This window comes from Desulfothermus naphthae (genome assembly GCF_054657475.1).
The window spans coordinates 459,442-513,058 of record NZ_BAAHYQ010000003.1 but is presented as its reverse complement, the minus strand read 5'-3'; the positions used below and the strand labels follow the sequence as shown (position 1 = coordinate 513,058).

The 53,617-nt window shown below is 35.4% G+C and carries 71 protein-coding genes and 1 pseudogene (1 of these 72 cut by a window edge); 51 read left to right on the top strand and 21 right to left on the bottom strand.

Annotation, left to right across the window (positions count from 1 at the left end; genetic code table 11):
- Window positions 1-238 carry the beginning of a nitrite/sulfite reductase domain-containing protein gene (locus tag ACYQ1E_RS14170; protein WP_459880709.1) on the bottom strand. 428 nt of this gene lie to the left of the window's left edge, so the window shows 238 of its 666 coding nt (coding positions 1-238); it begins with the start codon at window positions 236-238; the stop codon falls past the left edge of the window.
- A 240-nt stretch (window positions 239-478) separates the two neighbouring features.
- On the opposite strand from ACYQ1E_RS14170, the gene ACYQ1E_RS14165 reads away from it, so the two are divergent.
- From ACYQ1E_RS14165 to ACYQ1E_RS14095, 15 genes are all read left to right on the top strand, one after another.
- Complete coding sequence (locus ACYQ1E_RS14165; RefSeq protein WP_459880706.1) at window positions 479-1,453, top strand: NAD(P)H-dependent oxidoreductase; 975 nt, start codon at window positions 479-481, stop codon at window positions 1,451-1,453.
- Between the two features lie 194 nt (window positions 1,454-1,647).
- Window positions 1,648-1,842, top strand: coding sequence for a hypothetical protein (locus ACYQ1E_RS14160; RefSeq protein ID WP_459880703.1), 195 nt, complete (start codon window positions 1,648-1,650; stop codon window positions 1,840-1,842).
- A gap of 16 nt (window positions 1,843-1,858) precedes the next feature.
- Complete coding sequence (gene rbr / locus ACYQ1E_RS14155; protein ID WP_459880700.1) at window positions 1,859-2,434, top strand: rubrerythrin; 576 nt, start codon at window positions 1,859-1,861, stop codon at window positions 2,432-2,434.
- A 20-nt stretch (window positions 2,435-2,454) separates the two neighbouring features.
- Window positions 2,455-2,835 (top strand): desulfoferrodoxin, encoded by a 381-nt coding sequence (locus tag ACYQ1E_RS14150; RefSeq protein ID WP_459880697.1) that lies wholly within the window; start codon window positions 2,455-2,457, stop codon window positions 2,833-2,835.
- Between the two features lie 13 nt (window positions 2,836-2,848).
- The gene (locus ACYQ1E_RS14145) at window positions 2,849-3,058 is read left to right on the top strand and encodes a rubredoxin (protein ID WP_459880694.1); all 210 of its coding nucleotides are present in this window, start codon (window positions 2,849-2,851) and stop codon (window positions 3,056-3,058) included.
- Between the two features lie 14 nt (window positions 3,059-3,072).
- Window positions 3,073-3,231 carry a rubredoxin gene (gene rd, locus ACYQ1E_RS14140; RefSeq protein WP_459880691.1) on the top strand — a complete coding sequence of 53 codons (159 nt, stop codon included), beginning with the start codon at window positions 3,073-3,075 and terminating at the stop codon, window positions 3,229-3,231.
- 58 nt (window positions 3,232-3,289) lie between these two features.
- Window positions 3,290-3,961 carry a DVU0298 family protein gene (locus ACYQ1E_RS14135; protein ID WP_459880688.1) on the top strand — a complete coding sequence of 224 codons (672 nt, stop codon included), beginning with the start codon at window positions 3,290-3,292 and terminating at the stop codon, window positions 3,959-3,961.
- 16 nt (window positions 3,962-3,977) lie between these two features.
- A complete protein-coding gene (locus ACYQ1E_RS14130; RefSeq protein ID WP_459880685.1) occupies window positions 3,978-5,288 on the top strand; it encodes a cytochrome ubiquinol oxidase subunit I in 1,311 nt (436 codons plus the stop codon).
- 20 nt (window positions 5,289-5,308) lie between these two features.
- Window positions 5,309-6,331: a cytochrome d ubiquinol oxidase subunit II gene (gene cydB, locus ACYQ1E_RS14125; protein WP_459880682.1), complete on the top strand. Its 1,023-nt coding sequence runs from the start codon at window positions 5,309-5,311 to the stop codon at window positions 6,329-6,331.
- Between the two features lie 20 nt (window positions 6,332-6,351).
- The gene (locus ACYQ1E_RS14120) at window positions 6,352-7,545 is read left to right on the top strand and encodes an FprA family A-type flavoprotein (protein ID WP_459880679.1); all 1,194 of its coding nucleotides are present in this window, start codon (window positions 6,352-6,354) and stop codon (window positions 7,543-7,545) included.
- A 16-nt stretch (window positions 7,546-7,561) separates the two neighbouring features.
- A complete protein-coding gene (prxU, locus tag ACYQ1E_RS14115) occupies window positions 7,562-8,257 on the top strand; it encodes a thioredoxin-dependent peroxiredoxin (RefSeq protein ID WP_459880677.1) in 696 nt (231 codons plus the stop codon).
- Between the two features lie 61 nt (window positions 8,258-8,318).
- Window positions 8,319-9,083, top strand: a complete 765-nt coding sequence (locus tag ACYQ1E_RS14110) for an exodeoxyribonuclease III (protein WP_459880675.1) — start codon at window positions 8,319-8,321, stop codon at window positions 9,081-9,083.
- Between the two features lie 138 nt (window positions 9,084-9,221).
- Entirely contained in the window at window positions 9,222-10,211 is a 990-nt protein-coding gene (locus ACYQ1E_RS14105) for an Rpn family recombination-promoting nuclease/putative transposase (RefSeq protein WP_459880672.1), read from the top strand.
- 122 nt (window positions 10,212-10,333) lie between these two features.
- Entirely contained in the window at window positions 10,334-10,621 is a 288-nt protein-coding gene (locus ACYQ1E_RS14100; protein WP_459880669.1) for an RpnC/YadD family protein, read from the top strand.
- Window positions 10,622-10,801: 180 nt separating this feature from the next.
- A complete protein-coding gene (locus ACYQ1E_RS14095) occupies window positions 10,802-11,179 on the top strand; it encodes a Pycsar system effector family protein (protein WP_488193126.1) in 378 nt (125 codons plus the stop codon).
- Between the two features lie 382 nt (window positions 11,180-11,561).
- Here ACYQ1E_RS14095 and ACYQ1E_RS14090 read toward each other — a convergent pair whose 3' ends face one another.
- Window positions 11,562-12,641 (bottom strand): IS91 family transposase, encoded by a 1,080-nt coding sequence (locus ACYQ1E_RS14090; RefSeq protein WP_459874725.1) that lies wholly within the window; start codon window positions 12,639-12,641, stop codon window positions 11,562-11,564.
- The gene (locus ACYQ1E_RS14085) at window positions 12,638-13,552 is read right to left on the bottom strand and encodes a tyrosine-type recombinase/integrase (protein WP_459874719.1); all 915 of its coding nucleotides are present in this window, start codon (window positions 13,550-13,552) and stop codon (window positions 12,638-12,640) included. The genes ACYQ1E_RS14090 and ACYQ1E_RS14085 overlap by 4 nt, the downstream gene beginning before the upstream one ends.
- 460 nt (window positions 13,553-14,012) lie before the next feature.
- Here ACYQ1E_RS14085 and ACYQ1E_RS14080 point away from each other — a divergent pair, with 460 nt between their 5' ends.
- A complete protein-coding gene (locus ACYQ1E_RS14080) occupies window positions 14,013-14,252 on the top strand; it encodes a DUF4160 domain-containing protein (RefSeq protein ID WP_459880664.1) in 240 nt (79 codons plus the stop codon).
- Window positions 14,224-14,484 carry a DUF2442 domain-containing protein gene (locus tag ACYQ1E_RS14075; protein WP_459880661.1) on the top strand — a complete coding sequence of 87 codons (261 nt, stop codon included), beginning with the start codon at window positions 14,224-14,226 and terminating at the stop codon, window positions 14,482-14,484. Before ACYQ1E_RS14080 ends, ACYQ1E_RS14075 begins: the two co-directional genes overlap by 29 nt.
- A 333-nt stretch (window positions 14,485-14,817) precedes the next feature.
- Here ACYQ1E_RS14075 and ACYQ1E_RS14070 read toward each other — a convergent pair whose 3' ends face one another.
- Both ACYQ1E_RS14070 and ACYQ1E_RS14065 read right to left on the bottom strand, forming a co-directional pair.
- The gene (locus tag ACYQ1E_RS14070) at window positions 14,818-15,897 is read right to left on the bottom strand and encodes an IS91 family transposase (protein WP_459874725.1); all 1,080 of its coding nucleotides are present in this window, start codon (window positions 15,895-15,897) and stop codon (window positions 14,818-14,820) included.
- Window positions 15,894-16,808 carry a tyrosine-type recombinase/integrase gene (locus ACYQ1E_RS14065; RefSeq protein WP_459874719.1) on the bottom strand — a complete coding sequence of 305 codons (915 nt, stop codon included), beginning with the start codon at window positions 16,806-16,808 and terminating at the stop codon, window positions 15,894-15,896. The genes ACYQ1E_RS14070 and ACYQ1E_RS14065 overlap by 4 nt, the downstream gene beginning before the upstream one ends.
- A gap of 261 nt (window positions 16,809-17,069) precedes the next feature.
- Between ACYQ1E_RS14065 and ACYQ1E_RS14060 the strand changes: the two genes are divergently transcribed.
- From ACYQ1E_RS14060 to ACYQ1E_RS14005, 12 genes and pseudogenes are all read left to right on the top strand, one after another.
- Entirely contained in the window at window positions 17,070-17,249 is a 180-nt protein-coding gene (locus ACYQ1E_RS14060; protein WP_027354845.1) for a hypothetical protein, read from the top strand.
- On the top strand, window positions 17,242-17,658 hold the full coding sequence (locus ACYQ1E_RS14055; RefSeq protein ID WP_027354846.1) for a type II toxin-antitoxin system VapC family toxin: 417 nt from the start codon (window positions 17,242-17,244) through the stop codon (window positions 17,656-17,658). The genes ACYQ1E_RS14060 and ACYQ1E_RS14055 overlap by 8 nt, the downstream gene beginning before the upstream one ends.
- A gap of 123 nt (window positions 17,659-17,781) precedes the next feature.
- The gene (locus ACYQ1E_RS14050) at window positions 17,782-18,258 is read left to right on the top strand and encodes a hypothetical protein (RefSeq protein WP_459880658.1); all 477 of its coding nucleotides are present in this window, start codon (window positions 17,782-17,784) and stop codon (window positions 18,256-18,258) included.
- Between the two features lie 14 nt (window positions 18,259-18,272).
- Window positions 18,273-18,443 carry a hypothetical protein gene (locus ACYQ1E_RS14045; protein WP_459880655.1) on the top strand — a complete coding sequence of 57 codons (171 nt, stop codon included), beginning with the start codon at window positions 18,273-18,275 and terminating at the stop codon, window positions 18,441-18,443.
- Between the two features lie 21 nt (window positions 18,444-18,464).
- Window positions 18,465-18,635 carry a hypothetical protein gene (locus ACYQ1E_RS14040; RefSeq protein WP_459880652.1) on the top strand — a complete coding sequence of 57 codons (171 nt, stop codon included), beginning with the start codon at window positions 18,465-18,467 and terminating at the stop codon, window positions 18,633-18,635.
- Window positions 18,636-18,722: 87 nt separating this feature from the next.
- Complete coding sequence (locus tag ACYQ1E_RS14035; RefSeq protein ID WP_459880649.1) at window positions 18,723-19,163, top strand: PIN domain protein; 441 nt, start codon at window positions 18,723-18,725, stop codon at window positions 19,161-19,163.
- Entirely contained in the window at window positions 19,160-19,402 is a 243-nt protein-coding gene (locus tag ACYQ1E_RS14030; RefSeq protein ID WP_459880647.1) for a hypothetical protein, read from the top strand. Before ACYQ1E_RS14035 ends, ACYQ1E_RS14030 begins: the two co-directional genes overlap by 4 nt.
- Before the next feature lie 122 nt (window positions 19,403-19,524).
- Window positions 19,525-19,836, top strand: coding sequence for a BrnT family toxin (locus ACYQ1E_RS14025; RefSeq protein ID WP_459880622.1), 312 nt, complete (start codon window positions 19,525-19,527; stop codon window positions 19,834-19,836).
- Window positions 19,833-20,138 (top strand): BrnA antitoxin family protein, encoded by a 306-nt coding sequence (locus ACYQ1E_RS14020; protein WP_459880619.1) that lies wholly within the window; start codon window positions 19,833-19,835, stop codon window positions 20,136-20,138. Before ACYQ1E_RS14025 ends, ACYQ1E_RS14020 begins: the two co-directional genes overlap by 4 nt.
- A gap of 86 nt (window positions 20,139-20,224) precedes the next feature.
- Window positions 20,225-20,479: a nucleotidyltransferase family protein gene (locus ACYQ1E_RS14015; protein ID WP_459880644.1), complete on the top strand. Its 255-nt coding sequence runs from the start codon at window positions 20,225-20,227 to the stop codon at window positions 20,477-20,479.
- A pseudogene (locus ACYQ1E_RS14010) lies at window positions 20,449-20,571 on the top strand (tyrosine-type recombinase/integrase); the annotation flags it as partial. The gene ACYQ1E_RS14015 and the pseudogene ACYQ1E_RS14010, both read left to right, overlap by 31 nt.
- Before the next feature lie 155 nt (window positions 20,572-20,726).
- The gene (locus ACYQ1E_RS14005) at window positions 20,727-20,936 is read left to right on the top strand and encodes a HepT-like ribonuclease domain-containing protein (protein ID WP_459880641.1); all 210 of its coding nucleotides are present in this window, start codon (window positions 20,727-20,729) and stop codon (window positions 20,934-20,936) included.
- Window positions 20,937-21,283: 347 nt separating this feature from the next.
- On the opposite strand, the gene ACYQ1E_RS14000 is transcribed toward ACYQ1E_RS14005, so the two are convergent.
- Window positions 21,284-22,363, bottom strand: coding sequence for an IS91 family transposase (locus ACYQ1E_RS14000; protein ID WP_459874725.1), 1,080 nt, complete (start codon window positions 22,361-22,363; stop codon window positions 21,284-21,286).
- Complete coding sequence (locus ACYQ1E_RS13995; RefSeq protein ID WP_459874719.1) at window positions 22,360-23,274, bottom strand: tyrosine-type recombinase/integrase; 915 nt, start codon at window positions 23,272-23,274, stop codon at window positions 22,360-22,362. The genes ACYQ1E_RS14000 and ACYQ1E_RS13995 overlap by 4 nt, the downstream gene beginning before the upstream one ends.
- 218 nt (window positions 23,275-23,492) lie before the next feature.
- Here ACYQ1E_RS13995 and ACYQ1E_RS13990 point away from each other — a divergent pair, with 218 nt between their 5' ends.
- Both ACYQ1E_RS13990 and ACYQ1E_RS13985 read left to right on the top strand, forming a co-directional pair.
- Window positions 23,493-23,687 carry a hypothetical protein gene (locus tag ACYQ1E_RS13990; protein ID WP_459880638.1) on the top strand — a complete coding sequence of 65 codons (195 nt, stop codon included), beginning with the start codon at window positions 23,493-23,495 and terminating at the stop codon, window positions 23,685-23,687.
- Window positions 23,680-23,934, top strand: coding sequence for a type II toxin-antitoxin system RelE family toxin (locus ACYQ1E_RS13985; protein ID WP_459880635.1), 255 nt, complete (start codon window positions 23,680-23,682; stop codon window positions 23,932-23,934). Before ACYQ1E_RS13990 ends, ACYQ1E_RS13985 begins: the two co-directional genes overlap by 8 nt.
- Window positions 23,935-24,694: 760 nt before the next feature.
- Here the strand turns inward: ACYQ1E_RS13985 and ACYQ1E_RS13980 are convergent.
- Window positions 24,695-26,356 carry an IS1634 family transposase gene (locus ACYQ1E_RS13980; protein WP_459874985.1) on the bottom strand — a complete coding sequence of 554 codons (1,662 nt, stop codon included), beginning with the start codon at window positions 26,354-26,356 and terminating at the stop codon, window positions 24,695-24,697.
- A 1,256-nt stretch (window positions 26,357-27,612) separates the two neighbouring features.
- Window positions 27,613-28,905, bottom strand: coding sequence for an IS1380 family transposase (locus tag ACYQ1E_RS13975; protein ID WP_459874805.1), 1,293 nt, complete (start codon window positions 28,903-28,905; stop codon window positions 27,613-27,615).
- Between the two features lie 383 nt (window positions 28,906-29,288).
- On the opposite strand from ACYQ1E_RS13975, the gene ACYQ1E_RS13970 reads away from it, so the two are divergent.
- From ACYQ1E_RS13970 to ACYQ1E_RS13960, 3 genes are all read left to right on the top strand, one after another.
- Complete coding sequence (locus ACYQ1E_RS13970; RefSeq protein WP_459880627.1) at window positions 29,289-29,636, top strand: hypothetical protein; 348 nt, start codon at window positions 29,289-29,291, stop codon at window positions 29,634-29,636.
- A gap of 20 nt (window positions 29,637-29,656) precedes the next feature.
- Window positions 29,657-30,013, top strand: coding sequence for a hypothetical protein (locus ACYQ1E_RS13965; protein ID WP_459880624.1), 357 nt, complete (start codon window positions 29,657-29,659; stop codon window positions 30,011-30,013).
- Between the two features lie 568 nt (window positions 30,014-30,581).
- A complete protein-coding gene (locus ACYQ1E_RS13960; protein ID WP_459881800.1) occupies window positions 30,582-30,770 on the top strand; it encodes a HepT-like ribonuclease domain-containing protein in 189 nt (62 codons plus the stop codon).
- A gap of 399 nt (window positions 30,771-31,169) precedes the next feature.
- On the opposite strand, the gene ACYQ1E_RS13955 is transcribed toward ACYQ1E_RS13960, so the two are convergent.
- Both ACYQ1E_RS13955 and ACYQ1E_RS13950 read right to left on the bottom strand, forming a co-directional pair.
- Complete coding sequence (locus ACYQ1E_RS13955; RefSeq protein ID WP_459874725.1) at window positions 31,170-32,249, bottom strand: IS91 family transposase; 1,080 nt, start codon at window positions 32,247-32,249, stop codon at window positions 31,170-31,172.
- Window positions 32,246-33,160 (bottom strand): tyrosine-type recombinase/integrase, encoded by a 915-nt coding sequence (locus ACYQ1E_RS13950; protein WP_459874719.1) that lies wholly within the window; start codon window positions 33,158-33,160, stop codon window positions 32,246-32,248. The genes ACYQ1E_RS13955 and ACYQ1E_RS13950 overlap by 4 nt, the downstream gene beginning before the upstream one ends.
- Window positions 33,161-33,508: 348 nt before the next feature.
- Here ACYQ1E_RS13950 and ACYQ1E_RS13945 point away from each other — a divergent pair, with 348 nt between their 5' ends.
- The 9 genes from ACYQ1E_RS13945 to ACYQ1E_RS13905 all read left to right on the top strand — a co-directional run bounded on the left by ACYQ1E_RS13945 (window position 33,509) and on the right by ACYQ1E_RS13905 (window position 39,727).
- Window positions 33,509-33,757, top strand: coding sequence for a ribbon-helix-helix protein, CopG family (locus ACYQ1E_RS13945; RefSeq protein ID WP_459880632.1), 249 nt, complete (start codon window positions 33,509-33,511; stop codon window positions 33,755-33,757).
- The gene (locus ACYQ1E_RS13940) at window positions 33,750-34,166 is read left to right on the top strand and encodes a putative toxin-antitoxin system toxin component, PIN family (RefSeq protein WP_459880630.1); all 417 of its coding nucleotides are present in this window, start codon (window positions 33,750-33,752) and stop codon (window positions 34,164-34,166) included. The genes ACYQ1E_RS13945 and ACYQ1E_RS13940 overlap by 8 nt, the downstream gene beginning before the upstream one ends.
- 902 nt (window positions 34,167-35,068) lie before the next feature.
- Entirely contained in the window at window positions 35,069-35,416 is a 348-nt protein-coding gene (locus ACYQ1E_RS13935) for a hypothetical protein (protein WP_459880627.1), read from the top strand.
- Between the two features lie 20 nt (window positions 35,417-35,436).
- Entirely contained in the window at window positions 35,437-35,793 is a 357-nt protein-coding gene (locus ACYQ1E_RS13930; RefSeq protein ID WP_459880624.1) for a hypothetical protein, read from the top strand.
- Window positions 35,794-36,663: 870 nt separating this feature from the next.
- Entirely contained in the window at window positions 36,664-36,975 is a 312-nt protein-coding gene (locus ACYQ1E_RS13925; protein ID WP_459880622.1) for a BrnT family toxin, read from the top strand.
- Window positions 36,972-37,277, top strand: coding sequence for a BrnA antitoxin family protein (locus tag ACYQ1E_RS13920; RefSeq protein WP_459880619.1), 306 nt, complete (start codon window positions 36,972-36,974; stop codon window positions 37,275-37,277). Before ACYQ1E_RS13925 ends, ACYQ1E_RS13920 begins: the two co-directional genes overlap by 4 nt.
- Before the next feature lie 129 nt (window positions 37,278-37,406).
- Complete coding sequence (locus ACYQ1E_RS13915) at window positions 37,407-37,586, top strand: hypothetical protein (RefSeq protein ID WP_459880617.1); 180 nt, start codon at window positions 37,407-37,409, stop codon at window positions 37,584-37,586.
- A complete protein-coding gene (locus ACYQ1E_RS13910) occupies window positions 37,579-37,995 on the top strand; it encodes a type II toxin-antitoxin system VapC family toxin (RefSeq protein ID WP_459880614.1) in 417 nt (138 codons plus the stop codon). Before ACYQ1E_RS13915 ends, ACYQ1E_RS13910 begins: the two co-directional genes overlap by 8 nt.
- Window positions 37,996-38,827: 832 nt before the next feature.
- Window positions 38,828-39,727: a TRADD-N-associated membrane domain-containing protein gene (locus ACYQ1E_RS13905; protein WP_459880611.1), complete on the top strand. Its 900-nt coding sequence runs from the start codon at window positions 38,828-38,830 to the stop codon at window positions 39,725-39,727.
- A gap of 255 nt (window positions 39,728-39,982) precedes the next feature.
- Here ACYQ1E_RS13905 and ACYQ1E_RS13900 read toward each other — a convergent pair whose 3' ends face one another.
- A complete protein-coding gene (locus tag ACYQ1E_RS13900; RefSeq protein WP_459874725.1) occupies window positions 39,983-41,062 on the bottom strand; it encodes an IS91 family transposase in 1,080 nt (359 codons plus the stop codon).
- The gene (locus ACYQ1E_RS13895) at window positions 41,059-41,973 is read right to left on the bottom strand and encodes a tyrosine-type recombinase/integrase (protein ID WP_459874719.1); all 915 of its coding nucleotides are present in this window, start codon (window positions 41,971-41,973) and stop codon (window positions 41,059-41,061) included. Before ACYQ1E_RS13895 ends, ACYQ1E_RS13900 begins: the two co-directional genes overlap by 4 nt.
- 204 nt (window positions 41,974-42,177) lie before the next feature.
- Between ACYQ1E_RS13895 and ACYQ1E_RS13890 the strand changes: the two genes are divergently transcribed.
- From ACYQ1E_RS13890 to ACYQ1E_RS13880, 3 genes are read left to right on the top strand one after another with little or no spacing between them, the layout of a single operon-like run.
- Window positions 42,178-43,038, top strand: a complete 861-nt coding sequence (locus tag ACYQ1E_RS13890) for a hypothetical protein (RefSeq protein ID WP_459880608.1) — start codon at window positions 42,178-42,180, stop codon at window positions 43,036-43,038.
- 1 nt (window position 43,039) lies between these two features.
- Window positions 43,040-43,531, top strand: a complete 492-nt coding sequence (locus ACYQ1E_RS13885; RefSeq protein WP_459880504.1) for a Panacea domain-containing protein — start codon at window positions 43,040-43,042, stop codon at window positions 43,529-43,531.
- Between the two features lie 38 nt (window positions 43,532-43,569).
- A complete protein-coding gene (locus ACYQ1E_RS13880) occupies window positions 43,570-43,932 on the top strand; it encodes a hypothetical protein (RefSeq protein ID WP_459880606.1) in 363 nt (120 codons plus the stop codon).
- A 33-nt stretch (window positions 43,933-43,965) separates the two neighbouring features.
- Here the strand turns inward: ACYQ1E_RS13880 and ACYQ1E_RS13875 are convergent, their stop codons facing one another.
- On the bottom strand, window positions 43,966-45,039 hold the full coding sequence (locus tag ACYQ1E_RS13875) for an IS3 family transposase (protein WP_459874751.1): 1,074 nt from the start codon (window positions 45,037-45,039) through the stop codon (window positions 43,966-43,968).
- Window positions 45,000-45,467, bottom strand: coding sequence for a transposase (locus ACYQ1E_RS13870; protein WP_459874752.1), 468 nt, complete (start codon window positions 45,465-45,467; stop codon window positions 45,000-45,002). The genes ACYQ1E_RS13875 and ACYQ1E_RS13870 overlap by 40 nt, the downstream gene beginning before the upstream one ends.
- Window positions 45,468-45,613: 146 nt before the next feature.
- Here ACYQ1E_RS13870 and ACYQ1E_RS13865 point away from each other — a divergent pair, with 146 nt between their 5' ends.
- Together ACYQ1E_RS13865 and ACYQ1E_RS13860 are read left to right on the top strand one after the other, a co-directional pair.
- A complete protein-coding gene (locus ACYQ1E_RS13865) occupies window positions 45,614-46,153 on the top strand; it encodes a tyrosine-type recombinase/integrase (RefSeq protein ID WP_459880603.1) in 540 nt (179 codons plus the stop codon).
- Window positions 46,150-47,229: an IS91 family transposase gene (locus tag ACYQ1E_RS13860; protein ID WP_459874725.1), complete on the top strand. Its 1,080-nt coding sequence runs from the start codon at window positions 46,150-46,152 to the stop codon at window positions 47,227-47,229. Before ACYQ1E_RS13865 ends, ACYQ1E_RS13860 begins: the two co-directional genes overlap by 4 nt.
- A gap of 338 nt (window positions 47,230-47,567) precedes the next feature.
- On the opposite strand, the gene ACYQ1E_RS13855 is transcribed toward ACYQ1E_RS13860, so the two are convergent.
- From ACYQ1E_RS13855 to ACYQ1E_RS13830, 6 genes are all read right to left on the bottom strand, one after another.
- Complete coding sequence (locus ACYQ1E_RS13855; RefSeq protein WP_459880600.1) at window positions 47,568-47,888, bottom strand: type II toxin-antitoxin system RelE/ParE family toxin; 321 nt, start codon at window positions 47,886-47,888, stop codon at window positions 47,568-47,570.
- A gap of 5 nt (window positions 47,889-47,893) precedes the next feature.
- Window positions 47,894-48,088 carry an addiction module protein gene (locus ACYQ1E_RS13850; RefSeq protein WP_459880597.1) on the bottom strand — a complete coding sequence of 65 codons (195 nt, stop codon included), beginning with the start codon at window positions 48,086-48,088 and terminating at the stop codon, window positions 47,894-47,896.
- A gap of 116 nt (window positions 48,089-48,204) precedes the next feature.
- Window positions 48,205-48,312: a HepT-like ribonuclease domain-containing protein gene (locus tag ACYQ1E_RS13845; RefSeq protein WP_459880594.1), complete on the bottom strand. Its 108-nt coding sequence runs from the start codon at window positions 48,310-48,312 to the stop codon at window positions 48,205-48,207.
- A gap of 316 nt (window positions 48,313-48,628) precedes the next feature.
- Window positions 48,629-48,808, bottom strand: coding sequence for a hypothetical protein (locus tag ACYQ1E_RS13840; protein WP_459880591.1), 180 nt, complete (start codon window positions 48,806-48,808; stop codon window positions 48,629-48,631).
- Window positions 48,809-48,908: 100 nt separating this feature from the next.
- Window positions 48,909-49,280: a helix-turn-helix domain-containing protein gene (locus ACYQ1E_RS13835; RefSeq protein ID WP_459880542.1), complete on the bottom strand. Its 372-nt coding sequence runs from the start codon at window positions 49,278-49,280 to the stop codon at window positions 48,909-48,911.
- Complete coding sequence (locus ACYQ1E_RS13830; RefSeq protein WP_459880588.1) at window positions 49,277-49,531, bottom strand: type II toxin-antitoxin system RelE family toxin; 255 nt, start codon at window positions 49,529-49,531, stop codon at window positions 49,277-49,279. Before ACYQ1E_RS13830 ends, ACYQ1E_RS13835 begins: the two co-directional genes overlap by 4 nt.
- Before the next feature lie 296 nt (window positions 49,532-49,827).
- Here ACYQ1E_RS13830 and ACYQ1E_RS13825 point away from each other — a divergent pair, with 296 nt between their 5' ends.
- The 3 genes from ACYQ1E_RS13825 to ACYQ1E_RS13815 all read left to right on the top strand — a co-directional run bounded on the left by ACYQ1E_RS13825 (window position 49,828) and on the right by ACYQ1E_RS13815 (window position 53,441).
- Window positions 49,828-50,742 carry a tyrosine-type recombinase/integrase gene (locus ACYQ1E_RS13825; RefSeq protein WP_459874719.1) on the top strand — a complete coding sequence of 305 codons (915 nt, stop codon included), beginning with the start codon at window positions 49,828-49,830 and terminating at the stop codon, window positions 50,740-50,742.
- A gap of 151 nt (window positions 50,743-50,893) precedes the next feature.
- Window positions 50,894-52,186 carry an IS1380 family transposase gene (locus ACYQ1E_RS13820; protein ID WP_459874805.1) on the top strand — a complete coding sequence of 431 codons (1,293 nt, stop codon included), beginning with the start codon at window positions 50,894-50,896 and terminating at the stop codon, window positions 52,184-52,186.
- Between the two features lie 211 nt (window positions 52,187-52,397).
- Window positions 52,398-53,441: an IS91 family transposase gene (locus ACYQ1E_RS13815; RefSeq protein WP_459881797.1), complete on the top strand. Its 1,044-nt coding sequence runs from the start codon at window positions 52,398-52,400 to the stop codon at window positions 53,439-53,441.
- The last annotated feature ends 176 nt before the right edge of the window (window positions 53,442-53,617 follow it).

Sequence of the window (53,617 nt, the reverse complement as noted above, 5' to 3'; positions counted from 1 at the left end):
GCTTCATCCCAAGCTCTTTCCAGGCCTTTTCAAGATCCTCTTCTTGCAAACCAACAATTGCAAGTCTCTGGGCACCAGTCAGCTTGATTGCCTTAGCATTAAACTTTTCTGCCACATCTGCAATTTTTCTAAGTGTCTCGGGTGTACAAATTCCCCCAGGAATATGGGGAACAATTGCATAAGTCTCTTTGTCTCTTTGTAAAACTGCACCCAAATCCAATCTGTCTTTTTTAGCCATATAATACCTCCTCTTAAAATTTTAAAATTAAAATCACATTTTTTTCTACAGCAAATAATATACCAAATAATATGGATTAAATCTGAATAAACAAGACTAAAAGGACCTTCATTTTAAACCCTCCTCTTGTTTTTTTTCATATAACGTTTAGTATTACTTTTATTAAATTTTTTTCAACTAAAAAGTAACTAAATAAAGATGTTATAATATAATATTACTTTAAGAAAGGGAGGAAATTTTATGAAAATTTTAGGGATTCAGGGAAGCCCGAGGCTAAAGGGAAACACGAGTATTTTGCTTGATACATTTTTAGAAAAGGCACAAAAGATTGGGGCGAAACCAGAAAAAATTGAGGTAACAAAGAAAAACATCAAACCCTGTCTTGAGTGTGGGATATGTGATGACAAAGGATATTGTGTCCAAAAAGATGATATGCAAGGAATTTATCCCAAAATATGGGAATCTGATCTCATTATCTTAGCAACACCAATGTTTTTCTATGGCCCAACTGCACAGGTCAAGGCCTTAATTGATAGAACTCAAGCCTTGTGGGTAAGAAAGTATGTAAAAGGATTGGAAGATCCAGGAAGAAATAACAGAAAAGGTTTATTTATTGGAGTTGGCGCAACAAAGGGAAAAAACCTATTTGATGGCTCAAAATTAATTGCAAAATATTTTTTTGATGCTTGTGGCGCTTCTTATTTAGACGATATTTGCGTAAGACAGGTAGAAAAACCTGGAGATATAAACAAATTTCCTGAAATCCTAGAACAAACACAAAAAAAGGCTGAACAAATTTGCAAAACATATCTTCAAAGAAAAAAAATCATCTTTGTGTGCAGAGAAAATGCATGTAGAAGCCAGATGTCATGGGCATTTTTTAAAAAATTTTATGGAGATGAGTTTGATGTTAGATCAGCAGGCTCTAAGCCAGCAGAAAAGATAAATCCCAAAATGATACAGGTCATGGAAGAAATAGGGATTGATATGGCCTATATAAAACCAAAATCACTAGAGGATTTATTAAAAGAATTCACGCCAGATACTTTGGTCTCAATGGGTTGTGGGGAGCAGTGTCCATATATACCTGGAGTTAATAAAATTGAATGGGACATAGAGGATCCAGCAGACAAGGACATAGAATTTATGAGAAAAACTAGAGATGAAATCCTAAGTAAAGTAAAAAAACTCTATCAAGAGATAAGGACCAAATAAATGTCTCAAATGCAAAATGAGACAATAGTGTCTCTGCCTGAGAATGCAATAAAAACACGAAATAATGTATCAAAAAAATTATACATATTTCTTTTAAGACATAAAAACATTATACTTTAAACTTTTTATTTTTGGCATATTAGTTGCTGTAAAGGTAATAACACAAAACTTTTTATAAACGTTAAGTAAAGATTATGCATAAAGAAATTTACCATTCTATTGAAAAAAAAGAAAAAATAAAGTATCTAAAAAAGGTAGAGGCCCTGATTCAAGATATGCTTGAGATATCTAACAATGGAATTAGTAAATTCAATGATGAAGATCTGCTTATACTTTGTGGTCTAATCAGGGATTGTGCCTTTAAGATCAAGAAAAAACTAAAAAATTAAAAAAGGAGGTTCATTTATGCCAAGTTTAAAAGGAACAAAAACAGAAAAAAATATCTTGACTGCCTTTGCTGGAGAGTCACAAGCAAGGAATCGTTATACATATTTCGCTTCCCAGGCCAAAAAGGAAGGCTATGTGCAGATTGCCAAGATATTTGAAGAAACAGCTAATCAAGAAAAAGAACATGCAAAGAGACTCTTTAAATTATTAGAAGGCGGAGAAGTAGAAATCACTGGTTCATTTCCAGCTGGAAAAATTGGTTCAACATTAGAAAACTTAAAGGCCTCTGCTGAAGGTGAAAATTATGAGCATACAAAGATGTATCCTGAATTTGCAAAAATCGCCCGTGAAGAAGGCTTTGAAGACATAGCAAAGGTATTTGAAGCAATTGCTGTTGCAGAAGAATTTCACGAAAAGAGATATAAAAAATTAGCTGAAAACATTGAAAAGGATATGGTATTTAAAAAAAATGAGGAAGTGATATGGAGATGCCAAAATTGTGGTTACATCCATAAAGGAAAAGAGGCGCCTGAGGTATGTCCAGCTTGTGCTCACCCAAGGGCACATTTTGAGTTGGTTTGTGAAAATTATTAAAACTAATGGAGGATTAAATCATGGCTCAAAGGTATGAAATTTACAAATGTAATGTATGTGGAAATATTGTTGCTGTCTTACAGGGCGGAAAGGGACAGCTTGTATGCTGCAACCAACCTATGAATCTCTTAAAAGAAGGGGCAGAGGATGCAGCATTGGAAAAACATATACCTGTAATTGAAAAGATTGATAATGGATACAAGGTAAAAGTAGGCAGCGTAGCACATCCAATGGAAGAAAAACACTATATTCAATGGATTGAATTGATTGCTGACGGTACATCTTATTATAAATTTTTAAATCCTGGCGATGCCCCAGAAGCTGTATTTTGCGTTGAAGCAGATAAGGTAGTTGCAAGAGAATACTGTAATTTGCATGGACTTTGGAAGGCCGAACTATAAGGCAGACAGACCTATGGCCAAACCAGAAGAAATGTATCAATGTCAGACCACAAATTGTGGTTATATTTACAACCCTGACAAGGGGGATAGAAAAGGAAAGATCCCAAAGGGCACAAAGTTTGAAGACCTGCCAGATGACTGGAGATGTCCAGTTTGCGGAGCTTCAAAAAAGGCATTTAAACCCTTGGCAGGAGAAGGTTCAGTATTAGGACAAAACAAATAAAAAGGAGTAGTGTTATGGAAAAATGGGTATGTGAAGTATGTGGCTATACTTATGATCCAGAAAAAGGGGACCCAGACAATGGAATTCAACCTGGAACAAAGTTTGAAGATTTACCCGATGATTGGACATGCCCTGTATGCGGGGCACCCAAAAGTGACTTTAATAAAGAATAACTTAATAAACCCAAAAGGCCCCTCTATATTTTGGAGGGGCTTTTTTAATAATAAAAAAATGAATTCCAGAAAAATAAAGAAAGATATCTTAGAAATATTAGCAATAAAAGAATATCCTGAATTTCTAGATGATATTCTAAAATATCCACACAAAAAGGCGTTAGGAGCTCTTTTTTCTGCAATAAACAACAAAAATGAAAAAGTAAAATGGCACGCTGTAACCTGTTTTGGTGCTTTATTAAAAATCCTTTGTGCTGAAGATCCAGAATATGGGAGGATTTTTATAAGAAGACTTATCTGGATGCTCAGTGATGAGTCTGGAGGAATTGGTTGGGGAGTTCCTGAAGTCATGGGAGAGGTATTATCTGAAGTGGACTACCTGGCTGAAGAATTTTCCACTATTTTAATATATCAAATAATAGATCTCCCTGGAAGACCAGACGTCTTTTTAGAACATAAGCTTTTGAGGAGGGGAGGATACTGGGCAGTAGCCCGATTTTCTAAAAATCATCCCTTGATTGTAAAAACACATATTAACGATATATTAAACGCCTATATTAAAGAAACAGACCCCTATATACAACTTATGGGTCTATTGATATTTAAATTAACTGGGTTTAGCTGGCCTGGTGTAAAAGAATTTTTAAATAAAAACCAAAAAATTAGAATATACTGGGACAACAAATTTCAGGAAATAACAATAAAAGATATGGCAAGAGAACTTATATAAATTAAGGAGGAGTCATATGGATGTTGTATGGCTATCTAGATTACAATTTGCAATGGCTACTATGTTTCACTTTATATTTGTCCCTTTGACCCTGGGCCTCTCAATCCTTGTGGCCATTATGGAGTGGAAGTATGTTTTAAGTGGAGATGAAGATTACAAGCGTATGGCAAAATTCTGGGGAAAACTATTTCTTATTAATTTTGCCCTTGGGGTAGTTACTGGTATTACCCTGGAATTCCAGTTTGGGACCAATTGGTCTAAATATTCCGAATATATGGGTGATATATTTGGGCCTCTACTTGCAATAGAGGCAACTGCAGCGTTTTTCTTAGAGTCCACATTCATTGCGGTGTGGGTCTTTGGATGGAATAAACTATCTCCTAAACTACATGCCCTATCAATCACCTTAGTAGCGTTTGCATCTAGTTTGTCTGCCATATGGATACTTCTTGCAAATGGTTTTATGCAACATCCAGTTGGTTATGTGATTAGAAATGGAAGGGCAGAACTTAAGAGTTTTAAGGCGGTGGTAACAAATCCCTTTGCCTGGCAGCAGATATTCCATACACTTTTGGGAGCATACGTGCTCGCTGGATTTTTCATACTTGGCATATCAAGCTATCACATCTTTAAGAAAAATGAGTTTAAATTCTTTGAAAAATCCTTTAAACTAGCATCAGTATGGACATTTGTGTTCTCTCTTTTGCTCGTATTTCAAGGGCACATCCACGGTGGAGAGGTGGCATCTAAACAACCTGCAAAACTGGCTGCAATGGAGTCCCATTGGGAGACAAAAAAATATGCCCCTATGTATCTTTTTTTAATTCCTGACGAACAACGTGAAAAAAATAAAATTCAGATCTTACCTATTCCAGGTGTCTTAAGTATGCTCGCATTCCACCACCCATCAGCAGAAGTAAAAGGACTTAGAGACTTTCCTAAGGATGAAAGACCACCAGTTTTTTTAACCTTTTTATCTTTTAGACTAATGGTTGGCCTAGGCTTTTTATTTATTCTCCTTGCCTTTTTTGCCTGGAAAGAAAGAAATAATCTGGAAAATAATCCAAAAATAATAAAATACTTACCATGGGCAATTCCCCTTCCATATATTGCAATGGAAGCAGGTTGGATTGTAGCAGAAGTGGGCAGGCAGCCATGGATAGTTTATGGTATGCTCAAGACATCAGATGCAGTGTCTCCAATAGCTGGGTCCCAGGTCTATTTTTCTCTTGTTCTCTTGACAATACTCTATACTTTCTTGGGTGCTGTTGATATATTCTTGCTCTTCAAATACGCAAAAAAAGGACCCGAACCAATTGGTAGTTAAAAAACAAAAGGGAGGTAGATATGAATACCATATGGTTTTTACTCTGGGGAATTTTGTGGATTGTTTATTTTATCTTGGATGGATTTGACCTTGGGCTAGGAACCTTGATGCCCTTTATTGCAAAAAATGAAGAAGAAAAAAGGATTATTTACAATGCAATAGGTCCTTTTTGGGACGGGAACGAAGTATGGTTAATTAGTGCAGGAGGAATCACCTTTGCCGCATTTCCAAAGACCTATGCAGTAATGTTCTCAGGACTCTATACAGCCCTTATGCTCCTTTTAGTTGCACTCATCATCAGGGGAGTTTCCTTTGAATTTAGAGGAAAGGTGGATAGCAAATTCTGGAAAGGGGTTTGGGATATTTGTTTATTTGTAGGAAGTTTTTTACCTGCCCTGCTCCTTGGTGTTGCCTTTGCCAATATCTTTAAAGGAATACCTATTGATGAAAATGGGGTATTTCACGGAAATATCCTTACATTGTTGAACCCTTACGGACTTATTGGCGGTGTGCTTTTTGTACTTTTATTCTTAGAACACGGAGCCCTATGGCTATGTATTAGGTCAACTGGAGATCTCCAGATTAGAGCTGCTGTAATTGCCACTCGCATATGGCAGGCAAAAGTGGTTGTTTTTGTCTTGTTTTTGGCTCTATCAGTCTTTGTCACTGATCTATTTGCAAACTATTTCCACCATATCTATCTCTTACCCATACTCATATTGCCTATTTATGGATTGTTTTTGTCCAGAAATGCTATTGCTGCTCAAAAATGGGTTAAAGCCTGGATTGGGTCAGCATTAACCATTGCTGGAACTACCCTTTTTGGACTCTTAGGAATTTATCCAAATATGCTACCATCATCTATTGATCCAAAATATTCAGTGACAATTTATAACGGCTCAGCATCTCCATTAACTCTTAAAATAATGCTAATAGTTGCTCTTATCTTTGTTCCAATAGTAATCTTATACCAACTTTGGGTATACAAAAAATTTGCACACCCAATCACAAAAGACGATCTGGCATATGAAGAAGCATATTAACAAAAAAAGGAGGCTAAATAATGGGACCATTTAAAATTGCAGATAATATTTACTGGGTTGGTGCTGTAGACTGGAATATAAGAGACTTTCATGGTTATTCCACATATGAAGGTTCAACATACAATGCTTATTTAATTTTAGATGAAAAAATAACATTAATTGATACTGTTAAAGACAAATTATTTGACCAATTTATTTCAAATATTAGACAAGTAATAGACCCCAGGAAAATAGATATTGTTATAAGTAACCATACAGAAATGGATCATACTGGGTCATTACCAAGACTTATGCATATAATTGGAAAAGATAAGCCTGTATATTGCTCAAAAATGGGCAAAAAGAATTTGAGTCTACATTTTGGAGATGGCTTTTACTACATCCCTGTTGCAGATGGAGATAAACTTACCATTGGTAAAAGAGAATTAATGTTTATTGAAACAAGGATGCTTCACTGGCCAGATAGCATGTTCACATATATTCCAGAAGAAAAAATACTATTTTCCTCTGATGCATTTGGAGAACACTATGCCACATCCAGAAGATTTGATCATGAAGTAGATGAAGACGAGCTATTTAAACAGGCAAAAAAATATTATGCAAACATCCTATTGCCATATTCTAACTTAGTCTTAAAATTATTTGAAAAAGTAAAAAAATTAAATTTAGAATTTAACATGATATGCCCTGACCATGGAGTAATCTGGACCAAACACATTGGTAAGATCATAGACCTATATGTAAAGTGGGCAGAGCAAAAACCCACTAAAAAGGCATTGGTGGTTTATGATACAATGTGGCATTCAACTGAAAAGATGGCAGAAACAATAGGAGAAACATTAAACAAGGAAGATATTGAAGTAAAGGTTATGAGTCTTAAGTCATGGCATAGAAGCGATATTATAACAGAACTTATGGATGCAGGTGGTCTTTTAGTGGGTTCTCCAACATTAAATAACTCCATATTCCCAACCATTTCTGATTTTTTGACATACATGAAGGGTCTTAGACCCAAAAACAAATTAGGGGCAGCTTTTGGTTCATATGGATGGAGCGGTGAGGCCCCCAAAAAGGTGGAAGAAATTTTAAGAGAGGCAAATTTTGAAATTATAGCCCCAGCCCTTAAGATTCAGTATGTGCCCAATTCTAATGGCCTTAAGCAGTGCGAAGATTTGGGTAAACAGATGGCAGATAAATTAAAAAAATTAAATTAAAAAAGGAGGATGGGCCATGGAACAATTAAAAGATGAGTGCGTAACCCCAACAAAAGGGCCAATTTTTTCAGCAGACAAATCAAAAGAGGAAAATCAAAATTTTACAGGAGGAGATGATATGTTAATAAAAGTAGGAAAAGAAGCAATAGACTTTGAAACAAGTGCATTTGTTCCAGGATTTGGTTTTAAACCATTAAAACTTTCAGACTACAAAGGAAAGTGGATAGTACTTTGCTTCTATCCTGGAGATTTTACATTTGTCTGACCAACTGAGTTGGCTGCAGTTGCCAGCCTTTATGATGAATTTAAGGCCCTTGGGGTGGAAATCATGGCAATTAGCACGGACAGCCGTTTTGTCCACAAGATATGGCAGGAAGAAGAACTCTCAAAAATGATTGAAGGTGGGGTACCATTTCCAATGCTATCTGATCCTGGTGGAAAGATTGGAAAAGTTTACGGAGTATATGATGAAGAGGCTGGGGTAGATATTAGGGGAAGATTTATTATTGATCCTGACTTCAAGGTAAGGGCCATGGAAGTGCTTACCCCAGAAGTTGGCAGGAATCCTAAAGAGCTTTTAAGACAGATAAAGGCATTTCAGCATGTAGTTAAAACAGGCGAGGTCGCCCCATCTGGTTGGGAACCAGGAGATAAGACTTTGACTCCTGGCCCTGAGCTTGTTGGCAAGGTATGGGAAATATGGAAACCTTAAAATAAACATAAAACTTTATTAGGGGATATCAAATGGGATATCCCCTATTTTTTGGTGAGTTATGAAAATCTATTCATGGAATGTAAATGGATTTAGGGCTGTAATTAAAAAGGGATTCTGGGACTGGCTAAACTCATGTAAAGGTGATATTGTGCTTATTCAGGAAATCAAGGCTGAAATTAGTCAAATACCAAAAAAAGAATTGGAAAAAAGAGATGGTTATAACTTTATCTGGAATTCATCAAAAAAGAAAAAAGGGTATTCTGGGGTTGCAGTTTTTTATAAAAATAAACCAATAAGATATTCATTGGAATTCCCAGAAAAAAAATTCGCTGGAGAAGGAAGGGTCATAGAGCTGGAATATGATGACTTCTATCTATTTAATATCTATTTTCCAAATGGTCAGATGAGTGAAGAAAGACTTAAATTTAAATTGGATTTTTATGACTATTTTTTAGATTATGTAGAAAAATTAAGAAAAAACAAACCAATTATAGTGGGAGGAGATTTTAATACTGCCCACACAGAAATAGACCTTGCCAATCCAAAAGAAAATTCAAATAGGTCAGGCTTCCTGCCCATTGAAAGGGCATGGATAGATAAATTTATAGCTGCAGGTTACGTGGATACTTTTAGGATATTTGATAAAAGCCCAGGCAAATATACATGGTGGAGCTATAGATTTAATGCAAGAAAGAAAAATATAGGTTGGAGAATAGACTATTTCTTTGTATCAAAAGAGCTTTTACCCAGAGTAAAAAATGCATGGATTGAAGACAAAATAATGGGATCAGACCATTGTCCAATTGGTCTTGAAATAGAATAAAAAAATGTTTTTGTATACAATATTGGTGGAACCCACAGCAGATTTGGGTTATTTGAATTTCAAGGTATTGATGATTTAATCATAGGAGGTGAAAATAGCCGCTTGCTATTCTTATAAAAGGTGTTTTATTAAAAAATTATGGACAAAAAATACATCCAAAATCCACATGATGCCTTTGTTAAGGAAGTCTTTTCTCACAAGGAGCAGGCTGAAGATTTCTTAAAAAATTATCTTCCCCAAGATATTTGCAGATTAATTGATTTTGATTCCCTTAGTCTTGTCAAAGATTCCTTTGTAGATGAAGAATTAAAAGAACATTTTTCTGATCTTTTGTATGAAGTCCAGCTAAGCTCCAGGCCTGGTTTTATTTATTTGCTTTTTGAACACAAAAGCACTCCCGAAAGATTTACTGGTCTGCAACTATTGCGTTACATGGTGAAGATCTGGGACCTTTATCTTAAACAAAATCATGAGCCTATTCTTCCTGTTATTATTCCTCTTGTGATTTATAATGGACATAGGAGATGGATGATTAAAACAAATTTTTCCTATCTTTTTGGAGAAATAGAAAAGGAGCTAAATAAATATATACCTGAGTTTAATTACTTACTTTATGACTTGTCTACTCTATCAGATGAACAGATCAAGGGGAGAGTGATATTAAAAGCCACTTTAATGGCACTAAAATATCTTACAACACCTGAACCAGGCAAACATCTAAAAGGAATTTTTAGTCTTTTTAAAGAACTTAGTGAGAGCAATACACCTCTTCAATATCTAGAAACACTTTTACGTTACATAGCGAGTGCTAGTGATAAAATAGAAGAAAAAGATATAAAAGAAGCAATAAAACAAATAGGAAAGGAGGCAGATATTATGCCAACTCTTGCAGAAAAATGGATAGAACAAGGAGAACGGCAAGGGATGATTAAAGGCATGGTCTTAGATGCTCAAGAAATGGTTCTCGAGGCCTTGATAGAGAGGTTTGGACTTATTAAACCAGATTTGTCTGTTAAAATTAAGGGAATAGTAAACAGAGAGGTTTTAAAAAATCTGCATAAACTCGCTATTAGAGTGGATTCTTTATCTGAATTTGAGGAAAAATTAAAACAACTTGACAACTTGTAAGTTCTAGGCTTTAGATTCTTAGAAGGGAAAACATAGAACATAAGGCTTCGAATGCTTTAATCAATATTTGCATGGTCCTTTTCCTCTAATCACTAATCACAAATCACGAATCACGAAACATTATGCCAACTCTTGCAGAAAAATGGATAGAACAAGGACGAATAGAAGGACTATTAGAAGGACGGAAACAGGGAGAAGAACAAGGGATGATTAAAGGCATGGTCTTAGATGCTCAAGAAATGGTTCTCGAGGCCTTGATAGAGAGGTTTGGACTTATTAAACCAGATTTGTCTGTTAAAATTAAGGGAATAGTAAACAGAGAGGTTTTAAAAAGTCTGCTTAAACTCGCTATTAGAGCAGATTCTTTGTCTGAGTTTGAGGAAAAATTAAAACAACTTGACCAATGCTAGGGCTTAGATTTTAGACTTTAAATTTCTGGGTAAGGAATTTTTTGTTTGACATTAACAGCATATTTAACAAAAATATATAACATATAAAAACTTAAAATAGTCCAACATTCATCTATTACTCTTAGAAAGAGGGACGGCTCACTTTAAAATCATCGAGTACTTTGAGCAAAATTTGGTGACATCTTTACTGACATTCACCGAATAGTTGCTTCATGGCTTAAAAGCCCTAATGCGTGGTCGTTGGGCGAAGTCTTGGTATTTGTCTCTGTAATAGGATTAGCAATGTCATGTATGTTGGCTGTTGCAGTAGTGTTTCCAAAACTTAAAGGATCGCGACGCGGATATATTTTTTGGGAGTCCATATCAGAGTTTGAATCGGCATCATCTTTCAGTAATTCAGTACAGCAACTAGATAATCAATCGCTTACTAACGAGCTTCTGAATCATGTATATGAATTAGCCGTAGTATGTAAAGAAAAATATAGGATCCTAAACTGGTCCTTACGAATTGGCGCCGTTGCCGCAGTTAGCACTATTTTGTACTTAATAAAGGGATAGTTTAAGAGAGTGAAAATGCCCAACGAATAAGGTTAGATTGTGAGAGCAACGAATAAGGTTAGATTGTGAGAGCGAGCGTAAGAGAGCGAACCACAATCTGAACCGTTTGTTGGACAAGCCCGGTTAAATATAGAAAATATCTTTTTGTGGCTATGGAGTGTTGATCAAGGAAAGTGGTGGTAAGGGGCATTGGTTGGATTAACCAATGCTATGGGAAGTTGATTTGTTGTTGCGATTGTCATTTTTTTTAATATCCAGGCAATTTTCAGGTAAAAAATTCTGTTTTTAGGGTATAACTATCCTTTGCCGGGGATTTTAAAAGATCTCCGGTTTTTTGAATCATATATGGTTTGAGCTTACATAATCATCCTCCCAGCCCCTTTCATGTACAATAACCAGGTTGCGATGGTAATAATCCAGGTATCATTGTTTTTATAATCTTCATGCTATTTCCACAGAGGGGGCAGACTATTGACGGTTTTGGTTTTCGTTTCCATTTGGTGAATGGATTAATACGGAGTATCAACTGTAAAAAACAGATTAATTTCTTGCTGCATGAGTGAAGAAAGCCATAACTTCTGCTTCTTCTAAAGCCTTTAGGCAATACATGGAGCATAATGAGATAGAGGAAGTATTCACCTGAAACGGTTCTGGTTTTATATTGCCTGGTTTTGGCATGGAAGTATCTGAAGGTGACCTTTCCGTTTTTGCATTTTAAGATGTCCTTTTCCCGAATAACTCCTCTGTAAAGATAATTGCCAAGATAGACAATGGCCTTTTCAGCGTTTCCGACGTTTTTACAGTGGACGATCCATTTTTTGGAGCAATTTTTGGGGAGTCTAAGTTTTGCATCTACAATGGCGTGCAGGAGTTTAGCCCTAAACACGGTTCCAAGAGCCTTTTGGTTAAAGAGGTATTTAGTGGATTTTGTTCGCCACAGCCCTGTTTTTGTATTGATGCTGGCTGCAGGCATGATTACATGGATGTGGGGATGATAGTTAAGGTTGCGGGAATGGGTATGAAGTACGGCAATAAAGCCTGCTGCACCGCCAAGTTTTTTATCGTTTTTTACAAAAGTCTTCAAGGTTTCCTGGACAGATTCAAACATCAGGGAATAGAAGGTTTTTTGATTTTTCCATGCCAGGTTTCTGAGCTGAGTGGGAAGAGTAAATGTAATCAGCCAGTAAGTAGCGGGAAGTTTTTTGCTCAACTGATTTTCTATCCATTGCTGGTTTTCATGGTTCTGGCAGTGAGGACAACTTCTGTGTCCACATGAATGTGGAATATAAACGGTGTGGGAGCAGTTATCATTTGAGCACCGTGCTAACATGAGAGGGCCATGTTTATCCCTGCAATGTTCCATGACATGTAGGGCCTTTTTATGGGCCGGCAGGACGAAATTTTTATACTTTACAAAAAAAGAATCTTTGAATTGGGTTATGATAGAAGAAAGGTAAATCATTGCACATCTCCCCATCTGATTTCAAGGTGATTGCTGAGGAAGTTTGCAGCCTTTTGAGCATTGGTTCCGGTTTTGTTGGTAAGGTGTGTGTATTTTGAGGTTGTGAGGATGCTGACATGCCCCAGGATTTTCTGTAATTCTACAAGGTCAACTCCGGCCTCCAGCATATGTGTCGCATAACTGTGGCGAAGAGAGTGACATGAAATTTTTTTTCTAATTTCTAGTTCTGTGACAACTACTTTCATGGCAGTCTGGATGCCACTTCTATCCAGTGGTTTGTCAACAAGATGGGCGTTTTTACGACCTCTTTTGCGATTTGGGAATATAAAGCGTGGATGTTTGTGAACTCTCCAAAAATTTCTGAGTACCTGTAAGGTTTTCCGTGGCAATGGGACTAATCTATCTTTTCTGCCCTTGGCATCACGAATATGAACCCTCATGTTTGTATAGTCGATATCTCCGAGGTGAAGCTCAATTCCCTCACCCAACCGCAATCCCAATGAATAGAGTGTGAAAAAGAAAACTTTGTAACTCAAACTTCTGGTAGCTGTTATTAATCGTTGAAGTTCTTCTATAGTCAGAATATCAGGAATTCTGGATGTTTTTGGCGGTTTAATCAAAGGGATATTTTCCCATGTTTTTTTCAGCACATAGGAATAAAAAAATTTGAGACCATAGAGATCGAGCTTGACGGCACTCCAGGAGTGGCTTGCCCGAAGATCGTTGAAGTAATCCAGAAGCTGGTCAGAGGATAGGTCGGATATTTTACAATCAAAGTAATTTCCGATTCGCCTAAGTGCCCTAGAATATGCCTCAATTGTTTTTGGCTGAAATCCGCTTAATTTCAGTAACTTAACATGTTTTTGATAATAAGCATTGAATTTGGGGTCAGTGGGCATGTTTGTGTTCATTATAACCTCCTAATTTAAGAGCCTCTTCTTGGCTCAATACTAGCTAACCTTTTATCACATAAACTTTATATTGCAATCATTAATTATCCGAAGTATAATTACCTAAAATTGCTTGCCGCTTTAGCGGCTTCGTCCAACAATTGGGTGCACTTGACCGCTGTTCCGCTGGCGCTTCACAGCGGCAAGTGACCCATGGCGTTGGGCATAAAAATATAAATGGAGTATAATAAGTTGGATTTAATGACTTCATCTAAAAGTACTCAAGTGATTTATATGAGGCCCAATTATGCACGTATTGATATTACGTGGGAAAATTATGGTTATAAAAATTATAGAGACACGGGGTTATATGGAAGCATGAATACAAAATGGCAAGAGGTTGAAATGACAGGGAATAATATTTTTATAATTTATGGTGATAATTACGAATCAATATAACTTATGGTAAGGCGTATAAAAAATGAGCCCGACAGTTTTTAGGCAAGATGGATATCGGTTTTTCTTCTTCTCTCGTGAAGAGCCACGGATGCATATTCATGTATATTGTGCAGATGGTGAAGCTAAATTTTGGTTAGAACCACAAATAGAATTAGCAAGAAATTATGGATTATCAAGAAAACAGCTTAAAGAAATAGAAAAAATAATAGAAGAACATAATGAGGAAATTAAAAATGCATGGAAAAAAGTTTTCGGATGTTGAGATTACAAATATATCGACTCACGGAATATGGATATTAGTTGATAACAAAGAATATTTTTTATCTTATGAAGATTTTCCTTGGTTTAAGGAAGTTTCTATTAGCAAAATTTTAAATGTAGAACAACCTTATCCTGGTCATCTTTATTGGCCAGAGATAGATGTAGATTTAAGTATAGATATAATAGAACATCCTGAAAGATTTATATTAAAAGCAGAAAATATTAACGCCTAACGAATAAGGTTAGATTGTGAGAGCGAGCGTAAGAGAGCGAACCACAATCTGAACCGTTTGTTGGACAAGCCCGGTTAAATATAGAAAATATCTTTTTGTGGCTATGGAGTGTTGATCAAGGAAAGTGGTGGTAAGGGGCATTGGTTGGATTAACCAATGCTATGGGAAGTTGATTTGTTGTTGCGATTGTCATTTTTTTTAATATCCAGGCAATTTTCAGGTAAAAAATTCTGTTTTTAGGGTATAACTATCCTTTGCCGGGGATTTTAAAAGATCTCCGGTTTTTTGAATCATATATGGTTTGAGCTTACATAATCATCCTCCCAGCCCCTTTCATGTACAATAACCAGGTTGCGATGGTAATAATCCAGGTATCATTGTTTTTATAATCTTCATGCTATTTCCACAGAGGGGGCAGACTATTGACGGTTTTGGTTTTCGTTTCCATTTGGTGAATGGATTAATACGGAGTATCAACTGTAAAAAACAGATTAATTTCTTGCTGCATGAGTGAAGAAAGCCATAACTTCTGCTTCTTCTAAAGCCTTTAGGCAATACATGGAGCATAATGAGATAGAGGAAGTATTCACCTGAAACGGTTCTGGTTTTATATTGCCTGGTTTTGGCATGGAAGTATCTGAAGGTGACCTTTCCGTTTTTGCATTTTAAGATGTCCTTTTCCCGAATAACTCCTCTGTAAAGATAATTGCCAAGATAGACAATGGCCTTTTCAGCGTTTCCGACGTTTTTACAGTGGACGATCCATTTTTTGGAGCAATTTTTGGGGAGTCTAAGTTTTGCATCTACAATGGCGTGCAGGAGTTTAGCCCTAAACACGGTTCCAAGAGCCTTTTGGTTAAAGAGGTATTTAGTGGATTTTGTTCGCCACAGCCCTGTTTTTGTATTGATGCTGGCTGCAGGCATGATTACATGGATGTGGGGATGATAGTTAAGGTTGCGGGAATGGGTATGAAGTACGGCAATAAAGCCTGCTGCACCGCCAAGTTTTTTATCGTTTTTTACAAAAGTCTTCAAGGTTTCCTGGACAGATTCAAACATCAGGGAATAGAAGGTTTTTTGATTTTTCCATGCCAGGTTTCTGAGCTGAGTGGGAAGAGTAAATGTAATCAGCCAGTAAGTAGCGGGAAGTTTTTTGCTCAACTGATTTTCTATCCATTGCTGGTTTTCATGGTTCTGGCAGTGAGGACAACTTCTGTGTCCACATGAATGTGGAATATAAACGGTGTGGGAGCAGTTATCATTTGAGCACCGTGCTAACATGAGAGGGCCATGTTTATCCCTGCAATGTTCCATGACATGTAGGGCCTTTTTATGGGCCGGCAGGACGAAATTTTTATACTTTACAAAAAAAGAATCTTTGAATTGGGTTATGATAGAAGAAAGGTAAATCATTGCACATCTCCCCATCTGATTTCAAGGTGATTGCTGAGGAAGTTTGCAGCCTTTTGAGCATTGGTTCCGGTTTTGTTGGTAAGGTGTGTGTATTTTGAGGTTGTGAGGATGCTGACATGCCCCAGGATTTTCTGTAATTCTACAAGGTCAACTCCGGCCTCCAGCATATGTGTCGCATAACTGTGGCGAAGAGAGTGACATGAAATTTTTTTTCTAATTTCTAGTTCTGTGACAACTACTTTCATGGCAGTCTGGATGCCACTTCTATCCAGTGGTTTGTCAACAAGATGGGCGTTTTTACGACCTCTTTTGCGATTTGGGAATATAAAGCGTGGATGTTTGTGAACTCTCCAAAAATTTCTGAGTACCTGTAAGGTTTTCCGTGGCAATGGGACTAATCTATCTTTTCTGCCCTTGGCATCACGAATATGAACCCTCATGTTTGTATAGTCGATATCTCCGAGGTGAAGCTCAATTCCCTCACCCAACCGCAATCCCAATGAATAGAGTGTGAAAAAGAAAACTTTGTAACTCAAACTTCTGGTAGCTGTTATTAATCGTTGAAGTTCTTCTATAGTCAGAATATCAGGAATTCTGGATGTTTTTGGCGGTTTAATCAAAGGGATATTTTCCCATGTTTTTTTCAGCACATAGGAATAAAAAAATTTGAGACCATAGAGATCGAGCTTGACGGCACTCCAGGAGTGGCTTGCCCGAAGATCGTTGAAGTAATCCAGAAGCTGGTCAGAGGATAGGTCGGATATTTTACAATCAAAGTAATTTCCGATTCGCCTAAGTGCCCTAGAATATGCCTCAATTGTTTTTGGCTGAAATCCGCTTAATTTCAGTAACTTAACATGTTTTTGATAATAAGCATTGAATTTGGGGTCAGTGGGCATGTTTGTGTTCATTATAACCTCCTAATTTAAGAGCCTCTTCTTGGCTCAATACTAGCTAACCTTTTATCACATAAACTTTATATTGCAATCATTAATTATCCGAAGTATAATTACCTAAAATTGCTTGCCGCTTTAGCGGCTTCGTCCAACAAATGGGTGCACCTGACCGCCATTTCGGTGGCGCTTCATGGCGGCAGGTGACCCCGGGTGTTAGCGTATAAGGATATATAATTTAGACTATTTTTTTAATAAAGTTAAAAAAGGGTAAAATAAATGGAATTAAAAGAAAAAATAAAAAAAGAAATTGACTCTATCCCAGAAGAATATTTATTTCAGTTAGAAAAATATATTAAAATTTTAAAAAATAACATTCAAAAGGAAAAACGAATAAAAACTCTTCATTTACAAGGAAAATTTGACAAAGTAAACATAAGAAAAATGGCATATGAGTAATTCTATATTAATAGACACAAATGTTCTTATTTACGCAGTTGATGCTGATTCTCAGTTTCATAACCGAGCATGGAATATTTTATTAGATCCAGAAGTAAGACTTTTTACAACATCAAAGAATATTTCTGAATTTTTAGTAGTCTTGACAAGAAATGTAGAGATAGGATTATCAACAGGTGAATGTTTGGAGATATTAAAAGAATTATTAAGAGATATTGTTGTGCTTTATCCCACCCCGAAATCATTTAAAATCTTTGAGGAATTAATTCAAAAATATAATCCTCGTGGTTTATGGATACATGATGTGGAAATAGCTAGTATTGGCATTTCATATGGTGTTTCAACTATAGTTACGAGAAATGTTTCTGATTTTAGACGAATAAAGGAAATAAGTATAAAAGAAATATAATCATTACAAACGGTTACGCTAACAAGGCGCTCCAGTGGACTCGCAACCCGCCTGCGGCGGTTGCTCGCCACTGAGCTTTGCGTTGGGCTTTAACAGATTGCTAAATTTTCAAAAAGGAGAGAAATGCGAAAAACTGTTTGGGATTCTATGTTAGATGCGGACCTAAATGAACGATATTGGACATATCTAGCTAAGCGATATCATGACAGAGATAAATGGGCTAAGATATTCCTAGCAATAATGACATCAGGTACTGTTGCAAGTTGGGGATTTTGGAGTCAAATAGAAATATTGTGGAAAATTTTATCTGCTATATCTGCACTGTTGGCTATAGCTCTACCTATCTTGAATTGGCCTAAGATGGTTGAGAGTATGATAGACTTAAAGCAAAAATGGTTTCAGATAAAGTCTGATTATGAAATCCTTTGGCTTGAGATCAAAGATGGAATTAATGATGAAAATAAAGTAAAAAAAGAATTAAAAAAATTGAAAGAGAAAGAAGCCAGAATAAGCCAAAAAGAAGCAAATCTTCCAAATGACAAAAAGCTGTTACAACGATGCAGGAACGAGGTATTAAAGTCAAGGGGATTATTGTCATAGAATAACAAGAGAGAGTGTTTACATTTAGATGGAAATATAATATAAAATTACAAAATGATGCGAGGGAGAAAAAGGAAGAAATGGTTCATGCAGCAATGAAATTATGGCATGCATTACCTGATCCTGAAATTTTTGCCCAATATCAGCAAAGATTTTTATCTATGTTTACACTCTCACATTTTTAAATGCAAACAAAGGTGATAAATATGTCTGATGAAAACAAGAAAAAAATACCTGCTGAGAAACCGATAAAGGATATAGCAAAGAAAAAAGTTCCGCCGTCAGATAAAGAATATATTATTGAAAAAATGGAGAGGCCAGAGCCTTGGCCTGATCCACCACCAGAAAAGGAAGGGAATAGAAAAGAAAAGGAATAATTTCCCTAGCCCAACAAGTCGGTTCAGCGGACTCGCTAACCGCTCGCCGCTGACCTCTAACGTTCGGCGTAAAAATTGAGAGATGGAATGAAAATTAAATTATATTTGGATAATTGTTGTTTCAATCGGCCATTCGATGATCAATCTCAAATCAGGATTCGACTTGAAGCCGAGGCCAAGCTAAAAATCCAGGAAGAAATTAGAGCAGGAACATTTCAGCTGATATGGTCATATATTTTAGATTATGAAAATAATAAAAATCCTTTTATAGAAAGAAAGCAGCGAATAAAGAAATGGAAAAGTTATGCTATAGAGTATATAGAAGAAAGTCCCGAACTTATTGAAACTGCAAAGGAATTGAATAAGAAAGGATTCCATAAGATTGATTCATTGCATATAGCTTGTGCTATTATTTCAAAAAGTGAATATTTTTTAACTACCGATGATCAAATTTTGAAGCGGGCAAGATTATTAAATGATATCAAGATAAATGATCCAATTGGTTTTATAAAGGAAGTATTATCATGATTACCGATACAGAAATTAAGTTAAAAGGTATGCAAATTCTTGCAGAACATCTTGGTGATGTAGAAGCAGAGAGATTTATTGCTCTTATTCAAAGAGAGCCATTTGATTATACCAAATGGCGACAAGGGTTAGATGAGTCTCTAAGCATAGAGAGCATTAGTCAAAGGGCAATGGAATTAAGGAGAAAGGAAATCGCCGAACAAGGCGCTCAAGCTGACCGCCAACCCGCTGCGCCTTAGGCTTGCGGTTGGCGGCAGCTTAGCTTTAACGTTGGGCTAATCAATCCGCGCTATTTAAAATCTGAACGCAGAAGGATTTTTTTTAGCTTGATTTATGTATATTTCTCATATATACTAACGGTATGGATAAAAAATTCAAACAGTTACTTTTGGAATGTACAGGCTTTGAATGGGATGAAGGAAATAAAGATAAAAATTGGATAAAACATAAAGTAAGTAACAGCGAATGTGAACAAATCTTCTTTAATCAACCTCTTATTATCAATTTTGATGAAAAACATTCGGACACGGAAACTCGTTTTTATGCTCTAGGGCATACTGATTTAAATAGAAAATTATTTATTGTGTTTACTATAAGGAACAAAAAGATACGAGTTATCTCAGCCAGAGATATGAGCAAAAAAGAAAGAAAAATATATGAGGCAACGATATGAAAAAAAAGAAGATACCAAAATTTAAAAATGAAACTCAAGAAAGAGAATTTTGGCATTTACACGATTCAACTGAATATATAGATTGGGACAATGCTGAAAAGATGATTTTGCCTAAGCTCAAACCATCTTTAAAGACCATTTCCCTTAGATTGCCAGAAGATTTATTAAATGAATTAAAGTTATTGGCTAATAAAAAAGATGTTCCATATCAATCTTTATTAAAAATATTTTTGTCAGAAAGAGTGCAGGCAGAGCTTAGGAAGTTACATATGAAAAATAAACAAGAAATAGCCCAACAATAGGGTCCACTTGACCGCCATTTCGCTGCGGCCTTCGGCCTTGCTCCATGTCGGCAAGTGACCCTAGACGTTAGCCCTAAATAAAAGTGATGAATAGAGAAGTAATAATAAAAGAATTACAGAAAATAAAAGAAAAATATAAAGATAAAATTACTAAGATAGGTATATTTGGCTCTGTAGTAAGAAATGAATATAATCAAGAAAGTGATATAGATGTAGTTGTAGAACAGAAATATCCAGATTTGTTTTTATTAGGTAGAATAAAGATAGAATTGGAAGAAAAATTTAATAATCATTTTGATATTATAAGAGTTACAAAATACGAACAGTTCAGGACCTTTTAGGTCATGCAGATGTTTCTACCACAATGATATATACCCATGATATAAAGCCATCTATGAAAAAAAGAATAGAAAGAGATTTTATTTATGTATAATGATACGGAATTGATAATAGAAATCTTACAGTAAATAAATAATGCATTAGAAGTTATTCTATATCGTTTTGCACCAGTAAGAAAAGTATTAGATTTTACCAATTCATTAGGAGGTATGGAGAAATTGGATTCAATATGTATATAACTTATATCAATTGGAAAAACTGTTAAAAAAAATAGATAAACTTATAGAAGGGAAATTATTTTCTAAATATCCCTCTATTGATTGGAAAGAGATAAAAGGAATGAGAGATATAATAAGTCATCATTATTTTGATGTTGATGCAGAGATAATTTATGAAGAATGCAAGAATAAAATACCAGAGCTTAAAGATACAAGAGAAGAGATTTTAAAAGACATATAAAATCAAAGGGCTAACGAATAAGGTTAGATTGTGAGAGCGAGCGTAAGAGAGCGAACCACAATCTGAACCGTTTGTTGGACAAGCCCGGTTAAATATAGAAAATATCTTTTTGTGGCTATGGAGTGTTGATCAAGGAAAGTGGTGGTAAGGGGCATTGGTTGGATTAACCAATGCTATGGGAAGTTGATTTGTTGTTGCGATTGTCATTTTTTTTAATATCCAGGCAATTTTCAGGTAAAAAATTCTGTTTTTAGGGTATAACTATCCTTTGCCGGGGATTTTAAAAGATCTCCGGTTTTTTGAATCATATATGGTTTGAGCTTACATAATCATCCTCCCAGCCCCTTTCATGTACAATAACCAGGTTGCGATGGTAATAATCCAGGTATCATTGTTTTTATAATCTTCATGCTATTTCCACAGAGGGGGCAGACTATTGACGGTTTTGGTTTTCGTTTCCATTTGGTGAATGGATTAATACGGAGTATCAACTGTAAAAAACAGATTAATTTCTTGCTGCATGAGTGAAGAAAGCCATAACTTCTGCTTCTTCTAAAGCCTTTAGGCAATACATGGAGCATAATGAGATAGAGGAAGTATTCACCTGAAACGGTTCTGGTTTTATATTGCCTGGTTTTGGCATGGAAGTATCTGAAGGTGACCTTTCCGTTTTTGCATTTTAAGATGTCCTTTTCCCGAATAACTCCTCTGTAAAGATAATTGCCAAGATAGACAATGGCCTTTTCAGCGTTTCCGACGTTTTTACAGTGGACGATCCATTTTTTGGAGCAATTTTTGGGGAGTCTAAGTTTTGCATCTACAATGGCGTGCAGGAGTTTAGCCCTAAACACGGTTCCAAGAGCCTTTTGGTTAAAGAGGTATTTAGTGGATTTTGTTCGCCACAGCCCTGTTTTTGTATTGATGCTGGCTGCAGGCATGATTACATGGATGTGGGGATGATAGTTAAGGTTGCGGGAATGGGTATGAAGTACGGCAATAAAGCCTGCTGCACCGCCAAGTTTTTTATCGTTTTTTACAAAAGTCTTCAAGGTTTCCTGGACAGATTCAAACATCAGGGAATAGAAGGTTTTTTGATTTTTCCATGCCAGGTTTCTGAGCTGAGTGGGAAGAGTAAATGTAATCAGCCAGTAAGTAGCGGGAAGTTTTTTGCTCAACTGATTTTCTATCCATTGCTGGTTTTCATGGTTCTGGCAGTGAGGACAACTTCTGTGTCCACATGAATGTGGAATATAAACGGTGTGGGAGCAGTTATCATTTGAGCACCGTGCTAACATGAGAGGGCCATGTTTATCCCTGCAATGTTCCATGACATGTAGGGCCTTTTTATGGGCCGGCAGGACGAAATTTTTATACTTTACAAAAAAAGAATCTTTGAATTGGGTTATGATAGAAGAAAGGTAAATCATTGCACATCTCCCCATCTGATTTCAAGGTGATTGCTGAGGAAGTTTGCAGCCTTTTGAGCATTGGTTCCGGTTTTGTTGGTAAGGTGTGTGTATTTTGAGGTTGTGAGGATGCTGACATGCCCCAGGATTTTCTGTAATTCTACAAGGTCAACTCCGGCCTCCAGCATATGTGTCGCATAACTGTGGCGAAGAGAGTGACATGAAATTTTTTTTCTAATTTCTAGTTCTGTGACAACTACTTTCATGGCAGTCTGGATGCCACTTCTATCCAGTGGTTTGTCAACAAGATGGGCGTTTTTACGACCTCTTTTGCGATTTGGGAATATAAAGCGTGGATGTTTGTGAACTCTCCAAAAATTTCTGAGTACCTGTAAGGTTTTCCGTGGCAATGGGACTAATCTATCTTTTCTGCCCTTGGCATCACGAATATGAACCCTCATGTTTGTATAGTCGATATCTCCGAGGTGAAGCTCAATTCCCTCACCCAACCGCAATCCCAATGAATAGAGTGTGAAAAAGAAAACTTTGTAACTCAAACTTCTGGTAGCTGTTATTAATCGTTGAAGTTCTTCTATAGTCAGAATATCAGGAATTCTGGATGTTTTTGGCGGTTTAATCAAAGGGATATTTTCCCATGTTTTTTTCAGCACATAGGAATAAAAAAATTTGAGACCATAGAGATCGAGCTTGACGGCACTCCAGGAGTGGCTTGCCCGAAGATCGTTGAAGTAATCCAGAAGCTGGTCAGAGGATAGGTCGGATATTTTACAATCAAAGTAATTTCCGATTCGCCTAAGTGCCCTAGAATATGCCTCAATTGTTTTTGGCTGAAATCCGCTTAATTTCAGTAACTTAACATGTTTTTGATAATAAGCATTGAATTTGGGGTCAGTGGGCATGTTTGTGTTCATTATAACCTCCTAATTTAAGAGCCTCTTCTTGGCTCAATACTAGCTAACCTTTTATCACATAAACTTTATATTGCAATCATTAATTATCCGAAGTATAATTACCTAAAATTGCTTGCCGCTTTAGCGGCTTCGTCCAACAAGTCGGTTCAGCGGACTCGCTACCCGCTCGCCGCTGACCTCTAACGTTCGGCGCATAATAAAACGATAAGGATATAGAGATGAATACAACTGAACTAGAAATATTGCAAAAACTAGATAAAAATGATCAAGAAAAAGTTATGTATTTTTTGAAATTATTACTTAATCAAGCAAAATATAAAAAATTAAAGGATGAAATATTATCCCGAAAAAATGAAATAAAGCATGGAGAAGTTTTTGAACATGATGAAATATGGAAAGAATTAGATGTTTAAAATAATCTATGCAAAAAGTGTATTGAAAGATTTAAGGAAAATATCTAAAAAGAATCTGCCAAAAATAAAAATGGGAATAGAAGAATTAAAAAATTTTCCTAATATTTCCCAGATTAAACATTTAAGAAATCATCCTTTAGCAGATTATAGATTAAGAATAGGAAATTACAGAGTATTATTTGATATAGATTGGGATAAAAAAGAGATTTATATATTGAAAATAGGTCATAGAAGGGATGTATATTAAATAGGCTTTCGCCGAACAAGTCGCTCAAGCTGACCGCTATTTCGCTGCGCTCATAGCGGCAGCTTAGCTTTGACGTTAAAAAAGAGAAAAGAGATTAGAAGGGGAGATAAAGAGTTGATGTTTTAATTAGTTATAGATAAAGAGATTATTTTGAGTTAAAGAGATAATGTTGTAGAAGAGATAAGCTCTTTTGATTATTCGTTGCATTAATAGATAATTTTGTGGTAGGATGCAAAGTAATAGAATAGATTATAAAGAGATTGAGGAAAAATATTATTTGTTGCTATATTCAATAGTTTTGTAATAAAGAGATAATTTAATAGTAGAATTATAAAAGAAAATAGAAAATAGATAATTAGTTGTATTAAAGAGATAATTTATTGCAGAATAGACAAGATTAAAAAAGAAAAAAAGTTATTTGAGTATAAAGATTATTTGTTGCCATGTCCTATAATTTTGAAAGAAAAAGATAATTAAAAATCTAGATTATAAAAGACCATTCCAAATAGATACTCAGTTGCATTAAAGAGATAATTTATTGCAGGATAGATAAAATTAAAAAGAAAAAAAGCTATTTGATTATTTTGTCTTTAAAGAGATAATTTGTTTAAAAAAGATAAGATAGAGATACATTTTGTGTTAGACAATTGAGTGATATTTAGATAAGATAGAGACCCGACTTTGATAGTTAAAAAGTTTAAAAATCAATTATATTAGCATGTTATAATTTTAAAAATGAGGGAATTTTACCTACAAACCTTTAGAGTGATGGAAAGAGATATTTTTTCATTTCCTCTTCAGACATTATGTGTTTCATATTTTTTATTTTAAAAATTTCAAACATCTTACTTGCCAATTTATTATGTTTGGTTTTGAGATAATATTTCTTACCATTTATGTCTGTTTCTATTGCATTTATCTCTTTTAAAGCATTTATTATACCAGCTGAAGTAATTACCATGTCCTGAGTTTTTTTATTGTATTTTAATCTATGTTCTATATGTTTTAATAAAAAATAGGCTAAAAACGAGACTATAATATGACCTTTTATCCTTTTAGGAGTGTAATGATAAATAGGCCTTATATTCAAATCAGTCTTTAATTCTCTAAAAGCACTTTCAACGTTATATATTTGCTTATGGATTTTTATCACTTTTAGTGCTGGCATATTAACATCTGAACACGCCAAAGTATAATATCCGTCATATTTTTTATCTTCTTCTATTTTCTTTAAATTTAATCTATATCTAACTTTGCCACCATCACAATATTTTTCTATATATTTTTCTTTACCTTTTATTTTATTTTTTTGAAGCTTTTTTATAACTTTATTAATTAATTTATCTCTTTCTTTTTTGTCTTTTAATGTCCTTTTATCTGAATATGTAGCTACTATTTTATGATTTAATTCAATCTCTTGATAACTTTTTGAAGTCTTTACCTTTCTTTTTTCTAGGACCTCAAATTCCTTATATGCATAGACTCCTTCTTTCTCATTATATGTTATAACTTCATATCCTTCTTTATCTAATATTTTATCTTGGATTTTAGTATTTTTGAACTTATATCCTACTATATATTCATATCCCCTTTTTTTAATCTCCTTTAAATTCAAAGAATTACTTATACCCCTATCGGCAACTACGATTATTTTTTCTAATTTATACTTCTTTTTTAGCCTATCAAGACTGTCCAACAACGTCTTACTTTCTGCTTTATTTCCTTCATATATATCAAAACTTATAGGAAATCCATCAGAATCTATCAATAATGAGAGAACTATCTGAACTTCATTATTTTTATGATCTTTACTTAAACCATATTTCCTTAATTCATCTTCTTTTTTACTCTCAAAATATAATGTAGTTACATCAAAAAAACATACTTTTAATTCCCTATCTATTAATTTTAAACTCCTGTGAAATAAATATTCTTCTAATTCCTCTTTGCATTCTTCTAACATATCTAAAGTTTTGTATAAATCCTGAAGAGATAATTCTTCATTAAGATATAAAAACATATCTTTATTATTAAAATACCCTAACTTAGATAACTCGCTTACTAACAATCTGTTTATCACCAAAGTAAAAACCGTTTTTACAAAATCAAAAGCAACTCTTCTTTTTTTTAATAGACTCGAAAAAAAATTACCCAATTTATATTTATTCCAGATTTCTTTAATAATAATATAAGAATAATTTTTAATACAAGCCTCTTGAGTGTTAATTTTATCAATAGAAGTAAAAACATTTTGGGCATAGAGTTCGAACAATTTTTCAAAAGCAGGAAACATAAGATGGAGCTTGTCGGCCCTACCGAGATTAGCCACGGTTTTATGTCTAACTTTATTATCTTCAGTTCTATAAGAATAAACAATGCGAACATATTCATAGCCTTTGACCTTAGAAACTTTAAGGAACATACTCCCCCCTTTAGTTAGACTGCATAGATATGTTAATAAATTCTTTATTTTTAGTCAATAAAAAAGTATTAATATTGTAAAGTTAGGACTACAAAATTTTTTGATAAAAAATATATGTAACTGATCTGATTAAACTTTTATAAAAAAATACCCCCAAATTCCACTAATTTCCTACTCTAACTGTCAAAGTCGGGAGATAATTTAATAGTAGAATTATAAAAGAAAATAGAAAATAGATAATTAGTTGTATTAAAGAGATAATTTATTGCAGAATAGACAAGATTAAAAAAGAAAAAAAGTTATTTGAGTATAAAGATTATTTGTTGCCATGTCCTATAATTTTGAAAGAAAAAGATAATTAAAAATCTAGATTATAAAAGACCATTCCAAATAGATACTCAGTTGCATTAAAGAGATAATTTATTGCAGGATAGATAAAATTAAAAAGAAAAAAAGCTATTTGATTATTTTGTCTTTAAAGAGATAATTTGTTTAAAAAAGATAAGATAGAGATACATTTTGTGTTAGACAATTGAGTGATATTTAGATAAGATAGAGATGTATAGAATGGAAGAATAAAGTAATAAAATTTTTAACAATGCGCTGCAGTGGACTCGCAACCCGCCTGCGCCTACGGCTTGGCGGTTGCTCGCCACTGAGCTTTGCGTTAGAGATAGAAGAAGAAATAAAAAATATATAGGTATGGTATTTTAATTAGGTGTAATTGAAAAGATTATTTTAAGTTAATATTATAAAAGAAATAAGCTTTTTGATAATTCATTGAATTAATAGATAATGTTGCGGTAGGAAGCAAAGTTAGAGGATATATTATAAAGAGATTGAGGAGAAAGATTATTTGTTGCCATATTCTATAATTTTTCAATAAAGAGATAATTAAAAATCTGGATTATAAAAGGTCATTGCAAATAGATAATCAGTTACATTAAAGAGATAATTTATTGCAAAATAGACAAGATTAAAAAAGCTATTTGATTATTTAGTTTTTAAAGAGACAATTTTTTTAATTAAACCTAAAATCTGCAATTACAGTTCAATCGTAAGCAACTGATTGTTCTGGACAGAGATACCTAGATATGGAGCTGTTATGTTAAAGGATATGTCTCCCTCATTGTGACTTGGAAGGCTTTTTCAGGTAGAAGCTGCGGTCAGTGGCACTCTTTACGGGTGTGTAAAGGCACACCACTGCACATGGACTTACGCAAAATCCTATTTTGGAGGATACTCTCAAAAAAAGATTAAGCAAATTGTAATGACCGGATGGAATTTTCTATCTTTATCCAACGTTCTTTGAAAAAATAATCCCTCGATAATCGAAGGAACCATTGTCGTCCCGCATGCATCAGCCGAGCTGGAACATGGATTAGAAACATGCGGATTGTGTTGGGCTCTTCTCTAAAACCATCTTCATCGTTGAGCCACATCATCCAAACCAGTAGATTGTAAGCCAGAATACAGGTCTGGAATATGGCGGAGTTGGCCCAAAAATCCTGTGTCAAAATGCTTCCAGAGGCCATCTGTCCCTTACACCACTCAATCCAGTTTTCACTGGCCCCCCGTTGGCAATAATACCTGTGGACGTCCCAGGGACTCAGGTTCATATTTGTTACATAACAAAAATAATCATACTCAGTCTTTGTAACGCTGAAAAAAAAGCAACTAAATTTGCTCTCTATTACTTGACGTACGGCCACAAACCGGCGGGGGTGTTTCCACCTCTCACATTTGTATGTGAATTCGGTCTTCTCATAGCCAGGTCTATTTTTAACCTTGTGCCATTTCTGAGCTTCTAAAAGCTGAGTGAGTCCTCGCATCTTAACCTTGATTAAGTACAAAGCATGAGCCTCTTCTAAGTAGTCTAAAAGTTCTCCATTAAAAAAGGCGGAATCTGCACGTACAATAATTTTCCAGACTCTCCTTGGAAGCTTGGCAAAGCACTCTTGCATAAACTCTACACAACCATTGGCTGAATAAGCATCTCCGGCTCTAAACCAGTTGTGAAGACATTCCCGCGTCTCAGCAATAAAGCAAAGTAGCGGATGATATCCCCTTTGTCCTGGCTTCTTGGGGTTGTAACCCTTCTCGGCACCTTCCTGTTTCCCATACACCCCACGCACTGTAGAGTCCAAATCTAAAGTGATGCGGCTAAACCATTTTTTACCCCAAACCTTTTTGCGCACTTTTGTTTCTACATCGGAGAGCTCATTGCAATGTCGGGGATTAAACAACTTAAAAACCCGATTTATGGTAGTATAGTCAGGAAACCTTTCCCATTTAAAAAGCGACCTCAATGCTAAATCAGATCTTAGGATAAATACATGGCTCATATGCTTAGCCCCAGCTAACACTGCCATCATCAAAATCATGATAATGTCGGAAACCTTATACTGTGCGGTAGCTCCCCGCTTAATAGTAATGTGTTGCTCAAGCATCTTGGGAAGCTTCAGTTTGTCAGCAAACAGGCCCAGCAATACCAGTCCGGCGTTGCCCGTAAGATTTTTTTCAGTGAACTTAACATGGAATCTACGCATAGAATCAGTGCCTCCTTCATACTTCCTATTTGAAACACTTTATACCATTAATTCACTATATTGTCAAGCTAAACATTATCTTATGATGCAAATTTTAGGTTAAATAAGATATTAATATATTTTTTTGTAGATAATTGAGTGCTATTTAGATAAGACAAAGGGTTAGAATTTAGTAACATAGTAATAAAATCTCTAACAAATTGCTCCAGTGGACTCGCAACCCGCCTGCGCCTACTGCTTGGCGGTTGCTCGCCACTGAGCTTTGCGTTAGCTGTAAAGGGGGTGATAAAATGACATAAAGCTTCTGAACAAGTTTATGTTCTTAGGGAAAAATCAGATTAAGTTAATAGGATAACTTAATAGTATAGAAGGAGGAAAGAAAGATGAAATTATTGCGGTATTTTATGATAATTTTCTTAGTATTGTTTTTATCAAGTTGCGCGGTAAGACAAGCTGATCTTACGGCAATAAGTACAAGAAATGTGAAATTAGATGGTGTTGATTTAAATTCTCTTCCAGCAAAAAGAGTAGAAGGAAAAGATTCAAATTTTGTATTTCTTTTCATACCGTTTGGATTTCCACAATTAGAGGACGCAGTAGATGATGCACTTGATAAGGGAGAAGGAGATCTGATGTTGGATGCAGTAATCTACTCTCGATCTTGGTGGTTTTTGATTGGACAAAGTATAATTGAAGTAAAAGGGACTGTAGTTAATACCCATAGTCAGTAAATTTTAAGGGAGGTATATCAATGAAAAATTTTGATATTATATTAATCTGGTCGTTAATGGTTTTCATTATATCTGGGTGTGCTGTGCGCCACGGTGATTTTACTGTTTTATCAAATAAATTAATTGATACACACAATTTTAATCTTAATGTCCAAGACAGACAAAAAGTAACAGGAGAAGATATAAACCATATAATAATATTTGTACCTACAGGGGGTCCTCCTACCTTAGAAGGTGCGATAGATGATGCACTTGATAAATCCGGGGGGGATGTACTTACTGATGCTGTTATAAAAAGTTGGTTTTTTTATATTCCATATATCTATGGGCAGTCAGGATGGAAAGTTGAAGGAACTGCTGTAAAAACACGGAAATAATCTTCAGCTAACAAGGCGCTGAAGCTGACCGCCAACCCGCTGCGCCTTAGGCTTGCGGTTGTCGGCAGCTTAGCTTTAACGTTAGCCCTAAATAAAAGTGATGAATAGAGAAGTAATAATAAAAGAATTACAGAAAATAAAAGAAAAATATAAAGATAAAATTATTAAGATAGGTATATTTGGCTCTGTCGCAAGAAATGAATATAATTAAGAAAGTGATATTATAAATATAGTTGTAGAACAGAAATATCCAGATTTGTTCTTGTTAGATAGGATAAAAATAGAATTGGAAGAAAAATTTAATAATCATTTTGATATTATAAGAGTTACAAATGATATAAAGCCATCTATGAAAAAAAGAATAGAAAGAGATTTTATTTACGTATAACGATAAGGAATTGATAATAGAAATCTTACAGCAAATAAATAATGCATTAGAAGTTATTCTATATCGTTTTGCACCAGTAAGAAAAGTATTAGATTTTACCAATTCTTTAGGAGGTATGGAGAAATTGGATTCAATATGTATATAACTTATAGTAAGTGTAGAAATTGTTAGAAAAAAAAAATAGATAAACTTATAGAAAGGAAATTATTTTCTAAATATCCCTCTATTGATTGGAAAGAGATAAAAGGAATGAGGGATATAATAAGTCATCATTATTTTGATATTGATGCAGAGATAATTTATGAAGTATGCAAAAATAAAATACCAGAGCTTAAAGATACAAGAGAAGAGATTTTAAAAGACATATAAAATTAAAGGGCTAACGAATAAGGTTAGATTGTGAGAGCGAGCGTAAGAGAGCGAACCACAATAAAACGAATAAGGTTAGATTGTGAGAGCGAGCGTAAGAGAGCGAACCACAATCTGAACCGTTTGTTGGACAAGCCCGGTTAAATATAGAAAATATCTTTTTGTGGCTATGGAGTGTTGATCAAGGAAAGTGGTGGTAAGGGGCATTGGTTGGATTAACCAATGCTATGGGAAGTTGATTTGTTGTTGCGATTGTCATTTTTTTTAATATCCAGGCAATTTTCAGGTAAAAAATTCTGTTTTTAGGGTATAACTATCCTTTGCCGGGGATTTTAAAAGATCTCCGGTTTTTTGAATCATATATGGTTTGAGCTTACATAATCATCCTCCCAGCCCCTTTCATGTACAATAACCAGGTTGCGATGGTAATAATCCAGGTATCATTGTTTTTATAATCTTCATGCTATTTCCACAGAGGGGGCAGACTATTGACGGTTTTGGTTTTCGTTTCCATTTGGTGAATGGATTAATACGGAGTATCAACTGTAAAAAACAGATTAATTTCTTGCTGCATGAGTGAAGAAAGCCATAACTTCTGCTTCTTCTAAAGCCTTTAGGCAATACATGGAGCATAATGAGATAGAGGAAGTATTCACCTGAAACGGTTCTGGTTTTATATTGCCTGGTTTTGGCATGGAAGTATCTGAAGGTGACCTTTCCGTTTTTGCATTTTAAGATGTCCTTTTCCCGAATAACTCCTCTGTAAAGATAATTGCCAAGATAGACAATGGCCTTTTCAGCGTTTCCGACGTTTTTACAGTGGACGATCCATTTTTTGGAGCAATTTTTGGGGAGTCTAAGTTTTGCATCTACAATGGCGTGCAGGAGTTTAGCCCTAAACACGGTTCCAAGAGCCTTTTGGTTAAAGAGGTATTTAGTGGATTTTGTTCGCCACAGCCCTGTTTTTGTATTGATGCTGGCTGCAGGCATGATTACATGGATGTGGGGATGATAGTTAAGGTTGCGGGAATGGGTATGAAGTACGGCAATAAAGCCTGCTGCACCGCCAAGTTTTTTATCGTTTTTTACAAAAGTCTTCAAGGTTTCCTGGACAGATTCAAACATCAGGGAATAGAAGGTTTTTTGATTTTTCCATGCCAGGTTTCTGAGCTGAGTGGGAAGAGTAAATGTAATCAGCCAGTAAGTAGCGGGAAGTTTTTTGCTCAACTGATTTTCTATCCATTGCTGGTTTTCATGGTTCTGGCAGTGAGGACAACTTCTGTGTCCACATGAATGTGGAATATAAACGGTGTGGGAGCAGTTATCATTTGAGCACCGTGCTAACATGAGAGGGCCATGTTTATCCCTGCAATGTTCCATGACATGTAGGGCCTTTTTATGGGCCGGCAGGACGAAATTTTTATACTTTACAAAAAAAGAATCTTTGAATTGGGTTATGATAGAAGAAAGGTAAATCATTGCACATCTCCCCATCTGATTTCAAGGTGATTGCTGAGGAAGTTTGCAGCCTTTTGAGCATTGGTTCCGGTTTTGTTGGTAAGGTGTGTGTATTTTGAGGTTGTGAGGATGCTGACATGCCCCAGGATTTTCTGTAATTCTACAAGGTCAACTCCGGCCTCCAGCATATGTGTCGCATAACTGTGGCGAAGAGAGTGACATGAAATTTTTTTTCTAATTTCTAGTTCTGTGACAACTACTTTCATGGCAGTCTGGATGCCACTTCTATCCAGTGGTTTGTCAACAAGATGGGCGTTTTTACGACCTCTTTTGCGATTTGGGAATATAAAGCGTGGATGTTTGTGAACTCTCCAAAAATTTCTGAGTACCTGTAAGGTTTTCCGTGGCAATGGGACTAATCTATCTTTTCTGCCCTTGGCATCACGAATATGAACCCTCATGTTTGTATAGTCGATATCTCCGAGGTGAAGCTCAATTCCCTCACCCAACCGCAATCCCAATGAATAGAGTGTGAAAAAGAAAACTTTGTAACTCAAACTTCTGGTAGCTGTTATTAATCGTTGAAGTTCTTCTATAGTCAGAATATCAGGAATTCTGGATGTTTTTGGCGGTTTAATCAAAGGGATATTTTCCCATGTTTTTTTCAGCACATAGGAATAAAAAAATTTGAGACCATAGAGATCGAGCTTGACGGCACTCCAGGAGTGGCTTGCCCGAAGATCGTTGAAGTAATCCAGAAGCTGGTCAGAGGATAGGTCGGATATTTTACAATCAAAGTAATTTCCGATTCGCCTAAGTGCCCTAGAATATGCCTCAATTGTTTTTGGCTGAAATCCGCTTAATTTCAGTAACTTAACATGTTTTTGATAATAAGCATTGAATTTGGGGTCAGTGGGCATGTTTGTGTTCATTATAACCTCCTAATTTAAGAGCCTCTTCTTGGCTCAATACTAGCTAACCTTTTATCACATAAACTTTATATTGCAATCATTAATTATCCGAAGTATAATTACCTAAAATTGCTTGCCGCTTTAGCGGCTTCGTCCAACAAATGGGTGCACTTGACCGCCATTTCGCTGCGCCCTTTGGGCTTGCTCCATGTCGGCAAGTGACCCATGACGTTAGCGCAATAAACTGATTAATTACCTTCTTTCATCGCTCCTCATACTTGACAGACTCAATTTGAGTCAATATTGTATATACGAGATAGCAAGATAAAAAATTTATTATCATTTTTCAAGTAAATAAAGGAGACCTGTATGGCAACTCAAATGATTATAAGGCTAGATCCTTTCTTAAAGGAAAAAGTCAGCAATCTAGCTAGAAAAGAAGGGAAAAATCTGAGCGAATTAGTTCGTGAACTTCTTGAAAAGTATGTCAGGGAGAGAGATATGGGAGCATATATTGACAATTTATGGGATAAAATCGGAAGAAGATTATCAGAGAAAAATATATCCCAGACAGATATTGATGGAATAATTCAAAAGGTTCGTTCATCAAATGATTAAAGTTGTTATTGATACTAATGTTTTTATTTCCTCATTTTTCGGGGGAATCCCCCGGGAAATTATAAATCTTTGGAGAGATGGGCAGATAACTATTTGTATATCACAATCAATATTAGAAGAATACATAAAGGTATTGAATCGATTAGGTATAGATAAACATGAGATTACAAAATTAACAAAATTATTTGCTGAAGGATATAACTTAATTTTTGCAGCAACTACGCCAAAAATTGAAATTGTAAAGGATGATCCGGATGATAATAAATTTATAGAATGTGCAGTAGAATTAGGATCAAAAATAATAATATCTGGAGATAAGCATTTATTGAACATAGGAAAATACATCGATATAAAGATTCTCTCCCCAAGAGAGTTTATGCATGAATTTTTTAATAAATCAAACAGATAAAAGCGCTAACAAGGCGCTGAAGCTGACCGCCAACCCGCTGCGCCCTAGGCTTGCGGTTGTCGGCAGCTTAGCTTTAACGTTAAAAAAGAGAAAAGAGATTAGAAGGGGAGATAAAGAGTTGATGTTTTAATTAGTTATAGATAAAGAGATTATTTTGAGTTAAAGAGATAATGTTGTAGAAGAGATAAGCTCTTTTGATTATTCGTTGCATTAATAGATAATTTTGTGGTAGGATGCAAAGTAATAGAATAGATTATAAAGAGATTGAGGAAAAATATTATTTGTTGCTATATTCAATAGTTTTGTAATAAAGAGATAATTTAATAGTAGAATTATAAAAGAAAATAGAAAATAGATAATTAGTTGTATTAAAGAGATAATTTATTGCAGAATAGACAAGATTAAAAAAGAAAAAAAGTTATTTGAGTATAAAGATTATTTGTTGCCATGTCCTATAATTTTGAAAGAAAAAGATAATTAAAAATCTAGATTATAAAAGACCATTCCAAATAGATACTCAGTTGCATTAAAGAGATAATTTATTGCAGGATAGATAAAATTAAAAAGAAAAAAAGCTATTTGATTATTTTGTCTTTAAAGAGATAATTTGTTTAAAAAAGATAAGATAGAGATACATTTTGTGTTAGACAATTGAGTGATATTTAGATAAGATAGAGATGTATAGAATGGAAGAATAAAGTAATAAAATTTTTAACAATGCGCTGCAGTGGACTCGCAACCCGCCTGCGCCTACGGCTTGGCGGTTGCTCGCCACTGAGCTTTGCGTTAGCTGTAAAGGGGGTGATAAAATGACATAAAGCTTCTGAACAAGTTTATGTTCTTAGGGAAAAATCAGATTAAGTTAATAGGATAACTTAATAGTATAGAAGGAGGAAAGAAAGATGAAATTATTGCGGTATTTTATGATAATTTTCTTAGTATTGTTTTTATCAAGTTGCGCGGTAAGACAAGCTGATCTTACGGCAATAAGTACAAGAAATGTGAAATTAGATGGTGTTGATTTAAATTCTCTTCCAGCAAAAAGAGTAGAAGGAAAAGATTCAAATTTTGTATTTCTTTTCATACCGTTTGGATTTCCACAATTAGAGGACGCAGTAGATGATGCACTTGATAAGGGAGAAGGAGATCTGATGTTGGATGCAGTAATCTACTCTCGATCTTGGTGGTTTTTGATTGGACAAAGTATAATTGAAGTAAAAGGGACTGTAGTTAATACCCATAGTCAGTAAATTTTAAGGGAGGTATATCAATGAAAAATTTTGATATTATATTAATCTGGTCATTAATGGTTTTCATTATATCTGGGTGTGCTGTGCGCCACGGTGATTTTACTGTTTTATCAAATAAATTAATTGATACACACAATTTTAATCTTAATGTCCAAGACAGACAAAAAGTAACAGGAGAAGATATAAACCATATAATAATATTTGTACCTACAGGGGGTCCTCCTACCTTAGAAGGTGCGATAGATGATGCACTTGATAAATCCGGGGGGGATGTACTTACTGATGCTGTTATAAAAAGTTGGTTTTTTTATATTCCATATATCTATGGGCAGTCAGGATGGAAAGTTGAAGGAACTGCTGTAAAAACACGGAAATAATCTTCAGCTAACAAGGCGCTGAAGCTGACCGCCAACCCGCTGCGCCTTAGGCTTGCGGTTGTCGGCAGCTTAGCTTTAACGTTAAAAAAAAGAAAAGAGATTATAATGGGAGATAAAGAGTTGATGTTTTGATTAGTTGTAGATGAAGAGATTATTTTGAGTTAAAGTGATAATGTTGTAAAAGAGATAAGCTCTTTTGATTATTCGTTGCATTAATAGATAATTTTGTGGTAGGATGCAAAGTAATAGAATAGATTATAAAAAGATTGAGGAAAAACATTATTTGTTGCCATATTTAATAGTTTTGTAATAAAGAGATAATTTAATAGTTGAATTATAAAAGAACATAGAAAATAGATAATTAGTTGCATGAATGAGATAATTAGTTGCAGAATAGACAAAATTAGAAAAGAAAAAAATGTTATTTGATAATAAAGATTATTTGTTGCTATGTTCTATAATTTTGAGATGAAGAGATAATTAAAAATTTGGATTATAAAATATCATTGCAAATAGATAATTAGTTGCATTAAAGAGATTATTTATTGCAGGATAGATAAAATTAAAAAAGAAAGAAGCTATTTGATTATTTTGTCTTTAAAGAGATAATTCGTTTAAAATAGATAAGATATAGATACATTTTGTGCTAGACAATTGAGTGCTATTTAGGTTAAGATAGAGATATCTATAATGGAAAAATATAGTAATAGAATTTTTAACAATGCGCTGCAGTGGACTCGCAACCCGCCTGCGGCGGTTGCTCGCCACTGAGCTTTGCGTTGGGCTAATCAATCCGCGCTATTTAAAATCTGAACGCAGAAGGATTTTTTTTAGCTTGATTTATGTATATTTCTCATATATACTAACGGTATGGATAAAAAATTCAAACAGTTACTTTTGGAATGTACAGGCTTTGAATGGGATGAAGGAAATAAAGATAAAAATTGGATAAAACATAAAGTAAGTAACAGCGAATGTGAACAAATCTTCTTTAATCAACCTCTTATTATCAATTTTGATGAAAAACATTCGGACACGGAAACTCGTTTTTATGCTCTAGGGCATACTGATTTAAATAGAAAATTATTTATTGTGTTTACTATAAGGAACAAAAAGATACGAGTTATCTCAGCCAGAGATATGAGCAAAAAAGAAAGAAAAATATATGAGGCAACGATATGAAAAAAAAGAAGATACCAAAATTTAAAAATGAAACTCAAGAAAGAGAATTTTGGCATTTACACGATTCAACTGAATATATAGATTGGGACAATGCTGAAAAGATGATTTTGCCTAAGCTCAAACCATCTTTAAAGACCATTTCCCTTAGATTGCCAGAAGATTTATTAAATGAATTAAAGTTATTGGCTAATAAAAAAGATGTTCCATATCAATCTTTATTAAAAATATTTTTGTCAGAAAGAGTGCAGGCAGAGCTTAGGAAGTTACATATGAAAAATAAACAAGAAATAGCCCAACAATAGGGTCCACTTGACCGCCATTTCGCTGCGGCCTTCGGCCTTGCTCCATGTCGGCAAGTGACCCTAGACGTTAGCGTATAAGGATATATAATTTAGACTGTTTTTATAATAAATCTAAAAAGGGCAAAATAGATGGAGTTGAAAGAAAAAATAAAAAAAGAAATTGACTCTATCCCAGAAGAATATTTATTTCAGTTAGAAAAATATGTTAAAATTTTAAAAAATAACATTCAAAAGGAAAAACGAATAAAAACTCTTCATTTACAAGGAAAATTTGACAAAGTAAACATAAGAAAAATGGCATATGAGTAATTCTATATTAATAGACACAAATGTTCTTATTTATGCGGTTGATGCTGATTCTCAGTTTCATCACCGAGCATGGAATATTTTATTAGATCCAGAAGTAAGACTTTTTACAACATCAAAGAATATTTCTGAATTTTTAGTAGTATTGACAAGAGATGTAGAGATGGGATTATCAACAGGTGAATGTTTAGAGATCTTAAAAGAATTATTAAGAGATATTATTGTGCTTTATCCCACCCCGAAATCATTTAAAATCTTTGAGGAATTAATTCAAAAATATAATCCTCGTGGTTTATGGATACATGATGTGGAAATAGCTAGTATTGGCATTTCATATGGTGTTTCAACTATAGTTACGAGAAATGTTTCTGATTTTAGACGAATAAAGGAAATAAGTATAAAAGAAATATAATCATTACAAATGGTTACGCTAACAAGGCGCTGCAGTGGACTCGCAACCCGCCTGCGCCTACGGCTTGGCGGTTGCTCGCCACTGAGCTTTGCGTTAAAAAAGAGAAAAGAGATTATAAGGGGAGATAAAGAGTTGATGTTTTAATTAGTTGTAGATAAAGAGATTATTTTGAGTTAAAGAGATAATGTTGTAAAAGAAATAAGCTTTATTGATTATTCGTTGCATTAATAGACAATTTTGTGGTAGGATTCAAAGTAATAGAATAGATTATAAAGAGATGAAGGAAAAACATTACTTGTTGTGATATTCAATAGTTTTGTAATAAAGATATAATTTAATAGTTGGATTATAAAAGAACATAGAAAAGAGATAAGTAGTTGCATTAAAGAGATAATTTATTGCAGAATAGACAAGATTAAAAAAAGTTATTTGATTATAAAGATTATTTGTTGCCATATTTTATAATTTTGAAATAAAGAGATAGTTAAAAATCTGGATTATAAAATTAAAATCTGGATTATAAAATTCCATTGCAAATAGATAATTAGTTGCATAAAAGAGATTATTTATTGCAGAATAGATAAAATTAAAAAGGAAAGAAGCTATTTGATTATTTTGTCTTTAAAGAGATAATTTGTTTAAAATAGATAGGATATAGATACATTTTGTGCTAGACAATTAAGTGGTATATAGATAAGATAGAGATGTATAGAATGGAAGAATATAGTAATAAAATTTTTAACAAGGCGCTGCAGTGGACTCGCAACCCGCCTGCGGCGGTTGCTCGCCACTGAGCTTTGCGTTGGGCTTACTATAAAGGCATGAGAATTTTATGGACAGGCAAGAAGAAATTAAAGAGATTAGCAATATAAATGATCCATTAACTGAAATAGACTTAAACATCACTAAGCTTGAGGCTAGACTTAGGTCAGTTAAAAAAAGTAAAGCAATTTATTCTGTTTTTGTATTAATAATCTTGGCTGCTATTACTTTTATTTTCTTGGGGCCAATAATCCTTCAAAAATCAGGCTATAGCACAATTGCAAATAAGGCACCGTTAATTGGTCTTATTGTAATTGGCTATGTTCTGTTTGGCGGGGGATATTTTTATATCTTGAGATCAGCCCAAATAAGCTCTATAGAGCGCGATCTCGATATGCTAAAAGCAAAAAGGGAAATTATATTAAGGGGTTTAAATTTTGAGATATATAAAGAAAATAGCGATAAAAACTCAACCTATTTTGATAGGCTCGTTGATATTAATATAACAAATCTTGAAGCTTATTACAGATTAGTCAAGGATCATACTAATAATAGTTTCATAGCATCAATTTCTGCTGGAACTATCGGTTTTCTTTTGATCGTAAGCGGACTGATTATTGGTTTCTTAGTTGCTGAGAAATCACGGTACCTTGCATATATATCTTCTGGTTCAGGTATATTAGTAGAATTTATAGCAGGTGTTTTTTTCTATCTTTACAATAAAACTGTAAGACAACTTAAAGAATATCACGATAGTCTTATTGAGGTTCAGAACGTTTTGCTATCATTTAAGATTGTAGGTGATACTGAAAATGCCGATAAGCAGGCGACACTGATGGAATTATTACTTAAGTATCTATTAAAGGAACATAGAACTATACAACAAGCCCAACGAATAAGGTTAGATTGTGAGAGCGAGCGTAAGAGAGCGAACCACAATCTGAACCGTTTGTTGGACAAGCCCGGTTAAATATAGAAAATATCTTTTTGTGGCTATGGAGTGTTGATCAAGGAAAGTGGTGGTAAGGGGCATTGGTTGGATTAACCAATGCTATGGGAAGTTGATTTGTTGTTGCGATTGTCATTTTTTTTAATATCCAGGCAATTTTCAGGTAAAAAATTCTGTTTTTAGGGTATAACTATCCTTTGCCGGGGATTTTAAAAGATCTCCGGTTTTTTGAATCATATATGGTTTGAGCTTACATAATCATCCTCCCAGCCCCTTTCATGTACAATAACCAGGTTGCGATGGTAATAATCCAGGTATCATTGTTTTTATAATCTTCATGCTATTTCCACAGAGGGGGCAGACTATTGACGGTTTTGGTTTTCGTTTCCATTTGGTGAATGGATTAATACGGAGTATCAACTGTAAAAAACAGATTAATTTCTTGCTGCATGAGTGAAGAAAGCCATAACTTCTGCTTCTTCTAAAGCCTTTAGGCAATACATGGAGCATAATGAGATAGAGGAAGTATTCACCTGAAACGGTTCTGGTTTTATATTGCCTGGTTTTGGCATGGAAGTATCTGAAGGTGACCTTTCCGTTTTTGCATTTTAAGATGTCCTTTTCCCGAATAACTCCTCTGTAAAGATAATTGCCAAGATAGACAATGGCCTTTTCAGCGTTTCCGACGTTTTTACAGTGGACGATCCATTTTTTGGAGCAATTTTTGGGGAGTCTAAGTTTTGCATCTACAATGGCGTGCAGGAGTTTAGCCCTAAACACGGTTCCAAGAGCCTTTTGGTTAAAGAGGTATTTAGTGGATTTTGTTCGCCACAGCCCTGTTTTTGTATTGATGCTGGCTGCAGGCATGATTACATGGATGTGGGGATGATAGTTAAGGTTGCGGGAATGGGTATGAAGTACGGCAATAAAGCCTGCTGCACCGCCAAGTTTTTTATCGTTTTTTACAAAAGTCTTCAAGGTTTCCTGGACAGATTCAAACATCAGGGAATAGAAGGTTTTTTGATTTTTCCATGCCAGGTTTCTGAGCTGAGTGGGAAGAGTAAATGTAATCAGCCAGTAAGTAGCGGGAAGTTTTTTGCTCAACTGATTTTCTATCCATTGCTGGTTTTCATGGTTCTGGCAGTGAGGACAACTTCTGTGTCCACATGAATGTGGAATATAAACGGTGTGGGAGCAGTTATCATTTGAGCACCGTGCTAACATGAGAGGGCCATGTTTATCCCTGCAATGTTCCATGACATGTAGGGCCTTTTTATGGGCCGGCAGGACGAAATTTTTATACTTTACAAAAAAAGAATCTTTGAATTGGGTTATGATAGAAGAAAGGTAAATCATTGCACATCTCCCCATCTGATTTCAAGGTGATTGCTGAGGAAGTTTGCAGCCTTTTGAGCATTGGTTCCGGTTTTGTTGGTAAGGTGTGTGTATTTTGAGGTTGTGAGGATGCTGACATGCCCCAGGATTTTCTGTAATTCTACAAGGTCAACTCCGGCCTCCAGCATATGTGTCGCATAACTGTGGCGAAGAGAGTGACATGAAATTTTTTTTCTAATTTCTAGTTCTGTGACAACTACTTTCATGGCAGTCTGGATGCCACTTCTATCCAGTGGTTTGTCAACAAGATGGGCGTTTTTACGACCTCTTTTGCGATTTGGGAATATAAAGCGTGGATGTTTGTGAACTCTCCAAAAATTTCTGAGTACCTGTAAGGTTTTCCGTGGCAATGGGACTAATCTATCTTTTCTGCCCTTGGCATCACGAATATGAACCCTCATGTTTGTATAGTCGATATCTCCGAGGTGAAGCTCAATTCCCTCACCCAACCGCAATCCCAATGAATAGAGTGTGAAAAAGAAAACTTTGTAACTCAAACTTCTGGTAGCTGTTATTAATCGTTGAAGTTCTTCTATAGTCAGAATATCAGGAATTCTGGATGTTTTTGGCGGTTTAATCAAAGGGATATTTTCCCATGTTTTTTTCAGCACATAGGAATAAAAAAATTTGAGACCATAGAGATCGAGCTTGACGGCACTCCAGGAGTGGCTTGCCCGAAGATCGTTGAAGTAATCCAGAAGCTGGTCAGAGGATAGGTCGGATATTTTACAATCAAAGTAATTTCCGATTCGCCTAAGTGCCCTAGAATATGCCTCAATTGTTTTTGGCTGAAATCCGCTTAATTTCAGTAACTTAACATGTTTTTGATAATAAGCATTGAATTTGGGGTCAGTGGGCATGTTTGTGTTCATTATAACCTCCTAATTTAAGAGCCTCTTCTTGGCTCAATACTAGCTAACCTTTTATCACATAAACTTTATATTGCAATCATTAATTATCCGAAGTATAATTACCTAAAATTGCTTGCCGCTTTAGCGGCTTCGTCCAACAAGTCGGTTCAGCGGACTCGCTACCCGCTCGCCGCTGACCTCTAACGTTAGCTTGCTAGATAAGAAATGTTACCTCTAGCATTAAGAGAAAAAAAGACAGAGTTACAACAAGCTATTGGGAGCATTGGCGTAGCAATATCATTATCATTTTTCTTTCATCTTCTTCCTGCATGGTCTCATGTTAAAGAGGACACCTTTAGTAAATCTATTATTTCCTTAATACTATATGAAAAATGGCCTATCATTAGCTTTATATCTTTTCTTTTCATCTCAATTAAAGGTTATATTCAAGCAGGGAAAGAAAAACTAGAATTAATGAAAAAACATAAAGTTGAGTTAAATCAAGCCCAAGAAAAAATTCAATCTATAAGGATAAAATTCTGTGAAACTCTTTTAGAACTTTCACGGGAATATTTAAGGCAAATATGGAGGGAAAACTTTGATTCTAGTGGAACTTTACGAATTACTTTGTATTTTCATCATGATAATTTTTTTTATAATGCTGGTAGATGGAGTAAAAACCCAAACTATGTTAAACAAGGGCGTTTCAAAATTCCGGATTATCAAGGATGTCTAGGAGAGGCTTGGTTGGATGATGGAAATAATTATTCAGCATCGCTATCAAGTATGTCTTTAGATGAGATTTGTAGTAAATATAAATTCTCAAAAGAAGATTATGAAAAGTTATCAATGAAAAGTACCTTGTTTGAGATTAGACCAATTTTTGATCATCATGATAAGAAAGTGGGTTTATTAGTTTTTGAAACAACCAATAATCACTTTCCATTAAGGGATAAAAGGAAAAAAGCTGCTAACATTATTGATGAAATAGTTGAGAGACATCATGATTTTTTTATAAAAATAATAACAACATTAAAACCTATAAGTCTTAAAACAATTTATAAAGAAGGGACGGGCGATGAGTAAGTTGAGAGAAATAATAAGATATATTTGTGATCATTATCCATATCAAAACGAGTTATCAAAGGCTCGTTTAACAAAACTTGTTTATCTAGCAGATTGGAAGGCGGCACTAAAATATGGTAAACAACTAACAAATATAACATGGTTTTTTAATTATTATGGTCCTTATGTTGAGGATGTATTTAATGAGGCAAAAGAGGATCCACATTTAGAAATCAAACGTGATATGACAATATTTGGTGATCCTAAAACAATCATAATTTCTAAGAAAAAAAGTAAAAAATATGATCTAACTGAAGAAGAGATAGATATTTTAAAAGAAGTGATAGAGGAAACGAAGTCACTATATTGGGATCAATTTGTTGATTTAATTTATTCGACCTACCCTGTAAAGACCCAAGATAAATTTTCTGTTTTAGATTTAGTAAAGTCAGCAAAAGAGAAAAAGCAGCTAACAAACCGCTCTAGGGGACGGCGCTTACAGCGCCGCCCCTAAGCTTGGGTGTTAGCTGAATGATCATTGGATAGTTCTAAATGTCTATACTAGAAGCGTTAAAGGAAGTATCTATTTTAATAGGTATATGGGTTGCCATATATGGAATTGACTCATGGAGAAGAGAATACATTGAAAAACGCAAAATAGAGTTAGCTGAAGAGGTTCTTGCATTATTTTACGAGGTAAAAGATGTTATTAGGTATATCAGACATCCTGTAAGTCTTTCTAAAGAAACAGAAGATATCGAACGTGGACCAAACGAAACCGATGCTCAATATCAAGCTAGAAAAAATGCTTCTGTTGTTTTCAAACGATATAATGAGCACATCCAACTTTTCAGTCGATTGCGCTCACTGCGATACAGATTCATGGCACAGGTGGGTAACGGTGAATGTCAGTAAAGATGTCACCAAAAGTTATTTTATTTTTTCCCATCAAGCAACCTTTTTAAGATGTTGTTTAGTTCCTGGATTGAGATCAACACTTAAAATAGGATCCCAATTCCGGATGTTTCCAGACCACCGCTCTGGATGTTTAGAACGGGCTTTTTTGTATACCTCTTTACGCTTGGCTAAAATCTCAATATCCAAGCCTAAGTGTCTCTGCTCAGGCGTAACAAACTTAATTTTGCTGTGATAATGTTTAAAATTATACCAATTAACAAATTCAAGACACCAATTCCTGGCTTCTTCCAGACTAGAAAATCTACATGGATACTCAGGACAATATTTTACTGTTTTAAAAAGGGACTCTATGTATGGATTATCATCACTAACATGAGGGCGACTAAAAGATGGCACTATCCCTAAATTCTGCATAGTAGCTAACATGCTTGAGCCTTTCATAGGCTTACCATTGTCTGAATGAATCACAAGCCCTTGTCCTGTAATATTTTCACAAAGCAAAGCTCTATTTAGTACTTTTGTTGCCAAGTCACTTTTTTGTTCTGAATATACCTCCCATCCTACTATCTTACGGCTATAAATATCTATGTACATGTATAAATAAAAAAACATGCCTTGGATTAATGTAGGAAGATAAGTGATATCCCAACTCCAAATCTGATTCGGCCCTGAAGCTCTATAATGTTTAGGTTTGGAATATGTCTTGGGTTTAGACCTTTGCCTGTGTGTCAATTGACCTGCTTCTCTGAGTACACGGTAAAAAGTACTTTCTGATGCAATATATTGCCCTCTGTCAGCTAACATGGGTACAATCTTATTGGGGGATAACTCTTTGAAGGTCTCTGAATTACAAATAGATAAGATCTTTTTTCTTTCTTGCTCAGACAACTTGTTAGCTGGCTTCCTGGGGACATCTTTTCTCTTATCTTCCAAAGTCCCTGCACTCTTCCATCGTTGGTAAGTCCTTATTGAAATCCCAATAAGATCACATGCTTTTTTCAAACTACACCCCTCTTTTTTGGCTTGTGTTATAGCTTTGTAAGCATATTCTTTTTGTTGTAACTCTATCTTTCGTCCTCTTGCTCCTCCAAGAAATTTTCCCATTTTTTTTTAAGCACCAATAAAGCCGTTGTCTCTGCTATAGTCTTGTCCTTTCGCCGTATTTCCCTTTCTAACTTGCAAATCTTCTGTTTTAATCTTTTCTCTTTTTTCTTGAATTCCTTATTAGAACGGTTATCAATATTTTCCAGACAGGCCTGTTTCCATTTCTCCAATGTACTCGGATATATGCCTTTTTCCCTACAAAACCTGGACACCTCAATCTCACTCATTGAGGCACATTGAAAAAGTAAATTAAGTTTTTCTTCAGCTGAAAATTTTTTATTCATTGTTTTTCCTTTTTGAGCGTTAATTTTCCATGTCATCACTGTACTATAGGGGATATTATTCTCTCTTGCAATAGCAGCAACTGTTTTTGAAGTGGTTAAAATTTGCTTAAGCACACTTTCTTTAACATCTTCAGGATAAAACATAATAAAAGACTCCTTTTCGCCCAGGTTAAAATTTTCCCTTCCCCCTAGGGGGAAGGATGATAAGATAGGAGCTCAAGAAAAGAACCCCCTTTCTTATCTCACTAAGGCGACATCTTTCCTGAGACATTGGGACAGCTACCAGAAGTTTGAGTTACAAAGTTTTCTTTTTCACACTCTATTCATTGGGATTGCGGTTGGGTGAGGGAATTGAGCTTCACCTCGGAGATATCGACTATACAAACATGAGGGTTCATATTCGTGATGCCAAGGGCAGAAAAGATAGATTAGTCCCATTGCCACGGAAAACCTTACAGGTACTCAGAAATTTTTGGAGAGTTCACAAACATCCACGCTTTATATTCCCAAATCGCAAAAGAGGTCGTAAAAACGCCCATCTTGTTGACAAACCACTGGATAGAAGTGGCATCCAGACTGCCATGAAAGTAGTTGTCACAGAACTAGAAATTAGAAAAAAAATTTCATGTCACTCTCTTCGCCACAGTTATGCGACACATATGCTGGAGGCCGGAGTTGACCTTGTAGAATTACAGAAAATCCTGGGGCATGTCAGCATCCTCACAACCTCAAAATACACACACCTTACCAACAAAACCGGAACCAATGCTCAAAAGGCTGCAAACTTCCTCAGCAATCACCTTGAAATCAGATGGGGAGATGTGCAATGATTTACCTTTCTTCTATCATAACCCAATTCAAAGATTCTTTTTTTGTAAAGTATAAAAATTTCGTCCTGCCGGCCCATAAAAAGGCCCTACATGTCATGGAACATTGCAGGGATAAACATGGCCCTCTCATGTTAGCACGGTGCTCAAATGATAACTGCTCCCACACCGTTTATATTCCACATTCATGTGGACACAGAAGTTGTCCTCACTGCCAGAACCATGAAAACCAGCAATGGATAGAAAATCAGTTGAGCAAAAAACTTCCCGCTACTTACTGGCTGATTACATTTACTCTTCCCACTCAGCTCAGAAACCTGGCATGGAAAAATCAAAAAACCTTCTATTCCCTGATGTTTGAATCTGTCCAGGAAACCTTGAAGACTTTTGTAAAAAACGATAAAAAACTTGGCGGTGCAGCAGGCTTTATTGCCGTACTTCATACCCATTCCCGCAACCTTAACTATCATCCCCACATCCATGTAATCATGCCTGCAGCCAGCATCAATACAAAAACAGGGCTGTGGCGAACAAAATCCACTAAATACCTCTTTAACCAAAAGGCTCTTGGAACCGTGTTTAGGGCTAAACTCCTGCACGCCATTGTAGATGCAAAACTTAGACTCCCCAAAAATTGCTCCAAAAAATGGATCGTCCACTGTAAAAACGTCGGAAACGCTGAAAAGGCCATTGTCTATCTTGGCAATTATCTTTACAGAGGAGTTATTCGGGAAAAGGACATCTTAAAATGCAAAAACGGAAAGGTCACCTTCAGATACTTCCATGCCAAAACCAGGCAATATAAAACCAGAACCGTTTCAGGTGAATACTTCCTCTATCTCATTATGCTCCATGTATTGCCTAAAGGCTTTAGAAGAAGCAGAAGTTATGGCTTTCTTCACTCATGCAGCAAGAAATTAATCTGTTTTTTACAGTTGATACTCCGTATTAATCCATTCACCAAATGGAAACGAAAACCAAAACCGTCAATAGTCTGCCCCCTCTGTGGAAATAGCATGAAGATTATAAAAACAATGATACCTGGATTATTACCATCGCAACCTGGTTATTGTACATGAAAGGGGCTGGGAGGATGATTATGTAAGCTCAAACCATATATGATTCAAAAAACCGGAGATCTTTTAAAATCCCCGGCAAAGGATAGTTATACCCTAAAAACAGAATTTTTTACCTGAAAATTGCCTGGATATTAAAAAAAATGACAATCGCAACAACAAATCAACTTCCCATAGCATTGGTTAATCCAACCAATGCCCCTTACCACCACTTTCCTTGATCAACACTCCATAGCCACAAAAAGATATTTTCTATATTTAACCGGGCTTGTCCAACAAACGGTTCAGATTGTGGTTCGCTCTCTTACGCTCGCTCTCACAATCTAACCTTATTCGTTATACTATTTTATGGAATATCTCTTTTTTAAATTCTTATATAATTTGCTCGATTCTCTCTTCATATGCAAAACTGCTACTATTATCGCATCTTCTCCATCTATGTCATAATATATCGCATATGGAAATCTTTTACTTAACATACGATATAAACCAAAATTTTTAGAGTGAATTCCTCCATAAAGGAATAAGGACTCAATATCAGATATTATATTATCTCTAAAATAATCTCCCAACCCCTTCTCTTGCATCTCATAAAATCTTTTTCCTTCTTCAATATCCTCTTTAACTTCCTCAAGAAGGAATATCCTTTTTATTCTTTTCAATTCATCTACCTCAATTCATTGATGGTAATAAATTTAGCTTCCCCTTTTTTCATCTTTGCCATCCGTTCTTCCAGAATCTCTTTGTGCCATTGAGGAGAATTTATTCCATCATCTTCCTGTAACAAGGAATCCCAAATTTGTTCCATTAATACAAGTTTTTCTTTTTTTGACATCTCTTTCAATTTTTCTGTTAATAACATCTTAAATAACTCCATTTTTTATAGTATAACGTTAGAGGTCAGCGGCGAGCGGTTAGCGAGTCCGCTGAACCGACTTGTTGAACCGACTTGTTAGCCCTTTGATCTTATATTGTTTTTTAAATTTCTTCTATTGTATCTTTAAGCTTTGGTATTTTGTTTTTGCATTCTTCATAAATTATCTCTGCATCAATATCAAAATAATGATGACTTATTATATCTATCATTCAATTTATCCCTTTAATCAATAGAGGGATATTTAGAAAATAATTACTCTTCTATAAGTTTATCTATTTTTTTAAACACTTTCTCCAATTTCTACATACCTCCTAAAGAATTGATACAATCTAATACTTTTCTTACTGGTGCAAAACGATATAGAATAACTTCTAATGCATTATTTATTTACTGTAAGATTTCTATTATCAATTCCTTATCGTTATACGTAAATAAAATTTCTTTCTATTCTTTTTTTCAATAATAGGTTTATATCATTTCTAACTCTTATAATATCAACATGATTATTAAATTTTTCTTTCAATTCTATTTTTTTCCTACCTCACAAAAAAAATCTGGATATTTTTGTTCTACAACTACAGCTATATCACTTTTTTGATTATATTCATTTCTTGCTACAGAGCAAAATATACCCATCTTAATAATTTTATCTTTATATTTTTCTTTTATTTTCTGTAATTCTTTTATTATTACTTCTCTATTCATCACTTTTATTTAGGGCTAACGTTAAAGCTAAGCTGCCGACAACCGCAAGCCTAAGGCGCAGCGGGTTGGCGGTCAGCTTCAGCGCCTTGTTGGGCGCTCTTCAAATTAATATTTCAACATCTATCCCCAAGGCCTCTGCTATTGATTTTAATGTATCTATTGTGGGATTTCTTTTTCCAGTTTCTATCTGAGAAAGATATGAAGACGTAATACCTGCTCGTTTTGCAAGCTCTCTAACCGTAATTTGTTTGTATTCACGCCATGCCCGAATGGGATGGATCCCCTCTAAAATAGCAAAGGTCACTTCACCAGGAATGTTCTGCTCTTCCCCACTCTCTATTGCTTGAACATATTTCTCGATATCCTTTCTGTCTTCAATATCATCCATTAATTCCTGAATTTTTATATATTCTTTATAAGGAATTACTGCCCATTCAGGCTTACCATTTTTTTCAATAATTTGAACATTCATTTATATACTCCACCTCTCGTTTTTATTTTTATAATGTGAATATTTTTTTCACTATCATTAACCAGATAAACTACACGCCAATCTCCCACTCGCATCCTGTATCCAGGATGATTGGTTAATTTCTTAATATTTGACATTTTTTCTGGATGGTTAGCTAATTCTTTTATTTTTTTAGCAATTTTTAAGGCTAAATTTCGAGGCATTTTTCGAAGAGTTTTGTCAGCCTGTTTACTAAAAGTGATTTTATACATATAAATATTTTAGCTCTTGGCCATCAACAAGTCAACCCTTCAAACGCTATTAAGCGAGAATTCATAAATATTAGCTTTTTTGAGCCCAACGTTAAAGCTAAGCTGCCGACAACCGCAAGCCTAGGGCGCAGCGGGTTGGCGGTCAGCTTCAGCGCCTTGTTGGACGAAGCCGCTAAAGCGGCAAGCAATTTTAGGTAATTATACTTCGGATAATTAATGATTGCAATATAAAGTTTATGTGATAAAAGGTTAGCTAGTATTGAGCCAAGAAGAGGCTCTTAAATTAGGAGGTTATAATGAACACAAACATGCCCACTGACCCCAAATTCAATGCTTATTATCAAAAACATGTTAAGTTACTGAAATTAAGCGGATTTCAGCCAAAAACAATTGAGGCATATTCTAGGGCACTTAGGCGAATCGGAAATTACTTTGATTGTAAAATATCCGACCTATCCTCTGACCAGCTTCTGGATTACTTCAACGATCTTCGGGCAAGCCACTCCTGGAGTGCCGTCAAGCTCGATCTCTATGGTCTCAAATTTTTTTATTCCTATGTGCTGAAAAAAACATGGGAAAATATCCCTTTGATTAAACCGCCAAAAACATCCAGAATTCCTGATATTCTGACTATAGAAGAACTTCAACGATTAATAACAGCTACCAGAAGTTTGAGTTACAAAGTTTTCTTTTTCACACTCTATTCATTGGGATTGCGGTTGGGTGAGGGAATTGAGCTTCACCTCGGAGATATCGACTATACAAACATGAGGGTTCATATTCGTGATGCCAAGGGCAGAAAAGATAGATTAGTCCCATTGCCACGGAAAACCTTACAGGTACTCAGAAATTTTTGGAGAGTTCACAAACATCCACGCTTTATATTCCCAAATCGCAAAAGAGGTCGTAAAAACGCCCATCTTGTTGACAAACCACTGGATAGAAGTGGCATCCAGACTGCCATGAAAGTAGTTGTCACAGAACTAGAAATTAGAAAAAAAATTTCATGTCACTCTCTTCGCCACAGTTATGCGACACATATGCTGGAGGCCGGAGTTGACCTTGTAGAATTACAGAAAATCCTGGGGCATGTCAGCATCCTCACAACCTCAAAATACACACACCTTACCAACAAAACCGGAACCAATGCTCAAAAGGCTGCAAACTTCCTCAGCAATCACCTTGAAATCAGATGGGGAGATGTGCAATGATTTACCTTTCTTCTATCATAACCCAATTCAAAGATTCTTTTTTTGTAAAGTACCTAAAATTTGCATCATAAGATAATGTTTAGCTTGACAATATAGTGAATTAATGGTATAAAGTGTTTCAAATAGGAAGTATGAAGGAGGCACTGATTCTATGCGTAGATTCCATGTTAAGTTCACTGAAAAAAATCTTACGGGCAACGCCGGACTGGTATTGCTGGGCCTGTTTGCTGACAAACTGAAGCTTCCCAAGATGCTTGAGCAACACATTACTATTAAGCGGGGAGCTACCGCACAGTATAAGGTTTCCGACATTATCATGATTTTGATGATGGCAGTGTTAGCTGGGGCTAAGCATATGAGCCATGTATTTATCCTAAGATCTGATTTAGCATTGAGGTCGCTTTTTAAATGGGAAAGGTTTCCTGACTATACTACCATAAATCGGGTTTTTAAGTTGTTTAATCCCCGACATTGCAATGAGCTCTCCGATGTAGAAACAAAAGTGCGCAAAAAGGTTTGGGGTAAAAAATGGTTTAGCCGCATCACTTTAGATTTGGACTCTACAGTGCGTGGGGTGTATGGGAAACAGGAAGGTGCCGAGAAGGGTTACAACCCCAAGAAGCCAGGACAAAGGGGATATCATCCGCTCCTTTGCTTTATTGCTGAGACGCGGGAATGTCTTCACAACTGGTTTAGAGCCGGAGATGCTTATTCAGCCAATGGTTGTGTAGAGTTTATGCAAGAGTGCTTTGCCAAGCTTCCAAGGAGAGTCTGGAAAATTATTGTACGTGCAGATTCCGCCTTTTTTAATGGAGAACTTTTAGACTACTTAGAAGAGGCTCATGCTTTGTACTTAATCAAGGTTAAGATGCGAGGACTCACTCAGCTTTTAGAAGCTCAGAAATGGCACAAGGTTAAAAATAGACCTGGCTATGAGAAGACCGAATTCACATACAAATGTGAGAGGTGGAAACACCCCCGCCGGTTTGTGGCCGTACGTCAAGTAATAGAGAGCAAATTTAGTTGCTTTTTTTTCAGCGTTACAAAGACTGAGTATGATTATTTTTGTTATGTAACAAATATGAACCTGAGTCCCTGGGACGTCCACAGGTATTATTGCCAACGGGGGGCCAGTGAAAACTGGATTGAGTGGTGTAAGGGACAGATGGCCTCTGGAAGCATTTTGACACAGGATTTTTGGGCCAACTCCGCCATATTCCAGACCTGTATTCTGGCTTACAATCTACTGGTTTGGATGATGTGGCTCAACGATGAAGATGGTTTTAGAGAAGAGCCCAACACAATCCGCATGTTTCTAATCCATGTTCCAGCTCGGCTGATGCATGCGGGACGACAATGGTTCCTTCGATTATCGAGGGATTATTTTTTCAAAGAACGTTGGATAAAGATAGAAAATTCCATCCGGTCATTACAATTTGCTTAATCTTTTTTTGAGAGTATCCTCCAAAATAGGATTTTGCGTAAGTCCATGTGCAGTGGTGTGCCTTTACACACCCGTAAAGAGTGCCACTGACCGCAGCTTCTACCTGAAAAAGCCTTCCAAGTCACAATGAGGGAGACATATCCTTTAACATAACAGCTCCATATCTAGGTATCTCTGTCCAGAACAATCAGTTGCTTACGATTGAACTGTAATTGCAGATTTTAGGAAGTATAAAAATTTCGTCCTGCCGGACCATAAAAAGGCCCTACATGTCATGGAACATTGCAGGGATAAACATGGCCCTCTCATGTTAGCACGGTGCTCAAATGATAACTGCTCCCACACCGTTTATATTCCACATTCATGTGGACACAGAAGTTGTCCTCACTGCCAGAACCATGAAAACCAGCAATGGATAGAAAATCAGTTGAGCAAAAAACTTCCCGCTACTTACTGGCTGATTACATTTACTCTTCCCACTCAGCTCAGAAACCTGGCATGGAAAAATCAAAAAACCTTCTATTCCCTGATGTTTGAATCTGTCCAGGAAACCTTGAAGACTTTTGTAAAAAACGATAAAAAACTTGGCGGTGCAGCAGGCTTTATTGCCGTACTTCATACCCATTCCCGCAACCTTAACTATCATCCCCACATCCATGTAATCATGCCTGCAGCCAGCATCAATACAAAAACAGGGCTGTGGCGAACAAAATCCACTAAATACCTCTTTAACCAAAAGGCTCTTGGAACCGTGTTTAGGGCTAAACTCCTGCACGCCATTGTAGATGCAAAACTTAGACTCCCCAAAAATTGCTCCAAAAAATGGATCGTCCACTGTAAAAACGTCGGAAACGCTGAAAAGGCCATTGTCTATCTTGGCAATTATCTTTACAGAGGAGTTATTCGGGAAAAGGACATCTTAAAATGCAAAAACGGAAAGGTCACCTTCAGATACTTCCATGCCAAAACCAGGCAATATAAAACCAGAACCGTTTCAGGTGAATACTTCCTCTATCTCATTATGCTCCATGTATTGCCTAAAGGCTTTAGAAGAAGCAGAAGTTATGGCTTTCTTCACTCATGCAGCAAGAAATTAATCTGTTTTTTACAGTTGATACTCCGTATTAATCCATTCACCAAATGGAAACGAAAACCAAAACCGTCAATAGTCTGCCCCCTCTGTGGAAATAGCATGAAGATTATAAAAACAATGATACCTGGATTATTACCATCGCAACCTGGTTATTGTACATGAAAGGGGCTGGGAGGATGATTATGTAAGCTCAAACCATATATGATTCAAAAAACCGGAGATCTTTTAAAATCCCCGGCAAAGGATAGTTATACCCTAAAAACAGAATTTTTTACCTGAAAATTGCCTGGATATTAAAAAAAATGACAATCGCAACAACAAATCAACTTCCCATAGCA

Excerpts from the sequence above, each read along its gene's own strand:
- ACYQ1E_RS14165 (WP_459880706.1), top strand. The coding sequence starts at position 479 with ATGAAAATTTTAGGGATTCAGGGAAGCCCGAGGCTAAAGGGAAACACG.
- ACYQ1E_RS14160 (WP_459880703.1), top strand. The coding sequence starts at position 1,648 with ATGCATAAAGAAATTTACCATTCTATTGAAAAAAAAGAAAAAATAAAG.
- rbr (WP_459880700.1), top strand. The coding sequence starts at position 1,859 with ATGCCAAGTTTAAAAGGAACAAAAACAGAAAAAAATATCTTGACTGCC.
- ACYQ1E_RS14150 (WP_459880697.1), top strand. The coding sequence starts at position 2,455 with ATGGCTCAAAGGTATGAAATTTACAAATGTAATGTATGTGGAAATATT.
- ACYQ1E_RS14145 (WP_459880694.1), top strand. The coding sequence starts at position 2,849 with ATGGCCAAACCAGAAGAAATGTATCAATGTCAGACCACAAATTGTGGT.
- rd (WP_459880691.1), top strand. The coding sequence starts at position 3,073 with ATGGAAAAATGGGTATGTGAAGTATGTGGCTATACTTATGATCCAGAA.
- ACYQ1E_RS14135 (WP_459880688.1), top strand. The coding sequence starts at position 3,290 with ATGAATTCCAGAAAAATAAAGAAAGATATCTTAGAAATATTAGCAATA.
- ACYQ1E_RS14130 (WP_459880685.1), top strand. The coding sequence starts at position 3,978 with ATGGATGTTGTATGGCTATCTAGATTACAATTTGCAATGGCTACTATG.
- cydB (WP_459880682.1), top strand. The coding sequence starts at position 5,309 with ATGAATACCATATGGTTTTTACTCTGGGGAATTTTGTGGATTGTTTAT.
- ACYQ1E_RS14120 (WP_459880679.1), top strand. The coding sequence starts at position 6,352 with ATGGGACCATTTAAAATTGCAGATAATATTTACTGGGTTGGTGCTGTA.
- ACYQ1E_RS14110 (WP_459880675.1), top strand. The coding sequence starts at position 8,319 with ATGAAAATCTATTCATGGAATGTAAATGGATTTAGGGCTGTAATTAAA.
- ACYQ1E_RS14105 (WP_459880672.1), top strand. The coding sequence starts at position 9,222 with ATGGACAAAAAATACATCCAAAATCCACATGATGCCTTTGTTAAGGAA.
- ACYQ1E_RS14100 (WP_459880669.1), top strand. The coding sequence starts at position 10,334 with ATGCCAACTCTTGCAGAAAAATGGATAGAACAAGGACGAATAGAAGGA.
- ACYQ1E_RS14090 (WP_459874725.1), bottom strand. The coding sequence starts at position 12,641 with ATGATTTACCTTTCTTCTATCATAACCCAATTCAAAGATTCTTTTTTT.
- ACYQ1E_RS14085 (WP_459874719.1), bottom strand. The coding sequence starts at position 13,552 with ATGAACACAAACATGCCCACTGACCCCAAATTCAATGCTTATTATCAA.
- ACYQ1E_RS14080 (WP_459880664.1), top strand. The coding sequence starts at position 14,013 with ATGAGCCCGACAGTTTTTAGGCAAGATGGATATCGGTTTTTCTTCTTC.
- ACYQ1E_RS14075 (WP_459880661.1), top strand. The coding sequence starts at position 14,224 with ATGCATGGAAAAAAGTTTTCGGATGTTGAGATTACAAATATATCGACT.
- ACYQ1E_RS14070 (WP_459874725.1), bottom strand. The coding sequence starts at position 15,897 with ATGATTTACCTTTCTTCTATCATAACCCAATTCAAAGATTCTTTTTTT.
- ACYQ1E_RS14065 (WP_459874719.1), bottom strand. The coding sequence starts at position 16,808 with ATGAACACAAACATGCCCACTGACCCCAAATTCAATGCTTATTATCAA.
- ACYQ1E_RS14060 (WP_027354845.1), top strand. The coding sequence starts at position 17,070 with ATGGAATTAAAAGAAAAAATAAAAAAAGAAATTGACTCTATCCCAGAA.
- ACYQ1E_RS14055 (WP_027354846.1), top strand. The coding sequence starts at position 17,242 with ATGAGTAATTCTATATTAATAGACACAAATGTTCTTATTTACGCAGTT.
- ACYQ1E_RS14050 (WP_459880658.1), top strand. The coding sequence starts at position 17,782 with ATGCGAAAAACTGTTTGGGATTCTATGTTAGATGCGGACCTAAATGAA.
- ACYQ1E_RS14040 (WP_459880652.1), top strand. The coding sequence starts at position 18,465 with ATGTCTGATGAAAACAAGAAAAAAATACCTGCTGAGAAACCGATAAAG.
- ACYQ1E_RS14035 (WP_459880649.1), top strand. The coding sequence starts at position 18,723 with ATGAAAATTAAATTATATTTGGATAATTGTTGTTTCAATCGGCCATTC.
- ACYQ1E_RS14030 (WP_459880647.1), top strand. The coding sequence starts at position 19,160 with ATGATTACCGATACAGAAATTAAGTTAAAAGGTATGCAAATTCTTGCA.
- ACYQ1E_RS14025 (WP_459880622.1), top strand. The coding sequence starts at position 19,525 with ATGGATAAAAAATTCAAACAGTTACTTTTGGAATGTACAGGCTTTGAA.
- ACYQ1E_RS14020 (WP_459880619.1), top strand. The coding sequence starts at position 19,833 with ATGAAAAAAAAGAAGATACCAAAATTTAAAAATGAAACTCAAGAAAGA.
- ACYQ1E_RS14015 (WP_459880644.1), top strand. The coding sequence starts at position 20,225 with ATGAATAGAGAAGTAATAATAAAAGAATTACAGAAAATAAAAGAAAAA.
- ACYQ1E_RS14000 (WP_459874725.1), bottom strand. The coding sequence starts at position 22,363 with ATGATTTACCTTTCTTCTATCATAACCCAATTCAAAGATTCTTTTTTT.
- ACYQ1E_RS13995 (WP_459874719.1), bottom strand. The coding sequence starts at position 23,274 with ATGAACACAAACATGCCCACTGACCCCAAATTCAATGCTTATTATCAA.
- ACYQ1E_RS13990 (WP_459880638.1), top strand. The coding sequence starts at position 23,493 with ATGAATACAACTGAACTAGAAATATTGCAAAAACTAGATAAAAATGAT.
- ACYQ1E_RS13985 (WP_459880635.1), top strand. The coding sequence starts at position 23,680 with ATGTTTAAAATAATCTATGCAAAAAGTGTATTGAAAGATTTAAGGAAA.
- ACYQ1E_RS13980 (WP_459874985.1), bottom strand. The coding sequence starts at position 26,356 with ATGTTCCTTAAAGTTTCTAAGGTCAAAGGCTATGAATATGTTCGCATT.
- ACYQ1E_RS13975 (WP_459874805.1), bottom strand. The coding sequence starts at position 28,905 with ATGCGTAGATTCCATGTTAAGTTCACTGAAAAAAATCTTACGGGCAAC.
- ACYQ1E_RS13970 (WP_459880627.1), top strand. The coding sequence starts at position 29,289 with ATGAAATTATTGCGGTATTTTATGATAATTTTCTTAGTATTGTTTTTA.
- ACYQ1E_RS13965 (WP_459880624.1), top strand. The coding sequence starts at position 29,657 with ATGAAAAATTTTGATATTATATTAATCTGGTCGTTAATGGTTTTCATT.
- ACYQ1E_RS13955 (WP_459874725.1), bottom strand. The coding sequence starts at position 32,249 with ATGATTTACCTTTCTTCTATCATAACCCAATTCAAAGATTCTTTTTTT.
- ACYQ1E_RS13950 (WP_459874719.1), bottom strand. The coding sequence starts at position 33,160 with ATGAACACAAACATGCCCACTGACCCCAAATTCAATGCTTATTATCAA.
- ACYQ1E_RS13945 (WP_459880632.1), top strand. The coding sequence starts at position 33,509 with ATGGCAACTCAAATGATTATAAGGCTAGATCCTTTCTTAAAGGAAAAA.
- ACYQ1E_RS13940 (WP_459880630.1), top strand. The coding sequence starts at position 33,750 with ATGATTAAAGTTGTTATTGATACTAATGTTTTTATTTCCTCATTTTTC.
- ACYQ1E_RS13935 (WP_459880627.1), top strand. The coding sequence starts at position 35,069 with ATGAAATTATTGCGGTATTTTATGATAATTTTCTTAGTATTGTTTTTA.
- ACYQ1E_RS13930 (WP_459880624.1), top strand. The coding sequence starts at position 35,437 with ATGAAAAATTTTGATATTATATTAATCTGGTCATTAATGGTTTTCATT.
- ACYQ1E_RS13925 (WP_459880622.1), top strand. The coding sequence starts at position 36,664 with ATGGATAAAAAATTCAAACAGTTACTTTTGGAATGTACAGGCTTTGAA.
- ACYQ1E_RS13920 (WP_459880619.1), top strand. The coding sequence starts at position 36,972 with ATGAAAAAAAAGAAGATACCAAAATTTAAAAATGAAACTCAAGAAAGA.
- ACYQ1E_RS13915 (WP_459880617.1), top strand. The coding sequence starts at position 37,407 with ATGGAGTTGAAAGAAAAAATAAAAAAAGAAATTGACTCTATCCCAGAA.
- ACYQ1E_RS13910 (WP_459880614.1), top strand. The coding sequence starts at position 37,579 with ATGAGTAATTCTATATTAATAGACACAAATGTTCTTATTTATGCGGTT.
- ACYQ1E_RS13905 (WP_459880611.1), top strand. The coding sequence starts at position 38,828 with ATGGACAGGCAAGAAGAAATTAAAGAGATTAGCAATATAAATGATCCA.
- ACYQ1E_RS13900 (WP_459874725.1), bottom strand. The coding sequence starts at position 41,062 with ATGATTTACCTTTCTTCTATCATAACCCAATTCAAAGATTCTTTTTTT.
- ACYQ1E_RS13895 (WP_459874719.1), bottom strand. The coding sequence starts at position 41,973 with ATGAACACAAACATGCCCACTGACCCCAAATTCAATGCTTATTATCAA.
- ACYQ1E_RS13890 (WP_459880608.1), top strand. The coding sequence starts at position 42,178 with ATGTTACCTCTAGCATTAAGAGAAAAAAAGACAGAGTTACAACAAGCT.
- ACYQ1E_RS13880 (WP_459880606.1), top strand. The coding sequence starts at position 43,570 with ATGTCTATACTAGAAGCGTTAAAGGAAGTATCTATTTTAATAGGTATA.
- ACYQ1E_RS13875 (WP_459874751.1), bottom strand. The coding sequence starts at position 45,039 with ATGGGAAAATTTCTTGGAGGAGCAAGAGGACGAAAGATAGAGTTACAA.
- ACYQ1E_RS13870 (WP_459874752.1), bottom strand. The coding sequence starts at position 45,467 with ATGTTTTATCCTGAAGATGTTAAAGAAAGTGTGCTTAAGCAAATTTTA.
- ACYQ1E_RS13860 (WP_459874725.1), top strand. The coding sequence starts at position 46,150 with ATGATTTACCTTTCTTCTATCATAACCCAATTCAAAGATTCTTTTTTT.
- ACYQ1E_RS13850 (WP_459880597.1), bottom strand. The coding sequence starts at position 48,088 with ATGTTATTAACAGAAAAATTGAAAGAGATGTCAAAAAAAGAAAAACTT.
- ACYQ1E_RS13845 (WP_459880594.1), bottom strand. The coding sequence starts at position 48,312 with ATGATAGATATAATAAGTCATCATTATTTTGATATTGATGCAGAGATA.
- ACYQ1E_RS13840 (WP_459880591.1), bottom strand. The coding sequence starts at position 48,808 with ATGAATAGAGAAGTAATAATAAAAGAATTACAGAAAATAAAAGAAAAA.
- ACYQ1E_RS13835 (WP_459880542.1), bottom strand. The coding sequence starts at position 49,280 with ATGAATGTTCAAATTATTGAAAAAAATGGTAAGCCTGAATGGGCAGTA.
- ACYQ1E_RS13830 (WP_459880588.1), bottom strand. The coding sequence starts at position 49,531 with ATGTATAAAATCACTTTTAGTAAACAGGCTGACAAAACTCTTCGAAAA.
- ACYQ1E_RS13825 (WP_459874719.1), top strand. The coding sequence starts at position 49,828 with ATGAACACAAACATGCCCACTGACCCCAAATTCAATGCTTATTATCAA.
- ACYQ1E_RS13820 (WP_459874805.1), top strand. The coding sequence starts at position 50,894 with ATGCGTAGATTCCATGTTAAGTTCACTGAAAAAAATCTTACGGGCAAC.